Origin of the sequence: Bacillus halotolerans, from assembly GCF_004006435.1 — a bacterium.
In the GTDB taxonomy this organism is placed as follows: Bacteria; Bacillota; Bacilli; order Bacillales; family Bacillaceae; genus Bacillus; species Bacillus halotolerans.
This window is the reverse complement of the sequence record NZ_CP029364.1, coordinates 1,710,571-1,768,241: the sequence shown is the minus strand read 5'-3', so window position 1 is coordinate 1,768,241 and position 57,671 is coordinate 1,710,571. Positions and strand designations below refer to the sequence as shown.

Below are 57,671 nucleotides of genomic sequence, written 5' to 3'. Positions count from 1 at the left end.
GATCAAATACCTCCACGAAGAACTGGGATATGATGTACTGGCCTTTGAGTCTGGCTTTCCCGAAGCAAATGCATCCTACCTTCACATGGATCAATTAACCCCGAAGAGCATGATGAAACAATCCATTTACCCCGTATGGCACACAGAAGATGTGGTTGAACTGTTTGATTATATGAAAGAGCAAAAAGAGAAAGGTGATCCGCTTATTCTCACTGGATTTGATATTCAAAGCCTGAAGAATTCATTCGACGGTGCTGCGAATCAATGGATAAAGGCGGTGGACCCTGAAAAAGCCGAGCTGCTTTCCCAATCAGAAAATGATTTTTTCAGCTTAGTGTCAAACAGCAAAACGATGGAAGAATTTACGCAAAAGAAAGAAGCGCTTGTGACAAACTACAGGGAGCTTATCAAGTTCGCTGACACACATGCTTCAACGCTAAAAGCGCACCTTCCGAAAGAGCCGAAAGCTTATGAGATCTTTGTGCATTCCCTTCAGCTGAGAATTGACGTAATGGAAACATACATGCTGGAAGAAATGAAAGAAAAGCTAATGGATTATCCGGAGAATATGGAGGATTTTTCATTCTTTATGAGAGACCGCATGATGGCTGAACAATTTCAGTGGGTTGCAGAAACGCTTTATCCAAAAAAGAAGATTATCGTCTGGGGGCACAATTACCATCTTCGCAAACAGAATACCAAAATGATAAAGGACTGGGTACAGCTAAACGGACCTAACATGGGTGATTATTTGCCTGAGCGGCTGAAAAAACAGACCTATACCATTGGAATCTATGCGTACTCTGGAGCCAGTCTGGATAGCTCCGATAATAAGACCGTTAATCCGGTAACAAGCCCGCCGCCGGCTGGAAGTCTTGAAGACTTGCTGAAAGCTGCGAACCATCCATCGGTCTTTGTTGATTTTCTCCATACCAAAAAAAGCAAAGGAACTTCTTGGATGTATACGCCGCGTACAGCGCTGTATTGGGGTTTCAAGGAGGAGCAAATGATATTGAAGGAACAATATGACGGTGTGATTTGGCTGGAGCATATAACGCCTTCTGTTATTATAAAGTGAGGAAAGAAAATCCCCTGTGTAAACACACAGGGGATTTTTACATATCGCAAAAATAATCAAAACATTTAAGGCGGGATCTTTTATTCTGAAACAGAAAGGAGATTAAAGTGTTCCATGTATTATGAAAAAGCTGTTCAGCAAACCATTGATTGGCTTGAATCACATTTGCATGAGCCGATATCTGGCAAGGATATTGTAAACGTATCAGGCTTTTCTAAATTTCATTTTCATTGGATTTTTCAAAAAGAAGTAGGCATGTCGGTTGCCTCTTATATACGTTTAAGACGCCTTGCGAATGCGGCAGCTGCTTTGCTTTATACAGATGTTCGCATTATCGACATTGCCTTGCATTATCAGTTTGAATCTCAAGAGGCGTTTACTCGGGCATTTAAAAAAATGTATCACATGCCGCCGGGAGCATATCGAACATTTATGAAACGTTTTACTGCAAAAAAGGAGGAATCTTGGATGGAGAAAAAAATGAAGGGCTGGGTATTAAGCGGTAGTCATCCATTTCAATTTGAAATAGGGGTTGATCGAGAAAATGTGCATCAGGGCAAGGCGTCGGGGTATTTAAAATCAACAATGGTGCAGGACATCGGGGAATTTGCGACGATGATGCAGCAATTTAAGGCGGACCGTTATCTCGGGAAAAGATTGCGTCTATCATGTTTTATCAAAACAAAAGGCGTAAAGCATTTCGCATCGCTTTGGATGCGGGTTGACAGTGCGGCTGAAGATGTTCTTCAATTTGATAATATGAGCAACAGGCCAATTACAGGAACAACCAATTGGAATCATTACGCTGTTGTTTTGGATGTTCCTGAAAATAGTGCTGTCATTTCATTCGGCGTTCAGTTATCGGGATCAGGCCAAGTGTGGATGGATCATGTTGTTTTTGAAGAGGTAGATGAGAGCGTTCCTTCAACAAATCTTGAAATGCCGGGAGAGCTTTTAGATGAGCCTGTTAATTTATCGTTTGAGGAAGAATTATAAGTATAGTTATCTGAAAAATACATGTGATTTTATTAGTAAATGAATGGAAAATACTATTGTTTTCCTCAAACCCGCTCGCCTCCTGGGTTTGTAAGAGTTTGGATATTTTTATCAGTCTGGGCGGATGTGTTCATCTTTGAGATGTTTTCCTGTATGATATAGTAAGAGTGTGCATAACAACTAACTATATCATTGAACAGGGTGTTTATATCATGGAAAAACAATACAGAGTATTACTTTACTATAAATATGTTCCGATTGAAGAGCCGGAGGTGTTTAGAGAGCAGCATCTGGCTTTTTGTAAGGAGCTTGGTTTGTTAGGCCGTATTCTTGTATCAGCTGAAGGAATTAACGGTACGGTATCAGGTACGTTTGAGCAGACTGAACAATATATGCAAGCGATGAAAGCTGATCCTCGTTTTGCGGATATGGTGTTCAAGATTGATGAAGAAGAAAATCATGCGTTCAAGAAAATGTTCGTCCGTCATAAAAAAGAGCTTGTGACGCTTCGCCTTGAGGATGATGTGGATCCAAATGAAACAACAGGAAAGCATTTGAAGCCTAAAGAATTCTTTGAAAAGATGCAGGATCCTGATACAGTCGTCCTTGATGCGCGTAATGATTATGAATATGATCTCGGCCATTTTAGAGGAGCTGTCCGTCCTGACATCGAGGCGTTCCGTGAATTGCCAGAGTGGATCGAAGAAAATAAAGAGATGCTTGAAGGCAAAAAGATTTTGACATACTGCACGGGCGGCGTGCGCTGTGAAAAATTCTCAGGCTGGCTGATGAAACAAGGCTTTGAAGATGTATCACAGCTTGACGGCGGAATCGTCACATACGGAAAAGATCCTGAGGTGCAAGGAAAGCTTTGGGACGGCCAATGCTACGTATTCGATGAAAGAATCAGCGTGCCGGTCAACCGTGTCGAGCATGTCATTGTCGGAAAAGACTACTTTACAGGTGAACCGTGTGAACGGTATGTCAACTGTGCAAATCCATCATGCAATAAGAAAATCATATGCACACCGGAAAATGAATACAAATATATGCGCAGCTGCAGCCACGAATGCCGCACGAACCCAAGAAACTTATATGTACAAGAACACAATATGACTGCGGAAGAAGTTAGCGCCAGACTTGCAGCGATTGAAAAAGAAGAGCACGCTGCTGCTGAATAATATGGAAAGAACACCTCTCATGCAGAGAGGTGTTCTTTTTTTACATGCTTTCCGTTTGTCCGTTTGCGGCGGCCCATTCTTTTTGGCGGAAGGCCTTTTCCCATTTAGAAACCACGATGCAGGCGACCGCGTGTCCCGGTACATTAACACCTGTTCGGGCCATATCCATGATGCGGTCCACGCCTGCAATAATGGCGACGCCTTCGGCAGGCAGCCCCACAGCGTTTGCAGTCGCCAAAAGAACGACAAGGGAGCCCGACGGAACAGCGGCGATGCCTTTGCTGGTCATGACAAGCACAAGCATCATGAGAAGCTGCTGTGACAGCGTCATGTCTACATTGAAGGCCTGTGCCAAGAAAATACAGGAAACCGATAAGTATAGGCTTGATCCGTCACAATTCAGCGATAAGCCGGAGGGAACGACAAATGATACCACCCGTTTCGGACAGCCGTATTTCTCCATTCGATCCATAAGCTGAGGAAGAACGGTTTCGGTGCTGGTTGTGGAAAACGCAATCAGAAACAGATCCCATATCATTTTCAGCACTTCAAAATACTTAATGTGAAAGATGAGACCAACAAGCGGAAAGAGGACAAAGAGGATCAGAAACAGACCAAGAAAAACAGTACCGACCAATTTAAACATGGGGAGGAGGAGCTCGATGCCATATTGGCCTACAGAGGCGGCCATCAGGGCAAGCACGCCGATAGGAGCGGTCACCATGACGATTTGCGTCAGTTTAAACATAATCTGAGCGACCGATTCAAAAAAATTCATCACTGGTTCAGAGGCTTTGCCGATGCCAGCGGCGGCAACACCGAATAAAATCGCAAAGAAAATGACAGCGAGTAAATCGTTTCTGGCCATGACATCAATAATGTTTGTCGGGATAATATCGAGGATCATTTGTTTGATATCCACGACTTTCTCTGTATAGCCCGAAAGTTCATGAATATCTTTTTTCGCTAAGTGAGAAAGATCCAGCCCGACGCCCGGTTTTAAGACATTTGCCAATAAAAGTCCCAGGCCCAGCACCAAAGTGGTGATCACTTCAAACCAGATAATGGTCTTTACGCCGAGGCTGCCCATCTTTTTCATACTTCCGCTTCCAGCAGCTCCGATGACAATGGTAGAAAATACAATCGGCACGACAATCATTTTAATCAAGCGGATAAATCCGTCACCGACAGGCCTGAGCGCCATTCCGAAATCAGGAAAAAAGTGGCCGATTACTGCGCCGATAGCCAATGCGATTAAAATTTGAAACGCGATAAATTTTTTCAAATGAATCCCCCTTTAGAATGATATGATGAGGCTTATTCATACCATTCGTGAATCAAATGCAAACCCCTTTTTTAAAAATTTATTTTGATAGCGCTTTCATTATGTTGGATAAAAAGTCCCCCGCGTCAGGGGGACTTTTTTACTTCATGTTCATACGGTTCATTTGTTCCTCAGATACATTTGTGAAAATAATAGGCGTTATGGCGGAAGCGGCATGCTGTTTAATGTAATTGAGATCAAAGGTTAGAAGCAGTTCGCCTTGTTTGACGGTTTGGCCGCTCGTGACATGAGCTTCAAAGCCTTCTCCCTTCAGCTTCACCGTATCAATGCCGACATGAATCAACATTTCCGTGCCGCCAGCGCTTGTAAAGCCAATGGCGTGCTTTGTCGGAAATATCGATACAATCTCGCCGTCAGCGGGGGCAACGACTTTTCCTTCTGTTGGATCAATCGCGAAACCCTCACCCATCATTTTTTCTGAAAATACTTGGTCAGGCACGTCGGATAGGGAGAGTTTTTCTCCTTGTACCGGATATATAAAAGACTCTTCGGCAGGAGGCTCCTGCTGGGTCTCGGCTTCAGCATCAAGCGCCGCGGCGGCAGCCGGGACACCTCCAGCTATAATCGTTTTGATATCATCTTTTAAAGCATCTGACTTTGTGCCGAAAATCGCTTGGAAGTTGTTGTTCACTTCTAACACACCTACCGCCCCAAGCTGCTTTAGTTCGTCTTTGTTTACTTGGCTTGGCTGATGAACGGTGACACGCAGCCTTGTAATACATGCGTCGAGGTTGGCGATATTTTGCTGGCCGCCCAGCGCCTGCAATACGTGGAAGGCGAGCTGGTCTTTTGAAACAGGAGATTTGGCTTCACTTTGATCATCTTCATCTGCTTCACGGCCGGGTGTTTTCAGATTCCATTTCAAAATCGCATAACGGAACAAATAGTAATAAATGAAGGCGAAGACGATCCCGACAGGAATGACGACCCAGCCGTTTGTCGAAAGCCCGTAATTCAGCACATAGTCAATGCCGCCGCCGGAGAAGGTGTAGCCGTGACGGACATGGAATAGATCACACACGACAAAGATGATGCCGGCAAGAATAGAGTTTATTAAATAAAGCACAGGCGCGACGAACAAGAAAGCAAATTCAACTGGCTCTGTAATTCCAGTGAGCATAGACGTAAGCGCTGCTGAAATCATGACGCCGGAAATCATTTTCTTTTTTTCGGGCCGCGCGGTATGGATGATGGCAAGCGCGATTGCCGGCAGACAGAAAATCATGTAAGGGAAATCGCCCATCATAAAACGTCCCGCAGTCGGGTCTCCGGCGAAAAACCTTGTCAGATCGCCGGTTACGGTATTGCCTGTCGATGGATCTGTGTATTCGCCCATCATAAAATAGAAAGGTGTATAAAAAATATGATGCAGTCCAAAAGGAATCAGTAAGCGATAGATTGTTGCATAAAAGAACAGGCCGACCGTTGAATCGGCAATTAAGCTGCTGGCGGCGTTAATTCCGTTTTGAATTAGCGGCCAAACAAATGAGAAAATAACGCCGATGACCAATGAACTGACCGAAGTAATAATCGGGACAAACCGTTTTCCTGAGAAAAATCCAAGGACGGGGTGCAGCTCTATTGATGAAAAACGCTTGTACAGATATGCGGCAAGCAGCCCGATGATAATGCCGCCGAATACCCCCATATCAATCAGATGCTCGGCCCCTTCATAAGGAGGCTGAAGGCCGAGTAGTTTTCCCATGTTATCCAGGGTGACGGTTAAAATCAAGTATCCGATGACAGCGGCAAGTCCGGCTACTCCTTCGCCGCCAGCTAAACCAATCGCGACACCTACGGCAAAAATCAGCGGCAGGTTATCGAATACAACGCCGCCCGCATCCTTTATAATAGGAATGTTAAGTAAATCCTTGTCACCGAAACGGAGCAGCAGACCGGCTGCCGGCAGGACGGCAACCGGAGTCATCAAAGCGCGGCCGAGCTGTTGCAGAATTTGAAATGCCTTTTTAAACATAACAGTCTCCTTCTATTTGTTTTATAAGTTCTTCAGTTTTTGAGCTGCTTTTTGATCGGCAATAACGGTTACATGATTGTGTTTTTGAAGAATCGAGGCCGGTACGTCCGGCGTCACAGGCCCTTCAGCCATTTTTCGGATCGCGTCCGCTTTTTCCTCGCCATTTGCTAATAACACAATGTGTTTACTGAATTCCATGATCGTTTTTATGCCCATTGAAACAGCAAGCCTCGGCACAAGTACAGGATCGCCGCCGAAAAATCTGGCATTTGCCTGTATCGTGCTTTCAGACAGCCTGACGATTCGTGTCCGGTCCTCAAAATCAGAGCCGGGTTCATTAAAACCAATATGGCCATTCGAGCCGATGCCAAGGATTTGCACATCAATGCCTCCCGCCTGGCGGATAAGTTCCTCATACACTTTGCACTCAGCCTCAAGCTGGGGATTGTCTCCTTGCGGGATATGAATATGGTCAGGCTGAACATTGATATGCTGAAAAAGATGCTCGTGCATAAATTTGTTATAACTTTGTGGATGAGATGGAGACAGGCCTGCGTATTCATCCAAATTAAATGTTATAACCTTTGAAAAATCAATTTCGCCTGCCTGATAGTCTGAAATGAGCTGTTTGTATAAGCCGATCGGCGTGCTGCCGGTAGCCAGACCAAGAACGGCATCTTTCTTTGCCTGTACATATTCCTTAATCATGTTAGCGCTTAACTTACAGAGATCTTCATAATGATCAGCAACGATGATCTTCATCTGACACCCCCTCAATGAAATAGACAAGCATCATATTTGTTATGATCAATTTATGATATTTGTCATTACGAATTTAGCACCATCGCCATAAAATTGTCAACGTTATTTTCTGAAAATTTGTTACAAAAGGAAGTACAAATCTTTCAAAATAGGAATGCAGATGGTATTATGGTTTCATTCAAAAAGATCGGTTTACATACAGAATGGGGAGGATGAAATGGCAGCTTTATATTCTGTTATCAAATTTAAAATCATTGAATTAATCAAGTCGGGCAAATATCAGGCGAATGATCAGCTGCCGACAGAGAGCGAGTTTTGCGAGCAATATGATGTCAGCAGAACAACTGTAAGGCTGGCTTTGCAGCAGCTTGAGCTTGAAGGATATATTCAGAGAATCCAAGGAAAAGGAACATTTGTATCGGCAGCTAAAATCCAAACGCCGATTCCGCATAAGATTACGAGTTTTGCAGAACAGATGAGGGGGCTGCGTTCTGAGTCAAAAGTGCTTGAACTTGTGGTGATCCCTGCCGATCATTCCATAGCCGAGCTGCTGAAAATGAAAGAGAATGAGCCTGTTAACAAGCTTGTCAGAGTCAGGTACGCCGAGGGTGAACCTTTGCAGTACCATACCTCATATATACCTTGGAAAGCGGCACCGGGATTAGCGCAGGAAGAGTGCACCGGATCTCTGTTTGAATTATTAAGAACAAAATACAATATCGAAATCAGCAGGGGGACGGAATCGATCGAACCGATTTTAACGGATGAAACGATCAGCGGGCACCTGTTAACCAATGTTGGAGCGCCTGCATTTTTATCGGAATCCCTCACCTATGACAAAAATGAAGAAGTAGTAGAATATGCACAAATTATTACACGAGGAGACCGAACGAAATTCACCGTAGAACAGTCATATCAATCGTAAAGCAATGGGAGATAAAGAAAACGCTTTATTGTTTTAGGAAGTGATGAGGAGGACTGGTTCTATGTTTCTATTGATGAATGAGAAAGTAGTGTGGGGGTCTGTCATTGCGGCTGTCATACTCTCTATGGTGTTTTATCCTTTTCTTCCGGCAGATATGCCGATTCATTATGATGTAACGAACAGCCCGGATTTGACGGTCAACAAGCTGGCTGGAACAGCTATTTTGCCGGCCTTGATGATTGTTTTTGCATTGGCGCGGAAGGTCAACTGGCAGTTAGGGATCGCGGTTTATATTCTGCTGATTGGTCATGCCGTCATTTTGTTTTTAGCAGTTTAACGAAAACAGCCGGAAAAATCTCTGGCTGTTTTTTCTTTAACTTCACCTTCATCTTACACTAAATGTAGTGTATAATAGCCGAAGACGATAAAGAATATTCTGACATTTATATTTGAGCCCTCTTATATCAAATGAGAACGGAAAACCGCCTGTAAAAAAGAAAGGCATTACCGATTTGCAGCTCAAAATTGACAGAAAATTTAAACAAATTCATCTAGAAAGGTGTGCTTATCAGTGAACAAGCTTATTGAACGAGAGAAAATCACATCAAAGAAGGAAAAACCAGACCCTTCATCCTTAGGGTTCGGCAAATACTTTACAGATTATATGTTTGTGATGGATTATGAGGAGGAAAAGGGCTGGCATCGTCCAAGACTTACTCCTTATGCACCGATTATGCTCGATCCGTCCTCTTCTGTTTTCCATTACGGCCAGGCTGTTTTTGAAGGTTTGAAAGCATACAGAACTGAAGATGGCAGGGTGCTGCTGTTCAGGCCGGAGCAAAATATTAAAAGGCTGAACAGATCATGTCAGCGAATGAGTATGCCTCCTGTAGACGAAGAGCTGGTGCTGGAGGCACTGACGCAATTGGTCGAGCTGGAAAAAGAGTGGGTTCCGAGGGAAAAGGGAACGTCGCTGTATATTCGTCCGTTTGTTATTGCCACTGAACCGAGTCTCGGTGTAAAGGCGTCAAAAAACTATACATTTATGATCGTGCTTTCGCCTGTCGGCTCTTACTATGGCGATCAGCTGCAGCCGATTAACATCTATGTGGAAGATGAGTTTGTGCGGGCAGTTAATGGCGGAGTCGGAAATGCCAAGACGTCAGGAAATTACGCGGCGAGTCTTCAGGCGCAGCAGAAGGCGAATGAATTAGGCTATGATCAGGTGCTATGGCTGGATGCCATTGAAAAGAAATACGCGGAAGAAGTAGGGAGCATGAATATCTTTTTCGTCATAAATGGAGAAGTTGTGACTCCTGCATTAAGCGGAAGCATTTTGAGCGGGATTACACGAGCTTCTGCTATTGAGCTGATCAGAAGCTGGGGCATCCCGGTCCGGGAAGAAAAGATATCGATCGATGATATTTATGCAGCCTCCGCACGAGGGGAATTGACAGAGGTATTCGGCACAGGTACGGCTGCGGTTGTTACGCCTGTCGGCGAACTCAATATTCATGGAAGAACGGTGATTGTGAACGACAGGCAAATAGGAGAAATCTCAAAAAAGCTGTATCAAACGATAACTGACATTCAGCTTGGAAAAGTGAAAGACCCGTTTCATTGGACAGTGGAAGTATGAGGATAGAAAAAGAACCTGCCTTGGGGCAGGTTCTTTTATTTTGAATGGGTCATATCAGCGGCCGGACGGCTTTTGCGTTTTTTCGCGTAATACACCGCATAGCAGATGGCCATAAACGGCACACCGCAATATAACGCGATTCTTTGATTTGGATCAAAGGCAATGCCAATTACGGATGCCAGACATAAAAGAAATGCGGCAATCGGCACAAATGGGTACCAAGGCGTTCGGTATTTCAAATCCGTGACCTTGTTTCCCGCTTCCAGATAACGTTTTCTGAACATGAATTGAGAAGCGGCGATGCCCATCCAAACGACAACGACGGCAAAGCCGGAAATCGACACGAGTATAACGTACACCGTGTCTGGCGCAAATACGCTGGACAGTAATGACAGGATGCCGCCAATCATGCTGAACACCAGCGCGTTTAGCGGGATTCCCTTTGATGTCAGCTTTGCAAATGTTGGGTGAAGCGTCTGTTCTTTTGACAGTGACCAAAGCATACGGGACGAAGCGTAAAGTCCGGAATTAGCGGCTGACAGGATGGCTGTCAGAATGACAAAGTTCATGATGTCAGCTGCGTATGGTACACCGACTCTGTCAAAGACTGCAACGAATGGGCTTTTGATAACGCCCGCTTCTTGAATCGGAATCAGCCCTGAGAGTACAAAAATGGTTCCGATAAAAAAGAGTGAGAGGCGCCAGACCGTTGTTTTAATCGCTTTTGGTATGGTCTTGTCGGGATCGACGCTTTCACCCGCGGCAATTCCGATCAGCTCAGTTCCCGAGAAGGCAAAGTTGACAGACAGCATGGTCATGAAAATGGGGACAAATCCATTCGGAAAGAGCCCGCCTTCCGCTGTGAAGTTTGACAGCATCGGAGCAGCGCCCCCGTCTTTGATCGGGATGATGCCGAACATAGCGGCGCCGCCTAAAAGAATAAATAATACAATGGCTAATACTTTAATGCTGGAAAACCAAAACTCTGATTCAGCGAAAAACTTGACTGAAAACGCGTTGAGCAAGAAAATCAACAAAGCAAAAACGGCGCTCCACATCCAAACAGACGTATCGGGGAACCAGCGCTGCATTAGCAGGCCTGCCGCTGTGAACTCAGATCCCAATGCAACGGCCCATGTGAGCCAGTACAGCCAGGCGACCGTAAAACCTGTGCCCGGCCCTATGTATGTTGCTGCATAGGTATGAAACGCGCCTGTCACTGGCATGGCTACAGACAATTCGCCAAGGCACAGCATGACCAAATAGACAATTCCCGCGCCGACTAAGTACGCAAGGATGGTTCCGGCAGGGCCTGCTTGCTGTATGGTATAGCCTGAACTTAAGAACAGACCGGTTCCGATGACGCCTCCTAATGAAAGCATAAAGAGGTGTCTGCTTTTCATACTTCTCTGAAAGTTTGTCTCATTCTTGTTGTGAGCGGATTTCATCTTTTTCCAACTTTCTATACGGCGATTTGATGGCTTCCTAATAAAAAATCTCATGTCAGCGGGTGACACGAGATTCCGGCAAGCCGGCTTTTAGGTTAGAATATACAAACTATTCCGATAAGTCAAGTGGTTTTTAAAGTCCGGGCCCAGCCGGCGATTTCTTTAATATCCTCCGGTTTTGTCCGGCAGCAGCCGCCAATCAGCTTTGCTCCGTTTTCATACCAGATGCGGGCGCTTTGTCCGTAAGGCTCGCCGCATGCTGCGCCGTTCCACGTTTTGGTGTCCGGATCATACTGTTCGCCTGAATTCGGATAGACGATAATCGGTTTAGAAGTGTTCTTCTTTAGCTCAGCAATCAATGAAGGGATATGCTGAAGCGGAGTGCAGTTGATCCCGACCGCCGCCGCTTGGCTGTGCTGATCAAGCCATGACGCGCATTCAGCGGCAGGGGTTCCGTCACTGATATGCAGACCGTCTTTCGCGCTGAAGCTGAACCATGCATATGTTTCAGGAAATTCCTTCAGCAGACGGACAATTGCTTTTGCCTCAGTAAGACATGGAATCGTTTCACATGCCAAAACATCCGCACCGGCGTCAATCAGGGCTTTCATACGGGGGCGGTGAAATTCAGCCAGCTCATCCTCAGAGATTCCGTAGTTTCCGCGATACTCAGAGCCATCCGCAAGATAGGCGCCATACGGGCCGACAGAGGCCGCAACGATCGGTTTTGGCCGATTCAAACGGTTTTCTTTCTGTGCCCAAAATTCATCACGGGCTTCGGCCGCGATGCTGACGGACATCTGGATAAGCCGGCGGGCTTCCGCTTCGCTGAGCCCGCGTGCGGCAAAGCCTTCAAACGTAGACTGATAGCTGGCGGTGATCGCACAGTCGGCGCCTGCCGCAAAATAATCAGTATGAACTTGTTTAATCAGGTCTGGCTGCTCCATCAGAATTTTTGCCGACCAGAGACTGTCATTCAAGTCGCAGCCTTTGCGTTCAAGCTCGGTTGCCATCGCGCCGTCTAACACGATAAGCGGGTATGTATCTAATAGATGCTGAATTGGATTCATAGGCTGTTCCGTTCCTTCTTTCTGATTTTTTGAAAAGATATGAAAATGGTAAAGGACGTCTTGATGTTTGTCAATCAACCGAAAGATAAAAGGTGTTCAGATTCCATTGATCTGAACACCTTCTGCGTTATGATATTTGTTTGTTATGAGGATCAGCAGATGTTTCTGAAAGCTCCCAGCATTCAATCCGCTCATGATCTTTTATGACATTTTTATAAAAAACGGGATCTTTGCCCGCTTTTTTCTGCCGGGTGTAGTCCTTGAGAGCCGCAAAAACCACCTTCGACAATAAGAAAATGGCGATTAAGTTGACGACGACCATCAAGCCCATAAACAAATCGGCCAAATCCCATACAAGTTGCACCTTGGCTACACAGCCAAACACGATCATTGCAAGCACGCCGATGCGGTAAACGAAGATCAGTTTTTTGCTTTTGTTCAAAAAGCCGATATTGGTTTCGCCATAATAATAGTTGCCGATCAAGGCACAGAATCCAAATAAGAGGATCAGGATGGCGAGAAAGCCTGACGCCCATGGTCCGATATGGGAGCTGAGAGAGGCTTGAGTTAATGCGATTCCGCTCAGTCCCGGTGTATGATAGGCGTCTGAAAACAGGATGATAAAGGCCGTGCTTGTACAAATGACCAGCGTATCAGTAAGCACACCAAATGCCTGGATCAGCCCTTGTTTTACAGGATGGCTTGTCGTCGCGGTGGCAGCGGCATTCGGTGCGCTTCCCATTCCCGCTTCGTTTGAAAAAATCCCCCGTCTGACACCTTGCATTAAAGCCGCTCCCAAAGCGCCGCCGGCCGCCTGGTCAAATCCAAACGCGTTTTTGACAATAAGCGCAAAAACGGCAGGCAGCTGGGTGATGTTTGTGAGAATCACGAAAAAAGCGACTCCGATATACAGGACAGCCAAAACAACAACAATATATTCAGCCAGTTTTGCGATGCGTTTGACTCCGCCAAAGATAATCGTTCCAAACACAGCAATTAAAATGAGTCCAAGTGTCAGGCGGTTTGTGCCGAACGCGTTTTCAAACGCGAGACTGACCGTATTTGATTGAACCGAGTTAAAGACGATACCGAACGACAGCGTGATTAAAACGGCGAACAAGGCGCCCATCCATCTTTTGTTCAGTCCTTTTTCCATATAATAAGCAGGACCGCCGCGGAAGCCGTTTGCATCTTTCACCTTATAAATTTGAGCCAGTGTACTTTCGACAAAGCTTGACGCTGACCCGATAATGGCAATAATCCACATCCAGAAAATCGCACCGGGCCCGCCCAGCGCAATCGCAATGGCAATACCCGTAATGTTTCCGGTGCCGACACGGGCTGCCATGCTGATACAAAATGCTTGAAACGGAGAGATGCTGTTTTTCGACCGGGATGCAGCGCCTTCCTTTAATACCCTGACCATTTCCTTCAGCATGCGAACCTGCAAAAATTTGAGCCTGAACGTAAAATAGATTCCCAAAGAAAGAAGCAATACAATTAATAGCTTTGACCACAAAAAATCATTAGCGAAACCGACGATATGTTCCAGGAATTGCTGCATACAATCACCTCGTTTTTTATTTTAAAAAATGCTGAGTTCCCACTCCTGCGCGATGTGCTTCAGCAGCATGCCGCCAGTCAGGCTGTTGCCGTATTCATCAATGGCAGGCCCGTAAATGCCGATGCCGCATCCGTTTTGGAAAGGCTGCTCTCTTCTGGCGCTTGGAGGAACCAGCGCCATGATGCCGCCGGAGACACCGCTTTTGGCCGGTACCCCGACAAACGCCGCATATTTTCCGGAGGCGTTATACATGCCGCATGTCAGCATTAAAGCCTTGGCGAGCTTTGCCACATCCTTTGGAATCACCTGCTGGCGGTGAATCGGGTGATAACCGTCATGAGCAAGGATCAGGCCGATCAATGCAATGTCTTCTGTCGTGCCTTCCATAGCGCATTGCTTCAGGTAAACCTCCAGCGTTTCTTCCACATCGGCTTCTAAAAAGTTTGTCTCTTTTAAGTAGTAAGCCAGTGCTCTGTTACGGTGGGCGGTTTCCCATTCAGACCGGAAAACTTCCTCATGTATTCTGGGCCGTTTCCCTATTAATGTTTCAATGACAGAGTACAGATACTCCAGCCTATCGCGGGCTGTCTCTCCCGGAAGAAGCGAGGCGATTGTAATGGCGCCAGCGTTAATCATAGGGTTAAACGGTTTTCCGGGCTTGTGCATTTCAAGACGGATAATTGAATTAAAGGCGTCACCTGTCGGCTCGACATCGACGCGGTCAAGCACATAGGGAATGCCGCGGCTCATGCACGCAGCGATAAAGCTGATGACTTTTGAAATGCTTTGCAGGGTAAAAGGGACGTTCCAATCGCCGGCATGTATCATTGCTCCATTAGGCTCCAATATACAAATGCCGAGCTGTGAGTCATTAACTTTTCCTAACGCGGGGATATAATTTGCGCTTTGTCCATTGGCGGCAAAGGGGCGGTAATGTTCTACCCATTCATACAGCTGTGACGCCGAATTCTTTTCTTCCGGGCGTTCTTTTATCAGTTCTTTCATCAAATTCCTCCTATCTGTTTTTGCTATTGGGGACTGAGGCGGAGTAAAATCGAAGACAGGCGAGGCGTTAAACGCTTTCAAGAATGCGGAAAGGTATCATAACTGTATAATGGAGACTACAGAATCATACAAAATACGACAAAAATTTTTTGAAAATAAGCCGTTGGTTTTATAAAAAGCTTACATACTGGGTCGAAAGAAATTTGCAGGTTTTTTGTCCTTTCCTCAAAATAAAAAATGAGGATGTGATCATAATCAAACTGGAACGTTTTTTTGAGAAAGACGCATATATAATGGCGCTTATGCTCGTTACTGTGCCGCTTGCAGGCGAACTGAAATTTTATCCCCTCAATGAAGAGTTCCGAATCAGCTTCGGCGCGCCGGCTTTTTTCTTTTTCTTAGTGCTGCTGCGGCATGTGTCCGCTGTATTGCCGGGATTTTTGACTGGAACATCGGTTTTCGTATTTCGTGTTTTATTGGAATTATGGGACGGAAGACACGCAGGGCTGATTCCAATCCTGTATGATCAAGCGTCCGGCTTTTTCTTTTACATGACGTTTGCATGTCTGTTTTATGTGTTGCAGGCGAACCGCTATCGTGATCGGCCGGTAATGCTCGGTTTTTATGGATTTATGATTGAAATTGCTTCCGATAGCGTCGAGCTGGCCGTTCAGTTTCTTATTTTTCATACGGTGGTGACGCCTGAGAAAATAACGGATATCGCGGTCGTTGCGATTTCTCATACATTTATTGTCATCAGCTTTTTTAACGTGCTGAAGCTGTATGAAACGCAGTCCAGAGAAAAGCAGACAAGGCGGCAAAATGAGCACATGCTGATGATTGTGTCGAATTTATATGAAGAAACAGTGCATTTAAAAAAGACGCTGAAAACGACAGAGCACGTGACAAATGAATCCTATCAGCTCTACCGGGAAGTGAAGGGCAAGGACGATCAGCTCGGCGGCAGGATTTTAAGGCTGGCAGGGGAAATTCATGAAGTGAAAAAGGACAACCAGAGGATATATGCCGGGCTTTCGAAACTGATTTCTAATGAAAGTTTTAAAGATTATATGAATGCCTCGGACCTTTTCCGGCTTGTCATTCGAATGAATGAAAAGTACGCTGAATCATTGGGCAAACAGATCAATTTTCATTGTTCAATAGAGGGCGAGCATGACGATTATCATGTATTTATTGTTCTTTCTATCATTAATAATTTGACGGCAAACGCGGTGGAGGCGATGGGGGATGAGGGAACGGTCAGCCTGAGGCTCCGTAAGCCAGATGAGAGTATGATAGAATTTCAGGTGGAAGACAATGGTCCCGGCATTTCGGAGAAAATAGGAGATATTGTGTTTGATCCGGGCTTTACCTCAACGTATGACAAGTTTGGCACGCCCTCAACCGGAATTGGGCTTTCCTACGTCAAGGAAATCGTGACAGAGCTTGAGGGAGACATCAAGTTTCACAACCAGCAGCAAGGAGTGGTCTTTACCATCAGGCTGCCTGCCAGACATTTGATTCAGAAAGGATGAACGGATAATATGCGTTTTTTTATCGCTGATGATGACCGCGCGGTGCGGTCGATTTTAAGGCAGATCATAGAGGATGAGGACCTTGGAGAGGCTGCGGGTGAAGCGGAAGACGGAAGCCAAGTGGAAGGGCATATATTGCAATTTAAGCAGATTGATATTTTGTTAATCGATTTATTAATGCCCGGGCGGGACGGAATTGAGACCATACGCCGGATCAAGGACTCTTATTCCGGGAAAATCGTTATGATCTCACAAGTGGAAGCTAAAGAAATGGTCGGAGAAGCGTATTCTCTCGGCATTGAATATTTTATTCATAAACCAATTAACCGTATTGAAATTGTGACTGTTCTGCAAAAGGTGAAGGAACGAATCGAGCTTGAAAACTCGATCGGAGATATCCAAAACTCTTTAAGCCGGCTGGTCAACCGAACCGAACGGAAAGCACGGTCTCAGTATAAAAATGACAACAGCTTAAAAGAAGCGGGAACATTTTTGCTATCCGAGCTCGGTATGATGGGGGAAGGCGGCGCTCATGATATGATGGCGGTCCTTCAGTATTTAACTGAGCATGAACAATCTGAGCCTTACGAAAAAAATATCCCTTCTTTAAAACAAATCTTCACACAAGTAGCGGAACGAAAGCTTGGAGCTGCGGCATCACAAACGGAAATCAACCGCGAAGTGAAAGCCTCGGAACAGCGAATCCGCAGAGCCATTATTCATTCGCTGGACCATTTTGCCTCATTGGGCACAACTGATTTTTCGAATCCTAAATTCGAAACCTACGCATCAAAATTCTTTGATTTTCCGGTCGTCAGCCAAAAAATGAAAGAAATTCAATCCAAAGAGGCAAAACCCCTCGCACCTGCCAGAGTGAATATGAAAAAATTTATACACGTATTTTTTTTGGAAGCGAAGCTTTTGAACGAAACGATGAAAGAAAGAAGTATGTGAAAAAACAGCCGGCTAGCAGCGGCTGTTTTTTTATGCGGAAAAACGGAGGCTTTCAGCGTTTTTGTGAAAAGTCTGAAAATAAAGTTATTGACTTATTGTTTATTTGTCTTACAATTAAACAAAAGGATATGTTGAAAGGAGAGGATATGCAACCACATGATTTTAAAGCGCTTTCAAATGAGCTGTTTACACAAATGACAGGAGGTTTTGTACATGAGCCGTATAAGAAAAGCACCTGAAGGGATTTTAGGTTTTCCGGTTGCGCCTTTTAATACACAAGGAAAGCTGGAGGAAGAAGCTCTGTTTCAAAATATCGAGTTTTTGCTCGAAGAAGGCTTGGAAGCGATTTTTATCGCCTGCGGGTCAGGGGAATTCCAGTCCCTTAGCCAGAAAGAATACGAAAACATGGTCGAAGTCGCGGTTTCGGCTGCGGGAGGAAAGGTCCCGGTCTATACGGGAGTGGGCGGCAATCTCAGCACCGCGCTTGATTGGGCGCGTATATCGGAGAAAAAAGGCGCTGACGGCTATTTGATCCTTCCTCCGTATTTGGTGCATGGCGAACAGGAGGGGCTGTATCAGTACGCCAAAACGATTATTGAAAGCACAGACTTGAATGCCATTCTATATCAGCGCGACAATGCCGTATTTTCTCTTGAACAGATCAAGCGGCTGACGGAGCTTGAACAGCTTGTTGGTGTGAAAGACGGGGTGGGGAACATGGATTTGAATATCAACCTCGCCTATACAATCGGTGACCGCTTGGGATGGCTTAACGGAATGCCGATGGCTGAAGTGACGATGCCGTCCTACCTGCCAATCGGTTTCCACTCTTATTCTTCAGCCATTTCGAATTATATTCCGCATATTTCTCGGATGTTTTATGAAGCTTTGAAAAACGGAAACAACGATGCAGTGAAGGAGCTCTATCAGCATGTCATTCTGCCGATCAACGACATCCGGAAGCAACGGAAAGGGTACGCGGTGTCCTTGATCAAAGCCGGAATGGAGATTATGGGGATGAATGTGAGAAATACAGCCAGACCGCCTGTCGGGCCGGTTGAAAAAGAACACTATCAGGAATTAGAAGCCATTTTGAAGCAAGCGGCGGATCGTTTCCCGAAGAAGGCCGCGACGGTTTGATAAACATAAAAAGCATGAAAGGGGCAATGGGCATGTCTGTAATCACGGAAAAAAACACATATCTCAATTTTATTAATGGAGAGTGGGTCAAAGCTCAATCAGGCGATATGATCAAATCGGAAAATCCTGCCGATGTGAACGACATCGTCGGCTATGTGCAGAGATCAACGGCTGATGATGTGGACCGGGCCGTCGCCGCCGCTAATGAGGCAAAAACGGGATGGAGAAAGCTGACGGGTGCAGAACGGGGCCAACTGCTGTATAAAACCGCTGATATCATGGAGCAGCGCTTAGAGGACATCGCCGCATGTGCGACGCGTGAAATGGGAAAAACCCTGCCGGAAGCAAAAGGAGAAACCGCTCGCGGCATTGCGATTCTTCGCTATTACGCCGGCGAGGGCATGCGCAAAACAGGCGATGTTATTCCGTCTACTGACAAAGACGCACTGATGTTTACAACTCGTGTCCCGCTTGGTGTCGTCGGCGTGATTTCGCCGTGGAACTTCCCGATAGCGATCCCGATTTGGAAAATGGCGCCGGCACTGGTGTACGGCAATACTGTTGTCATCAAACCCGCAACAGAAACTGCCGTTACATGTGCGAAGATCATCGCTTGTTTTGAAGAAGCGGGATTTCCGGCGGGAGTCATCAATTTGGTGACTGGCCAAGGGTCAGTTGTCGGCCAAGGTATTGCAGAACATGACGGGGTCAATGCCATTACGTTCACGGGTTCGAATCAGGTTGGGAAAATCATCGGGCAAGCCGCTTTAGCGAGAGGCGCCAAATATCAGCTTGAAATGGGCGGGAAAAACCCGGTGATCGTAGCGGATGATGCTGATCTTGAAGCGGCAGCGGAAGCCGTGGTGACAGGCGCTTTCCGTTCAACGGGCCAGAAGTGCACCGCAACGAGCCGTGTCATTGTCCAAAGCGGAATTTACGACCGCTTTAAAGAAAAACTGCTGCAGCGCACAAAGGAGATCACGATCGGAGACAGCTTGAAAGAAAACGTTTGGATGGGACCGATCGCAAGCAAAAATCAGCTTGATAACTGTCTATCGTATATTGAAAAAGGCAAGCAGGAAGGCGCTTCTCTTTTGATCGGAGGAGAAAAGCTGGAGGATGGAAAGTATCAAAACGGATATTATGTGCAGCCTGCCATTTTTGACAACGTGACATCTGACATGACGATTGCCCAGGAGGAAATTTTCGGACCGGTCATCGCTCTGTCAAAGGTGGACACGATGGAGGAGGCTTTAGACATCTCCAATGATGTGAAGTTCGGATTAAGTGCATCTATTTTTACGCAAAACATCGGCCGTATGCTTTCATTCGTTGATGAGATTGAAGCCGGGCTTGTCAGGGTCAACGCGGAAAGCGCAGGGGTTGAGCTTCAGGCGCCATTTGGCGGCATGAAGCAATCAAGCTCCCACTCCCGCGAACAGGGTGAGGCCGCGAAGGACTTCTTCACGGCGATCAAAACCGTATTTGTGAAGCAGTAAAGGTGCTGGAAAGAGGCGCTTGTCTCTTTCCAAGCCTTATCACCAGCCAGCATATGATTCTCTACTTTGACAAAGGAGAAGATATTATGAAAAAAGACCATGCGAATGTTTCGCCGGCGGGCAAAAAAACATCTGTACGCTGGTTCATCGTATTTATGCTGTTTCTTGTGACGTCTATTAACTACGCAGATCGTGCGACGCTTTCGATTACAGGTGATTCCGTCCAGCATGACCTTGGACTGGATTCGGTTGCCATGGGGTATGTTTTTTCTGCATTCGGCTGGGCCTATGTCATCGGACAGCTTCCCGGAGGCTGGCTGCTGGATCGATTTGGATCAAAAACGGTTATTGCGTTAAGCATCTTTTTCTGGTCATTTTTTACGCTGCTGCAAGGGGCGATTGGATTTTTTACCGCTGGCACAGCGATTATCCTGCTGTTTGCGCTGCGCTTTTTAGTCGGGCTTTCTGAGGCGCCTTCATTTCCCGGAAACGGCAGAGTGGTTGCTTCCTGGTTCCCGAGCTCCGAACGCGGTACAGCTTCAGCCTTTTTTAACTCAGCTCAATACTTCGCAATCGTCATTTTTTCTCCTTTAATGGGCTGGCTCACCCACTCTTTTGGCTGGCATTCCGTCTTCGTAGTGATGGGGGCCGCGGGAATCCTACTGGCTTTTATCTGGTTAAAAACGGTATATGAACCGAAAAAACATCCGAAGGTCAACAAAGCCGAGCTTGCGTACATTGAAGAAGGTGGCGGGCTGATTTCAATGGATGACAGTCAAAGCAAGCAGGAAAAAGAATCAAAATGGCCGTATATCAAACAGTTATTAACCAACCGCATGCTGATTGGCGTGTACATCGCGCAATATTGCATTACGACTCTCACCTATTTCTTTCTCACATGGTTTCCGGTATATTTGGTTCAGGCCCGCGGAATGTCCATTCTTGAAGCGGGGTTTGTGGCTTCCCTCCCGGCGCTGTGCGGATTTGCGGGCGGCGTGCTTGGAGGCATCGTGTCTGATTTTTTACTGAAAAAAGGCCGTTCTCTCACCTTCGCGAGAAAAGGACCGATCATTGTCGGCATGCTGCTGTCTTGCAGCATGATTATCTGCAACTATACAGATTCAGCGTGGCTCGTCGTTGTAATCATGTCACTCGCGTTCTTCGGAAAAGGCTTTGGCGCCTTGGGCTGGGCTGTCGTGTCGGACACGTCGCCAAAAGAGTGTGCGGGATTAAGCGGCGGTTTGTTCAACACATTCGGAAACATCGCCTCGATTACGACTCCGATTATTATCGGCTACATCGTGAATGCCACAGGATCTTTTAATGGCGCCCTCGTTTTTGTCGGCGCTAATGCGATTGCAGCAGTCCTCAGCTATTTGCTGCTGGTCGGGCCGATCAAACGAGTCGTACTAAAGAAACAAGAGCAAGACCCCGATCAATCACTACCTGTCTAATACTTATGAAAGCGCTTTATCAAAGGAGGATGACAGATGAGTTCACCAATACAGGAACAGGTTCAAAAAGAAAAAAGATCGAATATTCCATCAATTACTGAAATGAGAGTAATTCCAGTCGCGGGTCATGACAGTATGCTGCTGAATTTAAGCGGCGCCCACAGCCCGTTTTTTACCCGAAATCTTGTCGTCTTAACGGACAGCAGCGGGAATCAGGGTGTCGGCGAGGTGCCGGGCGGGGAAGCGATCCGCCGCACACTGGAGCTTGCAGAGCCGCTTGTTGTCGGAAAATCGATCGGCGCGTACCAGTCGATTTTGCAAACAGTCAGAAAGCAGTTTGGGGACCAGGACAGGGGAGGCCGCGGAATCCAGACATTTGATTTGCGCACTGCGGTGCATGTGGTCACAGCCTTGGAAGCCGCTTTGTTAGATGTGCTCGGCAAATTTCTCAATGAACCGGTTGCGGCTTTGCTTGGAGAAGGACAGCAGCGGGATGAAGTCAAGATGCTCGGTTATCTATTTTACATTGGTGACCGAAAGCGGACGACATTGCCGTATCAAAGCAATCAGCAGTCAGATTGCGAGTGGTTCCGCCTCCGCCATGAGGAAGCGCTGACTCCTGAGGCCGTTGTACGTCTTGCAGAAGCGGCACAAGAGCGCTACGGCTTCCAAGATTTCAAGCTGAAAGGCGGCGTATTGCGGGGCGAGGAAGAAATGGAAGCCGTCACCGCGTTATCAAAACGTTTTCCTGAGGCGAGAATTACCCTTGATCCGAACGGAGCTTGGCCGCTAGAAGAAGCTGTTACATTATGCAGAGGAAAGCATGATGTACTTGCTTATGCCGAAGATCCGTGCGGGGCGGAAAACGGTTATTCCGCACGTGAAGTGATTGCTGAGTTCCGCCGCGCGACAGGCCTGCCGACCGCGACAAATATGATTGCGACTGACTGGCGGGAAATGGGGCACGCGATTCAGCTGCACGCGGTCGATATTCCGCTGGCTGATCCCCATTTCTGGACGATGCAGGGTTCGGTGCGGGTTGCACAGATGTGCCATGATTGGGGGCTGACGTGGGGCTCGCACTCCAATAATCATTTTGACATCTCCCTTGCCATGTTTACCCATGTCGCGGCCGCAGCTCCGGGACGCATCACGGCGATTGATACCCATTGGATCTGGCAGGACGGACAGCGTTTAACCAAACAGCCTTTAGAAATTGCTGATGGCTGTGTGAAGGTGCCTGATAAGCCTGGGCTTGGCATTGAAATTGATATGGAACAAGTGGAAAAAGCGCATGATCTCTATCGAAAAATGAATTTAGGCGCACGGAACGATGCAATCCCTATGCAGTTTCTGATCAGCAATTGGGAGTTTGACCGCAAGCGCCCGTGTCTGGTGCGATAAGTTTTATTCTAAATATTGTCATAACGAACATTTTGTCTTACAATTGAACAACTGAAGGGAGAGTTGTTCGTGTACGAAGGTTTAGAAGATCTGAAGGTGGATACAGTCAATCGGAAAACATTAGCTAAGCAGGTCATTGAACGGATTGTCCATTTACTGTCAAGCGGACAATTAAAGGCCGGAGACAAATTGCCGACAGAAATGGAGCTAATGGATATCTTACATGTCAGCAGACCGGTGCTTCGCGAAGCGCTTAGCTCACTAGAGACGCTGGGCGTTATCACGAGAAAAACCCGCGGCGGCACGTATTTCAATGACAAAATCGGGATGCAGCCTTTTTCCGTCATGCTTGCTTTGGCGACTGATAATCTTCCGGCCATTATTGAAGCGCGGATGGCGTTAGAACTCGGGCTGGTGACGATTGCCGCGGAAAAGATAAATGAAGAAGAGCTTGAGCGTTTACAGAAAACAATCGACGACATCGCCAGCAGCACTGACAACAATTATGGAGAAGCAGATAAAGAATTTCACCGAATTATTGCATTAAGCGCTAATAATCCCGTTGTTGAAGGAATGATTCAATCTTTGCTGATCACACATGCGAAAATCGACAGCCAGATTCCGTACAGGGAAAGGGATGTTACGGTTGAATACCACAAAAAAATCTACGACGCCCTTGCCAAAAGAGATCCTTACCAGGCTCATTACCACATGTATGAGCATTTGAAATTTGTCCGTGACAAAATTTTGAATGGGATAGACGAAACATAATTGTTATGACAGCCGCAGTTTGAAATTGGGATTTGCGGCTTTTTTTAAATCAAAATCGGAAAGCGTTTACAATGTTGAGGAGTGATATTCCTATGGTGATGAACCTCAGACAGAATCAAGCGCCTCTTTACATTAAAGTGAATGTAAAAGATAACACGGCGATTATTGTAAATGACGGCGGACTGAAAAAGGGCACTGTTTTTCCATGCGGGCTGATGCTTGAAGAAGATGTTCCTCAAGGCCATAAAGTGGCCCTAACCGATTTGAATCAGGGGGATGCCATCGTGCGTTATGGAGAAGTGATCGGATTTGCAGATCAGCCGATCAAACGCGGAAGCTGGGTGCGGGAAGCTTTGGTGAGAATGCCCGCCCCTCCGGAACTCCAGGACCTTCCTATCGCAAACAAAGTGCCTGAACCGCTGCCGCCTCTTGAAGGCTATACGTTTGAAGGATATCGAAATGCTGACAGCAGTGCGGGAACAAAAAATATTCTCGGTATCACCACAAGTGTTCAATGTGTCGTCGGCGTGCTGGATTATGCGGTAAAACGGATAAAAGAAGAGCTTCTTCCGAAATATCCAAATGTCGATGATGTCGTGCCGCTTCATCATCAATATGGATGCGGCGTGGCCATCAATGCCCCAGACGCCGTGATTCCCATCCGCACGATTCAAAATCTGGCAAAGCATCCGAACTTCGGCGGAGAAGTGATGGTGGTCGGATTAGGCTGTGAAAAGCTCCTCCCGGCACGGATTGCACCTGAGAAAAAAGATCACATCATTTCACTTCAAGATCATCAAGGCTTTGCGAATATGATTCAATCGATGATGGAAATGGCGGAGGAGCGGTTAATCAGACTCAATAGCAGAGTCCGTGTAACCTGCCCTGTTTCTGATCTGGTAATTGGCCTTCAATGCGGCGGCAGTGATGCCTTTTCCGGCGTGACGGCGAATCCGGCAGTGGGATATGCGGCTGATTTATTGGTTCGGGCAGGCGCAACGGTCTTGTTTTCTGAAGTGACTGAGGTGCGGGATGCGATTCACTTATTAACGCCGCGAGCTGTCAGCGAAGAGGTCGGACGTTCGCTGATCGATGAGATGAAGTGGTATGACAGCTATCTGAGGCGGGGGGAAGCAGACAGAAGCGCCAATCCGTCACCTGGCAATAAAAAAGGCGGTTTATCCAATGTGGTGGAAAAAGCGTTAGGATCGGTAGCAAAGTCAGGCACAAGCCCCATTTCCGGTGTGCTCGGGCCTGGGGAGAAGGCGGAGAAAAAGGGTTTGCTGTTTGCAGCGACGCCGGCAAGCGACTTTGTGTGCGGAACCCTTCAGCTGGCGGCAGGCATGAATCTGCAGGTCTTTACGACAGGCAGAGGAACACCGTATGGATTGGCTGCTGCGCCGGTGCTGAAAGTATCTACACGCCATTCATTAACAGAGCATTGGGCGGATTTAATCGATATCAATGCCGGGCGAATTGCTACCGGAGAGGCCAGTATCGAAGAAGTCGGCTGGGAGATTTTTCGGATGGTCTTAGATGTAGCGAGCGGCAGGAAACAAACATGGGCGGACCATTGGGGCCTTCATAATGATTTGTGTTTGTTTAACCCCGCGCCTGTGACTTGATTCATTTTTTATAGTAGATCAAAACTGGAATATGATGTAAAATGGAGATCAACTACAATGAACGGAGGGGTTCCGACATGGCATTCAATAGATTCCGATTAACACGAATTCAATAGTGAACGACACTCGCCTGGATGCGGGGAATCGGGATGAATCTGCCTATGTATGTACCCTAATATTGTAATGAAAAGAGGGTGGCGATGCTGCCCTCTTTTTTTGTTCCTTAAAAACATCCCTTCTCTCTAACGACAGGCGGAATATGAGAAAGGGGAAAAGAGATGACAAACCCGAACGAAAGGCAGCTAATCACTGAGATTGTCGCGCTTGCACGCAATCAATGTTTGACGGTTCACTCTGATAACGCTCAATTGAATGAAATGGGAATGGATTTTCAAGTTGTATTTGCCGAGGATGATACAGGTATGCCATGGGTACTGCGAAAACCGCGGCGAAGCGATGTTGTTGAAAGAGCAGCTTCAGAAGGCAGAACGCTTGCCTTTCTCCGCGCGAACCTCACAGCTGATGTGCCGGATTGGAAAATTCATACGCCGGAATTGATCGCTTACCCGAAGCTTAGCGGAACGCCTGCTGCTGGAATTGATTTGGAACAGAAACAATATGTATGGAATATGAATCATCAGCCGCCGTCAGACGATTTTGTTCATACACTTGCCGAAATACTGGCAGAATTGCATGGCATGAATCAAACATCTGCCGGCCAATCCGGAATAGAAGTGGTGATGCCAGAAGATTTCAGGAAAATGACAGCTGAATCTATGGCTGATGTGAAGAATAAGTTTGGCGTATCTAAGCAGCTTTGGGAAAGATGGCAAACGTGGATCAATGATGATGCATACTGGCCCGGTTTCTCCGCGCTGATACACGGCGATCTCCATCCGCCGCATATCCTTATTGATCAAAATGAACACGTCACAGGCCTTCTGGATTGGACAGAAGCGAAAGTCGCCGATCCAGCCAAGGATTTTGTCTTTTACCACATGATTTTCGGAGAAAAAGAAACAGCCCGTTTGCTTGAATGCTATGATCAAGCAGGCGGCCGTGTATGGTCAAAAATGCAGGATCACATCTCAGAGATGAAGGCGGCGTATCCGCTGGAAATTGCCAAGTTCGCTCTTCAGACACAGCAGGAGGAGCACGTAAATATGGCTCTGGAAGCACTTGGCGAATCTAAATTGGATTAAGAATTGACTTCTGTAAATTGACGGAGTATTATAAATTTTACAAACGAAAGAACGGATTAACAATTGTGAGGAAGAGCAAGTAAGCATCAGTGAGCGGGGTTCAGAGAGTCGGTGGCAGGTGTGAACCGATCCTCCCCTGATGCCGAATGGGCTTCTGAATTGCTTTGCTGAATAGATAGTAGACAATGCCGGGATGCTCTCCCCGTTACCAAGAGAGGAGTATCGAAACTGACGTTTTCTGTACTGATGAGCGAATGGCTTTTTAGCTGTTAATAAAGGTGGTACCGCGAGACCCTCGTCCTTTGATAAGACGGGGGTTTTTGTGTTTCTTAAAGGAGGTGACGGCCAATGGAAGAAGGCTGGTGGTCCATGTTTAATCAATGGGAAAGGAGGAATTCAAATGGTGATCGCAACTGATGATCTGGAGGTTGCTTGTCCGCATTGTGAAAGAGCCGGAGAAATAGAAGGCAAACCTTGCCCGGCATGCAGCGGGAAGGGCATCATTCTTACCGCACAAGGAAATACGCTTTTGGATTTTATCCAAAAACATATGAACAAGTAAAGGAGAAAAACTGAGCTGAGCGGCTGCAGGTAAAAGCTGAAAACAGGAAAAAAAGAATAAATTTTGTAAAACACACATGTTTTTCAATTACAATAAGCGTAATGACATGTGTGTTTTTTTTGACTATGAAAAAGGTTAGGTGAGAGGATGCAGCGCATATTGCTTGTGGAGGATGACCATTCCATCAGTGAAATGGTGGACCATTATTTAACAAAAGAAGGCTTTGAAATCGTGCATGCTTTCGACGGTGAAGAGGGCATTCGGAGGTTTCAAGAGCAGGCGTACGACCTCATTCTGCTTGATATTATGCTTCCGGAGCTGAATGGAATGGATGTTTTAAAAATCATTCGGGAAAAAAGCAAGATTCCTGTTTTAATGATTTCAGCAAAAGACGGAGATGTTGATAAAGCACTGGGGTTGGGATTCGGGGCGGATGATTATATCGCCAAACCGTTTTCGATGATTGAACTGACAGCCAGAGTCAAAGCAGCGATACGGAGGGCGACGCAATATTCGTCGAGTGAACCGGCTGAACATCAGGTGATTCGTGTTCACCAGCTTACGATCGATATAGACAATGTATCCGTTCTGAAAAACGGCGAACCGCTTCAGCTGACGTCAACCGAATGGCAGCTGCTGACACTATTTGCAGCAAATCCTAAAAAGGTGTTTACGAAAGAACAAATCTATCGTTCCGTATGGAATGAGGAGTACTTTGGCGACCAAAACATCATTAATGTACATATGAGACGGCTGAGAGAAAAGATTGAAGATGATCCATCGTCTCCTCAATATATCAAAACATTATGGGGCATCGGCTATAAATGGGGAGAGTTTTAGAATGGCAGTATTAACGATTGCTGCTATCATCGCTTTGGCGTGTCTGAATGTCATTCAATATATGATGAAAAAGAACCGGGACAGGAATTTGACGTATACGGCAGAAAAGCTTAGCGCCATGCTTGACAACGAATCGGCCGATCAGGTTTTACTTCATACAGATGACCGTGCGCTCAGGGACCTGCTCGTCAACATCAATCTGCTCGCTGAGGACCATCAGCATATCAACGCCCGGTTTGCAAAAACAGAGCAATCCATGAGACGGATGCTGACCAATATGTCACACGATCTCAAAACACCTCTGACGGTCATTCTCGGTTATATCGAAGCCATCCAAAGTGACCGGGATATGCCGGACAGCGAGCGGGAAAGACTGCTTGAGAAGCTGCACCAAAAAACAAATGAACTCATCCAAATGATCCACTCTTTTTTTGATTTAGCCAAATTGGAATCTGAAGACAAACAAATCCCGATCACAAAAATACATATCAACGAAGTATGCAAACGAAATATCCTGCATTACTATGATGCCGTTCAGGCAAAAGGTTTTAACGCGGAGATTGATATTCCGGATACACCGGTATACGCGCATGCAAATGAAGAGGCGCTGGACCGTATCCTGCAAAATTTATTATCCAATGCGATTCAATATGGCGCGGTTGGCAAGTTTATCGGATTATCACTTTCTTATGATGAGACAAGCATTGCCATCTCCGTATGGGACCGCGGAAAAGGAATCAGTGAAACAGACCAGCAGCGGGTATTTGAGAGGCTGTACACACTTGAAGAATCAAGAAACAAAGCATTCCAAGGGAGCGGTCTCGGTTTGACGATCACGAAAAGGCTTGTGGAAAAAATGGGGGGCTCCATCTCTCTTCAAAGCAAGCCGTATGAACGGACAGCGTTTACGATTACATTAAAACGAATGACCTATTAACAATCGTAAGAATTTCTTAAGAATGAAGAAATAAAAATGACAGGGCCCGCCGCTACAATAGAAAACAGGAAAAAGAGGAAAGGAGCAACAACGTTGACTTACATCGTACAAACAAACGGACTGACCAAAACGTTTCAAGGCAAAGAAGTCGTATCAGATGTCAGCATGCATATCAAAAAAGGTGAAATTTACGGCTTTCTCGGCCCGAACGGAGCAGGGAAAACAACCATCATGAAAATGCTGACAAGTCTTGTAAAACCGACAAGCGGTGAAATCAATATCCTCGGAAACAATCTCACTCATACGTCATATGAGGTGCTTGGCAAGATCGGCAGCATGATTGAATATCCAATTTTCTATGAAAATCTGACGGCTATCGAAAATTTAGAGCTGCATTGTGCATACATGGGATACCACAATAAAAAAGCCATTCAAGAAGTGCTCGATATGGTGAATTTAAAACAGATCGACAAGAAACCCGTCAAAACATTTTCGCTTGGAATGAAGCAGCGCCTCGGCATAGCGCGCGCCATCCTCACCAAACCTGATCTGCTTATATTGGATGAGCCGGTAAACGGCCTTGATCCTGTCGGCATTAAAAAGATCAGAAACTTATTTCAAGTATTAAGCAAAGAGTATGGAATGACACTGCTGATCTCCAGCCATATGCTGAGTGAAATCGAACAAATTGCGGACACAATCGGCGTCATTCGTGACGGCAGGCTGCTGGAAGAGGTGTCGATGGAAGATGTAAGGGGACAAAACACAGAATACATCGAACTCGTTACATCGAATCAGACAAAAGCCTGCTTTGTGCTTGAGAAAGAACTTCACATTGCCAACTTTAAAATCTTAAATGATAAAACCATTCGGATTTATGATGCTCAACGATCACAGGGTGCCATATCAAAAGCGCTTATTTTAAATGATGTAGACATTGAATCAATGAATAAAAAGTATACTTCACTGGAGGACTACTTCATCAGCTTGATCAACGGCAATCACATCAGTGCGTAGAGGAGGCGAGACCGTTGCTGAATTTGATCAGAATCGAATTAAGGAAAATGAAGATGGGATGGTATGTGAGAGGAGTTATCATTGCTAACCTGATTATCCTTGGCTTTATGTGGTTGGTCAGTTACATAGAAAAAGCGGAGGGCACTGAATCGTTCCAAAGCATGGATGATGCATTTCTCGTCATTGGCACTTTTGTCAGAGCGGTGTTTATCGTTTTTGGCGCTGTACTGATCGCCAAATTAGTCATATCGGAATATAAAAACAAAACGATTCAAGTGATGTTTACGTACCCGATCAGCCGGAAAAAACTGCTTGCTGCTAAGCTTAGCATCTCAGGCGGGCTGACGTTTATCACTATTTTAGTCTCAAATGCGTTCGTAGCAGCCGCTTTCTATATGCTGAATTCGATCTACCATGTCATTCCGGGAGAATTGAGCGCCGATGTCATTTCTCAGCATTCGGTAAAAATGGCGGTTTTCGCTTTTGGCGCCGCTGGCACCAGTTTAGTTCCCATCTTTTTTGGGATGCGTAAGCACTCTGTCTCGGCAACCATCATTTCATCTGTCGTGATCGTCATGCTGATGAGTTCAACAAGCCCGGGCCTGTCCATTTCTTCCATTGTATATATTCCATTATCTCTAGCTGCTGTCGGTTTGTTTTTTTCATACATGGCAGTCAGGAAAGCAGACCGGCAAGATGCTTAAATACGGAGTTGAAACAACATGTTGAATTTAATGAAACTTGAATTAAAAAAAATGAAATTAGGCTGGTATTACAGAGGCGCCGTTATTGCAAATCTATGTATTCTCGGATTTATATGCTTGATCGCATCAGAAGAAAAAAAACTCCCGCAGCCGGAGGTGATGACTGATGCGGCATCCACGCTATTTTTGCTTGGAACGTTTGTAAGATCTGTATTTGTTGTTTTCGCCAGTGTGCTGATTGCCAAATTGATTATTAGCGAGTACAAAAATAAAACGATTACCGTCATGTTTACATATCCCATCAGCCGGAAAAAACTGATTGCTGCCAAGCTGCTGATTACAGGCGGACTGACGTTTATCACCATTATGGTGTCTGAAATTGCGCTTTCATTCATCTTTGCGCAAATCAATCAATATTATCAACTTACACCTGCGATGTTATCAGTCCAGACTATCGGGCAAGAGGTCGGCAGTATGGCGATATATGCCGCTTCGGCTGCGTGCTTGAGTTTTATTCCTTTATATTTTGGGATGAGGAAACGCTCTGTTCCGGCTGCTATCATTTCATCGGTTATATTGACGATACTGATCAGCCAGCAAAGCCCCGAGTTATCGCTGGCAACGATTATCTACATTCCGCTTTCTTTAGGTGCGATCGGCATCTTGATAGCGATTTGGTCTGTCCGAAACATAGACCGGGAAGATGCTTTATGATAGAAGGCCGATGCTGTCAGCACCGGCCTTTTGATTATGAATCTGTTCTTGTTTCAAGATAATGCTTTTTGCCAATTTCTTTGCTCATCATATAGAAATGGAAGCAATATTCACCGATGGCCATGGCGATTGCTCCAAATAGAGCCGCCAGCGCAATTTCTCCGCCAGTCATTCCCATAGAAAGCGGCATGCCCATCAGCCAAATCACGAGAAATGCCAAACCGAAATCAGCCAAAGTGGCGATCATATTGTTCCATCGGGGCAATACATAAAGGTCCCCAAGCAAATAAGAAATGACCCCTAACACAACCGTCATCAGCAGCGTATCACCAAACGTGAAACCAAAGCCAAGACCCAGCACCAAATACAAAACAATAATCGTCATAATACCTTTAATCGCGAGCGCTTTCACATGTGTCATGATAAGGTTCCTCCTTCTTTTATCTGATTTGTTATGTATGATTCCTCAAATACGGAAAGTTAAACATTACTTTGTGTTCTTTACAAAGCGTTTTCGGCTACAGGTGGAAAAAGGCTGAAGAACTGTTATGAATCAGGGGATGAAGCGGCAGCTGCCATGCCCGTGGAATCCGGGATTTTACCGGAGATTTCCTTGACGGCCAGATGTCCATTTTTCTTCTGCAATTACCGATCTTTATGGTTTGTGACAGCACCGGGAGAATAAATTTTAAAACTTCTCCTGTCTCTCCGTCATCACTCTTTGGGTATTGCAATATGATGAAAGGAGAAAAAGGGGAGGTGACGTGATGGCGGTTGTGAGAGCAACAAGCGCTGATGTCAACTTGATGGCACGGCTGCTCAGAGCGGAAGCGGAAGGTGAAGGAAAGCAGGGGATGCTGCTTGTCGGAAATGTTGGGATTAATCGGCTGAGGGCCAATTGCTCTGATTTTAAAGGCCTCCGCACCATCAGGCAGATGATTTTTCAGCCGCATGCGTTTGAAGCGGTGACCCATGGATACTTTTATCAAAGACCGCGGGAAAGCGAGCGGGCCTTGGCACGCCGGACGATAAACGGGGAGAGGTTCTGGCCGGCAAAATTCAGCTTGTGGTATTTCAAGCCGGGAGGAAACTGCCCGCCGACCTGGTATAACCAGCCGTTTGTAGCCAGATTCAAATCACATTGTTTTTATCAGCCGACGGGCGAAACATGTGAAAATGTATATAACACATTTTAAGGGGAGACGCCGTTCACATCTGAACGGTGTTTTTTCTTTAAAAAGTTATACCAATGGTAAATATTTCTGTGAGATAATCGGATAAAAGAACTACAGGAGATGACAAAATGGCGACAATTGACCTGCAAAAGAAGAGCGTAAAAATCGTACTGGAGAAAAAGCAGTTAACCAAGGTGACGGCTCGTGTCGGGCTGGTGCTGGATATTACCGGTTCAATGAGAACGCTGTATAAAAACGGAACGGTTCAAAAAGTGGTGGAGCGGATTTTGGCTGTGGCTGATCAGTTTGATGATAACGGCCTGCTTGATGTATGGGTTTATGATAATGAATTCTCCCGGTTAAAGCCAGTCAATGAAATCGATTTTTCAGGCTATGTTGATCGCGAAATTTTGAATAATGAACTCTTGCATAAATTCGGGAGAAATGATGAGCCGCCGGTCATAAAAGATGTGTTACATAAATATGTTGTGGAAGAACCGAGTTCATATCCCGCTTTTATCGTTTTTATTAATGATGGAGGGTGTAAAAAATCCATCAAACCTATTATTGAAGCTGCCTCTGATAAACCGGTGTTTTGGCAGTTTGTCGGCATCGGAAACGGCAACTTCGATTTTCTTAATAAACTGGATACGCTAGAAGGGCGTGTTGTTGATAACGCAAACTTCCTGCATATCGAAGACATTGAACGCATCTCTGATGATGAGCTTTATGATGCGTTGCTTACTGAATTTCCATTTTGGCTGCAAGAAGTGAAGGAAAAAGGAATTTTAATAGAACAAGAGCCTGAAGCTGCAAAACCGGAAAAGAAGGGCTTTTTCAGCAGATTGTTTTCTAAATAACAGACAGCTTTTCCGAACACTGAGTGATTTTGCAAAATCGCTCGGTGTTTTTGTTTTTTTAAGATCATGTGAAGAAAAATGGGTAAAAAGGGCGGCTTGCAAACGACAGGATATGCAGAAAACACGCCGTTTTGCCAGCTGTCGGCATGTTTCGGCGAAAGGGCTGTGAATGAAGTCCTGTTTCCCATGTTCAGTGCTTACAATCCCTTCACACTTCTTCACAGCTAATTAACAATGGTTTCCTATAATGAAAGCGATCAATGAGAAGAGAGGGGATCTGGAATGGCAAATGACAGTCGTTTTGACGAATGGGTACAGAAATTGAAAGACGAAAGCTTTCAGAATAATACGTTTGACCGCCGCAAATTTATTCAGGGGGCTGGAAAAATTGCGGGGCTTTCTCTTGGGTTAACCATTGCTCAGTCAGTCGGAGCATTTGAAGTAAATGCTGCGCCTAAGTTCTCTAGTTATCCGTTTACGCTCGGCGTCGCTTCAGGAGATCCGCTTTCTGACAGCGTCGTGCTCTGGACGCGTTTGGCGCCAGATCCGCTGAACGGCGGGGGGATGCCGAACCAGGTTGTGCCTGTCAAATGGGAAGTGGCAAAGGATGAGCACTTCCGCAAGATCGTAAGAAAGGGCACAGAAATGGCCAAACCGAGCCTCGCCCATTCTGTCCACGTGGAAGCGGACGGGCTTGAGCCGAACAAAGTGTACTACTACCGATTCAAAACCGGACATGAGCTAAGTCCTGTCGGAAAAACAAAAACACTGCCGGCCCCAGGTGCCAATGTGCCGAAAATGACCTTTGCCTTCGCTTCCTGCCAGCAATATGAGCATGGCTATTATACAGCCTACAAGCATATGGCGAAGGAAAAGCTTGATCTTGTCTTCCATCTCGGTGATTACATATATGAGTACGGGCCGAATGAATATGTATCGAAAACGGGCAATGTCCGCACGCACAACAGCGCAGAAATCATTACGCTGCAGGACTATCGAAACCGCCATGCCCAATACCGTTCAGACGCTAATTTAAAAGCGGCGCATGCGGCGTTTCCTTGGGTTGTCACATGGGATGACCATGAAGTTGAAAATAACTATGCCAATAAAATCCCGGAAAAAGGGCAGTCGGTTGACGCGTTTGTATTGCGCCGTGCGGCGGCGTATCAGGCTTATTATGAGCATATGCCGCTCCGCATCTCCTCTCTGCCGAATGGCCCGGATATGCAGCTGTACCGCCACTTTACGTATGGAAATCTGGCATCATTTAATGTACTGGATACACGCCAGTACAGAGATGACCAAGCCAATAACGACGGCAATAAGCCGCCTTCTGATGAATCGCTCAATCCGAATCGGACTTTGTTAGGAAAAGAACAGGAGCAGTGGCTTTTTAACAATTTGAGCAGCTCGACTGCATATTGGAATGTGCTGGCACAGCAAATCTTCTTTGCGAAGTGGAATTTCGGGACAAGCTCAAGCCCGATCTACAGCATGGATTCATGGGACGGTTATCCGGCTCAGCGCGAACGGGTCGTCAATTACATTAACAGCAAAAATTTAAACAATGTTGTCGTGCTGACAGGAGATGTACACGCAAGCTGGGCATCGAATCTGCATGTCGATTTTAATAAAACAAGCTCAAAAATTTTCGGGGCTGAATTTGTCGGCACCTCCATCACATCCGGAGGAAACGGAGCGGATAAGCGGGCGGATACCGATCAAATTTTAAAGGAAAATCCACATATTAAGTTCTTTAACGATTACCGCGGATATGTCCGCTGTACAGTAACGCCTCATCAGTGGAAAGCTGATTATCGGGTAATGCCATTTGTGACAGAGCCGGGAGCAGCCATTTCCACACGGGCTTCATTCGTTTATCAAAAAGACCAAACCGGATTGAGAAAGGTATCCTCGACAATGGTTCAAGGCGGAGTGAAACAATCCAATGAAGTCGAAGAGGATCGTTTCTTTGAGCACAACAAAGCCCATGAAAAACAAATGATCAAAAAACGGGCAAAAATTACGCATTAAGGAGTGAAACATAATGTTTTCAAACATTGGAATACCAGGCTTGATTCTGATCTTTGTCATCGCCCTCATTATTTTTGGCCCTTCAAAGCTTCCGGAAATCGGGCGAGCCGCCGGTCGGACTCTGCTGGAATTCAAAAGCGCCACAAAATCACTTGTGTCTGGTGATGAAAAAGAAGAAAAATCAGCTGAGCTGTCAGCGGTCAAGCAGGACAAAAACGCAGGCTGAGTGCTGATGAGGCAGACGCATGGTCTGCCTCTTTTTCTCATGAAAGGGAGGGCTTTTTTGAATGGATAAAAAAGAAACTCATCTGATCGGACATTTAGAAGAGCTTCGCCGTCGGATCATCTTCACACTTGCGGCTTTTCTTCTGTTTTTAATTACGGCTTTTTTGTTTGTGGAGGACATTTATGATTGGCTGATCAGAGATTTTGACGGAAAATTAGCTGTTCTCGGACCGAGTGAAATTCTCTGGGTATATATGATGCTTGCCGGCATTTGTGCGATTGCCGCTTCCATCCCCGTTGCCGCCTATCAGCTTTGGCGTTTTGTAGCGCCGGCGCTGACAAAAACGGAGCGCAACGTGACACTGATGTACATACCGGGATTATTCGCCCTGTTTTTGGCCGGCATCTCGTTCGGATATTTTGTGTTGTTTCCGATCGTTCTCGGCTTTTTGACACATTTGTCTGCCGGCCATTTTGAAACGATGTTCACCGCTGACCGCTATTTCAGGTTTATGGTGAATTTGAGCCTGCCGTTCGGTTTTCTGTTTGAAATGCCCCTTGTGGTGATGTTTTTGACAAGGTTAGGCATCTTAAATCCATACCGGCTGGCCAAAGCGAGAAAGCTGTCCTATTTTCTGCTGATCGTGGTGTCCATATTGATTACCCCGCCAGACTTTATTTCTGATTTTCTCGTGATGATTCCGCTGCTTGTCCTGTTCGAAGTGAGTGTCACACTATCAGCGTTTGTATACAAAAAGAGACTGACCAGTGAAGCGGCCGCCGCTTAGTGCAGCGCGCCGCCGTGTGACTTCGTATCCTGATCATATTGTGCGGCCGTAACAGCGGCGATCCTCAATGCTTTGACGATCATGTCGAGGCTGAGGCTCGGCGCTGTTTTGTCGATTGTTTGTTCCGGAATGTACGGAATGTGGATAAACCCGCCGTGAATGTGCGGAGACGTACGGTGAATGTGATCCATTAACCCGTAGAACAGATAGTTGCATACAAATGTGCCGGCCGTAAAGGAAACAGCCGCCGGAATGCCGTTTTCCTTCATTTGAGATGTGATGCGCTTAATCGGAAGCCCTGTCCAGTAAGCGGCAGGCCCGCCGGGAGAAATCTCCTCATCAATCGGCTGGTTTACCTCATTATCCGGGATACGCGCGTCTGCAAGATTGATCGCGACCCGTTCCGGTGTCACCTGCATCCGGCCGCCGGCTTGCCCGACGCAGATCACGATGTCCGGCTGATGTTTATGAATCGCTTGCCGCAAAGTGTCGAGAGCGGTTCTGAACACAGTCGGAATTTGTGCCGAAGCGATAATCACCTGATCCGTTTCAAAGCCATTCAGCCGTTTCACCGCTTCCCACGATGGATTGACAGTTTCCTGATCAAAAGGGTCAAAACCTGTGAAGAGCACTTTTTTTCTCATGGTAACCATCTCCTTTTTTCTATTATTCTATTGTTTATTTCTGGATTTTTCATCAAAATAATAAAAAGGAGTGAATCAGAATGGAACATTTGCCGCAGCAGTACCGACATCTGTTCCCAACCGTGCAGAGCCGCATCATGCTTGCCAGCTGCTCACAGAGCGCGTTGGCAGAGCCGGTGTCAAAGGCGATACAAGATTATCATGACAGCTTGCTGCATAGGGGGGCGAACTGGAATGAAGCGATTGAAAAGACAGAGAGTGCCAGAAACGAGTTTGCGAGGCTGGTAGGGGCTGAGCCGGATGAGATTGCGATTGTGCCGTCAGTTTCTGATGCGATGATTTCCGTGGCATCATCCTTGTCTGCTGTTAAAAAGAAACATGTTGTATACACGGAGATGGATTTTCCGGCGGTGTCTCATATTTGGCAGGCACAATCTGATTATAATGTATCTGTGATCCCTTCAATAGACAATGAGCTGCCGCTCGAACAATATGAAAGGTATATCACGGAAGAGACGGTGCTGACCTGTGTTCCGCACGTTCATTATCGTGACGGCTGCATTCAGGATATAAAAGCCATCGCTGCCATCGCCAAGAGAAAGGGATCGATGGTATTTGTAGATGCATATCAATCTGCCGGGCATATTCCTATTGATGTGAAAGAATGGGGCATAGATATGCTGGCGGCAGGCACCAGAAAGTATATGCTCGGCATACCGGGCATGGCGTTTCTTTATGTGAGAAAAGAGCTGGCGAACGAGCTGAAGCCCAAAGCATCTGCTTGGTTCGGGCGGGAAAACGGGTTTGGGGCGTCGTCTTATGCAGAAGGCGCGAGGCGTTTTCAAACAGGAACCCCTGCTTTTATAAGCGTGTATGCAGCGGCTGCGGCTTTATCGCTGCTGAATCATATCGGAATGTCCCGTATCCGCGATCATATAAAAGCAGTGAGTGCCGATGCGTTTCAATATGCAGCTGAAAAAGGGCTGGAGCTTGCGGGGGCGCCATCGGTACAGCAGCCGGGCATGGTTTCCATTCGGGATGAACGGGCATCTGAAACGGCGGCGTTACTAAAGAAGAAAAACGTGATTTGCGCTCCGCGGGACAATGTCATCCGTCTCGCTCCTCACTTTTATAATACGAAGGGCGAACTGCGTTATGTGATTGATGAAATGGCGGCGATTTTATCCACGCGTTAAAAGCGATCGCCTAAAAATAGATGTTCACCTCCTTCGGCGCCGCTCGCGTCTTGCTTGAGTGTGTTGTCCGATATAGGTATAAAAAACCCCCTGACCTCAAGATCAGGGGGTTTTCTTATTGATGATCAACCTTTACTCGCTTCAAAAAGAAAGCGGCAATTAAACCGATAATCGCAACAATCATCGCAAAGACAAATGCATGCTGAACGCCAGCTGTCAATGCTTGCGGAATGACTGCCGGATCGGCTGGATTTTTTACGCTGCTCATGTAGTCATGCTGACCGGCAGCCATGATGCTGACCGCAACCGCTGTCCCGATCGCGCCCGCCATTTGCTGAAGTGTGTTCATAATGGCAGTGCCGTCCGGATAAAACTCACGCGGAAGCTGGTTTAAACCGTTTGTCTGAGCAGGCATCATAATCATGGAGATCCCAATCATCAAGCACGTATGCAGCACGATAATCAGCACTGCTGTTGAAGCTGTCGTGAGATTTGAGAAGAGCCACAGAACAATAGTCACAATCAAAAATCCCGGAATAACAAGCCACTTCGGTCCGTATTTATCAAACAGACGGCCTGTGACAGGTGACATAAATCCGTTTAAAATACCGCCCGGCAAGAGAATAAGTCCTGAGGCAAATGCTGTTAAGACTAAGCCGCCTTGCAGATACATCGGCAGAAGCAGCATGGATGACAGGATGACCATCATGCAAATAAAGACCATAATGACGCCCAAAATAAACATCGGGTATCTGAATGCACGCAGGTTCATCATCGGCTGCTTCATCGTCAGCTGACGGATTGAAAATAGAATAAGGGCGATAACACCGACAATAAGTGAAACGATCACAGTCGGGCTGGACCATCCGCCAGAGCCTTCACCCGCGTTGCTGAATCCAAACACAATGCCGCCGAAGCCGATCGTCGACAAAATAATAGACAGGACATCAATTTTCGGTTTTGTGATGTCAGACACATTTTGCATGTACAGGATACCGAAAATGAGCGCAAGCACAAGGAACGGAAGAGAGATCCAGAAAATCCAGTGCCAGTTAAGGTGCTCAAGAACCAACCCGGAAAATGTAGGGCCGATTGCCGGCGCAAACATAATGACAAGTCCGATTGTTCCCATGGCCGCTCCCCGTTTATGGGGCGGGAAAATCACCAAAATCGTATTAAACATGAGCGGTAATAAGAGTCCTGTTCCAAGTGCCTGAACGATTCTCGCCGCTAATAAAAATGAGAAGCTAGGCGCAAGCGCCGCAATCAAGGTGCCTATGATTGAAAAAATCAGTGACACAGTAAAAAGCTGTCTAGTTGTAAACCATTGCAATAGCAGACCTGAAACAGGAACAAGAATACCGAGCACAAGCAAATAGCCTGTTGTTAACCATTGAACGGTTGCCGCTGTAATGTTCAATTCCTTCATAAGATCGGTTAACGCGATATTCAGCGCTGTTTCACTGAACATACCGATAAAACCGGCCGTCAGCAAAGATATCATAATTGGCATCACTTTATATTGCTGAGATGCTTTAGCTGCTGTTTCCAAATCTATTTCTCCTCTCGTTCATCTGAATGTATTCACTCAGCTTGTAGTAGTATGTCTCTTTTTTTATTTCTTCAACAGAGCGGGAATGCGGCTGGAGATATGAAGAAGCGGTGTGCTGTCTTTTGCCGTTAATGATAAAAGAATGCCGCCTTCAATCATCGCGTTAATGATGATGCTTGATTCCTTGGCATGGCTCTCGCTGTAACCCGACAGCTGCAATTTTTCCTCAAACACAAGGGACCACGCTTTGTAGGCTTCATCACAGGCTTTTCGCAAAGGCTCGCTTTTTAATGATGTCTCTGCCGCAAGCAAGCCGACGGGCAGGCCTTCAATGTCCTCTGTGCATGAGAATTGACATGAGAGCTCCTTCAGAAAGGCTTGAATGCCTTCTGCGGGATCAGTGCTCACGTCCATGCAGTCTGTGATTTTCTGGCGGATGTATTCCTTCATTTCATTCACGGCTTCAATTGCCAGCTGTTCTTTACCCCCGGGAAAGTGGTAGTAAAGAGAGCCTTTAGGTGCACCGCTTTCTTTAATAATCTGGTTCAGTCCCGTGCCGTAATACCCTTGCAGCTGAAAAAGCCGGGTAGCTGCAGAAAGGATTTTCTCACGAGAATCTCCATAGCTCATAACATTCCCACCTTACTGATTGCGATCATAAAATATAGTGACTGGTCTATTATCATGATTCACCCATCGAATGTCAAGATAAAGGAACTCGAATAAGAAAATAAAATGAGCATATAAAAAAGCTGAGAGATAACCTGACGCACATTTTGACTGAATAAATGAAATATTCAATTATTAAAAGGTGTAAAGACGTTACCAAACAAAAGGAGAGAAAACATGAAAACACAACGATTCCTCTTACTGACCCTTTTTACCGCACTATTGCTTGCTTTTACCGGATGCTCACAATCTCCTGAAGCAAAAGAATCCCCAAAAGAAAAAACGCAGACACAAAAAGTTTCTTCAGCTGCTGCTTCAAAAAAAAATGACCTTCCAAATATCAAAATATTGGCGACAGGAGGTACGATTGCCGGAGCCGATAAATCAAAAACCTCTACAACTGAATACAAAGCAGGTGTCGTCGGTGTTGAGTCTCTGATCAAAGCGGTGCCAGAGATGAAGGACATTGCGAATGTCAGCGGCGAGCAAGTGGTTAACGTCGGAAGCACAAACATTGATAACAAAACATTGCTGAAGCTCGGAAAACGAGTCAACAAACTGCTTTCTTCAGATGATGTTGACGGTATTGTCGTGACCCACGGAACAGATACATTAGAAGAAACGGCTTATTTTCTGAACCTCATTGTAAAAAGCGATAAACCGGTTGTTGTTGCCGGTTCGATGAGGCCGTCCACAGCCATCAGTGCTGACGGCCCGTCCAACTTGTATAACGCAGTTAAAGTGGCAGGCGCACCTGATGCAAAAGGGAAAGGGACGCTCGTCGTTCTCAATGACCGCATTGCTTCAGCACGGTACGTTACAAAAACCAACACAACCGCAACAGACACCTTTAAATCAGAAGAAATGGGATACGTCGGAACGATTGCCGATGACATTTATTTTCATAATGAAATGACACGCAAGCATACAAAGGATACCGAGTTCTCGATTTCCGGCCTTGATAAACTGCCGCAAGTAGACATTCTGTACGGCTACCAAAATGACGGAAGCTATCTGTTTGATGCGGCTGTGAAAGCCGGAGCAAAAGGCATAGTCTTCGCAGGATCAGGCAACGGATCTTTATCTGACGCAGCCGAAAAAGGAGCAGTCAGTGCGGTCAAAAAAGGCGTCACAGTGGTTCGCTCAACCCGTACGGGAAATGGTGTCGTCACACCGAACGGCGACTATGTGAAAAACGGCCTTTTGGCATCAAACTCCTTAAATCCGCAAAAAGCCCGGATATTGTTAATGCTCGCGCTCACCAAAACAGATGATCCTAAAAAAATCCAAGACTATTTTAATGAATATTAAAGAGAAGAAGGCGAAAAAGCCTTCTTTTTTTGCATTTTCGGGATCATAAACAGCTGAAATGTTCTCTCAACCTTAAAAATTCTTCAAAAATAAGTCAAATTTACCCTTTACTTAATTAATTTGGCAAAGTAATATAATTTAAGAATTTGTTACAAAAAAAGGAGGAAAATATGAAACTTTTAAGAGGTAAGATCATTGCACTTGTAACAATTGTTGCGCTGTCAGTTACATCCATGTTTGCGATGCAGCCGTCAGCAAAAGCCGCTGAACATAATCCGGTGGTGATGGTTCACGGAATTGGCGGAGCTTCTTTTAACTTTGCCGGTATTAAAACGTATTTGGCATCACAAGGCTGGTCACGGGACAAGCTGTATGCTGTAGATTTTTGGGACAAGACAGGCAATAACCTAAACAACGGCCCAGTATTATCACGTTTTGTGCAAAAGGTATTAGATGAAACCGGTGCGAAAAAAGTGGACATTGTCGCTCACAGCATGGGGGGCGCCAACACGCTTTATTACATAAAAAAACTGGACGGCGGTAATAAAATTGAAAACGTCGTAACGCTTGGCGGCGCGAACCGTCTCGTTTCAAACAAGGCGCTTCCGGGAACGGACCCAAATCAAAAGATTTTATATACGTCTATTTACAGCTCGGCGGACATGATTGTTATGAACTATCTGTCTAATTTAGAAGGGGCAAAAAATGTTCGTATCAACGGTGTCGGACATATCGGCCTTCTGTACAGCAGCCAAGTCAACAGCCTGATTAAAGAAGGGCTGAACGGCGGCGGACAAAATACGAACTAATGAGAAACATAACCTTGAAGAATCCTATTCTTCAAGGTTATTCTGCTTTCAGCACAATTGTTTTCGCAGCCATATCATGAACGGTTTGTTTTTTCTTTGTAAATGCGGCTGTTAAATAGATCAGGCGGGAAAACACATGCACCCACGCTATCAGGTAACGGACAATGGCCTGAGGGAGGGAGATTTTCTCGTGTGTTTCATCTCTCACGATTTGCAGCCCGATGATTTTTTTGCCCAGCGTACCCTTCCAATTTGTCAGCGGCATCAGCAAAGGATACACAAGCAGCATCAATATGGCGACAGCGATGACGCCAGCGGACCCGTCGCCAAACATAAATCCGGATGCTAAAATCACTGCGGCCGCAATGATCACGTCAAGCACAAGAGCGCAGGCACGCAGCATAAAACCAGCTAGTTCCAACATAAACACTTCCTTAAAAATTTTAGATAAACACCTAACGATTGTAAAAAAGAAGGGCCTAAAGTGGGAATAGGTTATAAGTCTTAAATCACAAAAGTTGATGAAAAAGTCATAGGTAAATTTACATAATGAACCAGGCTGTCACATTACCAAATTCTTTTTTAGCCCGAAACCAAGCCCTCAGAAGTTATTTTTGTTAAAATAGAAAAGTTACAACAGAATTCGGAGGGTTTATTGTGGGAAAAGTGAAAAGAAATGCCCCTTGCCCATGCGGCAGCGGTAAGAAATATAAAAAATGCTGCGGAAATAAAGTTGTCGACTTCCCGACAGAATTAGCGGCAAAAGAAGCAAAACAAATTCAGGAAGACTTAGTGGAGTATGCCTTCACAGTACATAGAGAAAGCATTTCAGGTTTTATCAACCAGCATGATTTTCTTTCTACTATGGACAGGCAGACAAAGGACATCAGTGTTTTTAATTTAGGAATCTGGGGAATCTTCTTCCACCCGCTCGCTGGTGACAAAACGATCTTTGAAGAGTACCTTCAGAAAAAAGGCGATTCGATCACCCGCCCGAAAACACGTGAGATCGTTGAATCTTGGAAGAGCATGACGCCTGCTTTATTGCTGCTGAAGGATATGAAAGAAGCAGTTATTCATTTTGAAGATGTCATTACGAAAAAACAATTCGACGTGGAAATGGACGTCACAAGTCAAGACCTCCCTCCAGTGGGAAGCTTGATTCTCGGCTATCCGATTCACGAAGCGGAAAAAGCGGAATTTTTCATGCAGTTCACAATCTTCCCAGTGAAGAGAACGGAAGAGCTGATCAGCAAGGTGAAGACATATGCGGATGCTGCAGTGAAAAACGGCAAAACGCCGGAGGACTTCATGAAGCAGGAGTTCAACAACGTACTTTTCGCGCTGTTAGCTGAAAAAGATGAACAGCCGCAGCAAGCGGAGCCTGTTCAAGAAAGCAGCGTTGAGTGGGCAAACGACATGGAGAAAGAAACAGCGGCGGCGATCGAAAAAGGCATGAGCGGAGATGAATATCCGAATGAGCTGATTCCGGCAGTCATTGACATTTGGAAATCGTTCTGCGAGAAAAAATCACCTGTCATCAGAAAGCCGGAAGCTTTTGCGGCGGCAGTTGAATATTATGTGAATGCAATCTCACTTAACGGCGCAACCGTTTCCCAAGCCAAACTGGCGAAAAAATACGGCGTAAGCGCATCAACGATTTCAAGCCGCTACAAAGAAATTGAAAGCACGCTTCAAGATGAAGCGGATCGCTTTGCACAATCATTAACATCTTAATGACGAACAAAAAACCTTGAAAAGCCAAGCTTTTCAAGGTTTTTTATTTTTGGAACGGAATTTTGATTTCTAAACGGAAGACAGGGTGGCGATATGTGAAATCAAGCTTGCCAAAAGCTTGGTTCACCAGCTTTTGGATCACATAAGTGCCGATTCCTTCATGAGTGCCGCTTTTCGTCGTATGGCCGAATGACTGATACAGTGTATCGAGCACTTTCGGTTCCATGCCGGGTGTCGTATTTTCACAAATCAGCACATAAAGCCCGCTTCGCAGTGTTGTCTCCAGCTTGATCTCCGCTTTCTCAGGGGCCTCTGCAGCGCTGTCGAGCGCATTTTCTAATATGTTGCCGGCCAGGCTGACCTGATCAGCGGGAGAGAAAGGGAGGGAAGAAAGCGGTGTATGCAAATGCAGTGAAACGTTCACATTCGAAGCGTTTGCTTTTTCCAGAAAGTCATACAGCACCCCTGCGATGTACGCACTCTCTCCTTTCAAAAACCGGTCATATTGACTGTACTGGCCCGCCCAATGTTTTATGTATGTTTGTGTGTCCGGCTCTGACTGCGCCGAGCTGAGCGCTGTGATATGCTTCATTGTATCGTGATTCCGGCTCCTGACATCCATCAGCATTCGATTGGCGTGCTGTTCAGCCTGAGTCAGCCGATCGATTTGTTCAAAAAGCTTTGTCAGCGAGCGGCACAGCCCGATGCGGAGCCATTCACACGTTGCGAATATCACAATCACAAGCAGCAGTGCCAATCCAGAGGGGGCGATCAGCAAAAACGCCGCCGACAGAATGTGAATCACGGCGATACATGAATAGAGCTGAAGCGGACAGCGATCCCGCATAGGCTTCGTTTTCCATATGTATAAAACCGCTGCCGCCGCGCCTAAAGCAGCGGCGAGCCAAGAAACGGCTGTGCTGTTCGATAGAATGGCAGCCGACTGATAAAATAGGAAACTGAATAAAAACAAATAAAGACATTGAAACAGAGTTATCACAACCTGCGCTCCTCAAAAATAATAGTTTTGAAAATAATCAAGCTGCTGCTTGGTAATCATCGCTTTTTTAGATGTTCCCTCAAACGAAACCGTAAACGAATGCTTCGTATAAGCGGAAAAATGCTTAATGTAATGAATGTTGATAATAAAGGAGCGGTGCGAACGAAGAAAATCCTTCTCCGGCAGATCGCCTTTAATATCGTTTAATGTTTGATACGTTTGCACTTCTTCAGCTGTTGTCACAATCGTTGTCGACCGTCCTGTGCGTTCGGCGAAAATGATATCCTTCTTTTGCAGCACATGCATTTTAGATTTTTGTTTAATCAAAATCCGCCCGTTCAAGCTCGTTTCCGTTTTCTTTTTGAAATAACGTTCGAAGGAAGAGCTGAGACGATCGGCGTGGTACGGCTTCATAATATAGTCGTGGACGTTCAGATCAAATGCGTGAACCGCATAGCCGCTGTTGCCGGTGACGAAAATCACATCCACATCCAGCGAATGAGATCTGATTAAATCCGCCAGCTCGTAGCCTGACATGTGAGGCATCTCAATATCGGCAAGCAGAAGATCAATGTCCCCGTTCTTCACCCGGCTGTAAGCTTCCTCCGCCGAATCGGTTGCAAAGACAATTTCGACATCCTGCATTCTGGACACGATTGCTTCCAGCTTCTCTAAATCTACTCGATAATCATCGACTAGTCCGACTTTTACCATTATCATTCCCCTAGTTAAATAGAATCATCTTTATTTTATCCCATTTCGCGACATAAAAAGAACTCTTCGCGACAACTTTATCCAACAAATCCAGCTTTTCGTATATAGTCATTACTAGAAATAACGAAAAGGGAGATTGTGACATGATTACACTGACGGATTGCAGCCGCAGGTTTACAGATAAGAAAAAAGTAGTCAAAGCTGTGCGTGATGTAAGCTTAACGATTCAAAAAGGAGAAGTCGTCGGCATTCTCGGAGAAAACGGAGCCGGCAAAACAACGATGCTGAGAATGATCGCGACCCTGCTTGAACCGACACAGGGCACGATCGCAGTAGACGGCTTTGACACGGCCAAGCAGCCGGCGGAGGTCAAGAAACGAATCGGCGTCTTATTCGGGGGAGAAACAGGACTCTATGACCGGATGACTGCAAAAGAAAATTTACAGTACTTTGGCCGGCTGTACGGGCTGAACCGCCACGAAATCAAAGCGAGAATTGAAGATTTATCAAAACGGTTCGGCATGCGTGATTATATGGACCGGAGAGTGGGCGGGTTTTCAAAAGGAATGAGGCAGAAAGTCGCCATTGCCAGGGCGCTGATTCACGATCCGGATATCATTTTATTTGACGAGCCGACGACAGGACTAGATATTACGTCAAGCAATATCTTCCGTGAATTTATTCAGCAGCTGAAAAGAGAACACAAAACCATCCTGTTCTCCAGCCACATTATGGAGGAGGTACAGGCGCTCTGTGACAGTGTCATTATGATGCACAGCGGAGAGGTCATTTACAGAGGAGCACTTGAAACACTATACGAGAGCGAACGCAGCGACGATTTGAACTACATCTTTATGTCTAAGCTGGTCAGGGGGATTTCATAAATGGTAGGACAGATTTATAAAAAAGAGATGATCGATGCATTACGGGACAGAAAAACAATTTTACTGACGATCTTGGTTCCGATGATTACGATGCTGGGCCTTGTGTTTTTCTACGAAAGCATGCTTTCGGACAAAGGGGAGCAGTACACGATCGCTGTCGGCCAGCCCCTGCCGTCTGAGCTGGAACATAAGCTGAATGCGATTGACGAAATCAGTGTAAAGACATTCGCAAAACCTGAACAGGCGGTCGATGACGGCAAAGCGGATGTGTATCTGAACGTCCCGAAAGAGTTTGATTCTTATATCACCAGTATGACATCTTTTGAGGTTGACGTTTATGGCAGCTCGGTCGATCAAGGTTCATCAAATGCTATGCAGCTTGTGCAATCTGCCTTAGAGCAGTACAAAAATGAAATTGTGCAAGAACGTTTAACGAGTAAACATATTGACCACTCGGTGATCCAGCCGTTTTCGGTTCAGCAAAAAGAAGCAGATGAGGAGCAGGGCGTTTCCGCAATCATGCTTTCCGCCATTCTTCCGATGCTGCTTTTAACATCAATCGTTTCCGGTGCCATGCCGATCGCTCTTGATATTATTGCCGGAGAAAAGGACCGGAAATCCATAGAAGCGCTGCTGTTAACCCCGGTCAGCAGAAACAAAGTGTTAGTCGGCAAGTGGCTTGCGGTTTCTACCTTCGGGATAGCCTCTGGCGTATTGTCACTGATCTTTCTGATTCTGTGCACCGTCTTATTTACGGAAAAGTTAAGAACAGCCTTTCAGCTGGGAGATCACTTATGGGTCATTATCGGAGCTTCAGCCTTGATCATCGTGCTTTCTGCAATGCTGATCGCCGCAATGGAGCTTATGATCAGCATCATTTCCGGCACGGTAAAAGAAGCGCAGAGCTATATGTCTCTTGTCGTCTTTCTGCCTATATTCCCGATGTTTTTCATCTTCAATAAGGCGCCGAATCAAATCGATCTATCCTACTTTTTCATCCCATTCCTAAACCTGCACGCCTTATTTAAACAGCTGTTATTCGGGATGATAAGTCCGGCTGCCATTCTATACACGTGCGGAACCATCGTCGTGCTCATCGCCATTTTCTTTTTACTGGCCAGAGCCTGCTTCTTAAAAGACAAATGGGTTCTGCCAAAATAAACTTGCAAAAGGAGAAATACACTTTCTCCTTTTTGTGTATGCTGAAAAAAGAAGGAAAATAGAAAAAGGATATCTAATACAGAAAGTGGAACCTGCGCTATTTTTCATCAAATCATTTCGGAAGGAGAAGGGACAATGGATCAAACACGTGCACTTGGGCAAACGAATTTACAGGTGAAACGGATCGGATTCGGCGCAAATGCGGTCGGCGGGCATAATCTGTTTCCGAATCTGAATGATGAAACTGGCAAGGACTTGGTTCGCACGGCATTGGACGGCGGCGTGAACTTTATCGATACCGCCTTTATATATGGATTGGGGCGATCCGAAGAATTAATCGGTGAGGTCGTTCATGAACGCGGTGTCCGGGATCAGCTCATTATCGCCTCTAAAGGAGCCCATAAAGAAGTAAACGGCCGCATTGAATTAGACAACAGCCGGGACTTTCTTCGCGGCGAGGTGGAAAAGAGCCTAAAGCGGCTGAAGACAGATTACATCGATCTATATTATGTTCATTTTCCGGATGGCAAGACACCTCTTGCGGAAGTCGCGGGCACGCTGAAGGAACTGAAGGATGAAGGGAAAATCAAAGCGATCGGGGCTTCGAATCTCAATTATCAGCAATTGCAGGAATTTAATGCGGACGGCTATTTGGAGGTCTTTCAATCAGAATACTCTTTAATTCAGCGTGATGCTGAGAAGGAGCTGCTCCCATACTGTGAAAAACACGGGATTTCCTTTATTCCGTACTTCCCGCTCGCATCCGGGCTGCTGACCGGAAAGTTTACAATAGATGAAGCCTTTGACGACACTCGAAAGGACAAGCCGCAATTCCAGGGAGACACCTTTATTCAAAACCTGAAAAAAGTGGACAAGCTCAAAGCGGTAGCTGAGGAAAAGAATGCGGAAACGGCTCATGTCGCCTTGGCTTGGCTGTTAACGAGACCGGCTGTAGACGCCATCATCCCAGGTGCTAAGCGCCCGGAACAGCTGAAGGCTAACCTGAAAACCTTAGATGTTGAACTGACGGATGATGAAGCAGATTTCATCAGCAGGATTTTTAAATAAAAAAGGAAATAGCCACAGGGCTATTTCCTTTTGATGTTTATTCTTTAATGAATGCTTCAACTAATTCTGCTGCTCTGTAATCGTCCATATCAAGCTGCCACTGGTCGATGTCATTTTTCTTCATTTTCACTTCAACTGTTTTTTCACTTGAAGCCGGGCCAAGCTTTTTGAACTCTTCTGGATAGACTTGAAGCGCATATTTTACAGCATCTTCATAGCTCGCACCTGAATTCTTGCTGTAGTAGTCTTTCATTCTGTCCTCGATGCGGTCGGAGAGAGAAGAAGCGTCGACTGGTTTAATTGTAGCTTCTACAATGGCTTCATCTTTTGAGATAGAAGTTGTTTTCGCTTGAATCGATGAGTTTTTGCTTAATCCCGCTTTAATGCCGTTCACGATATTATCAAGCGCTTTGCTGTCCGCATATGTGCTTGAAAGGCCTGATGCTGAGAGGTAGCCGTCTTTTGCTGACTCGTTAAAGTCGTTCACAATCTCATTTTTGTTAGCGCCGGTGATTTTTTCGAAATCTTTGTTATCTTTACCGAAAAGAAGGACATCTATATATGCCGATAAAGCTTTCGCAGAGTCTTGGAGCTGATCTGCTGTCGCAAGGATTTTTTTGTCTTTTCCATCAATTTTGAATGTAACTGATTTTGGCTTCTTATCACCGTAAGATTCCGGTGTATAATTCAGCTCGTATTTTTCGCCTTTATCTACAACGAAGAAAAGATTTCCTTCAACGGATTTGTCAGTGTTAATCGTGCTGCCCTGCAGCTTTTCGTTATAGTCTTCAGGATCTGTGTCAGACATTTTGGTATCACCCTGATACAAAGTGAAATCCATATTGTCTACATTAAGCGGTTCTTTCCCTGTGTTTTTCACAGCGACATTTACCTTTAACACGAGCTGATCATCTGAAGTTGACTTATCATACTGAGACGGAAGTGTATAAGAGACATCTTTGATCTTAACTTGAGCTATATCTGCGCTTTTTTCTGTTTCTGAATTTTTCTTCTCCGCGCTTGTTTTACTTCCGGAACAAGCAGCTGTAAACAGCATCAGCAGGAGAACAAGGAAAACAGCGTACGTTTTTTTCTGAAACATTCATTTTTCCTCCTCAAATGGTTTTAGGAAAGGGGAGCCTTTTGTCTTTGAGAATTGGATCTTTTTGAATGGATTGACATCATGCAGCCAAAAAAATCGGTTCTTTTCTCACGGTTTTACCCAGATTTCTGGAAACTCCGTCCTTCTTTGCGATTGATGACCTATAAAAAGTTGCAACGGAATTAATTTTAAGATTATTAGCTTTTATATTGAATAGGTTCATCATACTATTTTTGGTGAAAAATGTTCTGGTAAAACTGGAAAACACAGAAATTTGTGTATATTAGACTATTACTTTGTGATCAGTCGAAGGGTGACATTCGAACGAAGAAGGGGGCCGCCTTGGTGAAAAAAGAGGAATTGAAACAAAAAGCACTGGAAATCGGCCGTGTTCCGACACACTTAAAGCTGGAAATTGAAGATTATGGTGATGAACGGAAAAGGTCGTATTTTTGCTGGATAGATCCGCAGGATGAACACAAAGGGATCATCGTAGAGCTTGGACCGGACGGACAGCTGGAAGGGCTTTCTCGTGATATTGAGCTTGAAAGCGATGAGAAGCTGTCCGAAGACCAAATAGAGGATATCTTGATTCAGTTCGTGAACTCTCATTATCCTGAAGTTCCGTCTGCATTTGTCCGTGAAGAAAATGATGAGGCGTATGATGATAAAGTAAGGTTTTCATATGTTCAAATGGAAGACGGGCTGCCGCTTCCTATGAGCGGATTTATGGCTGATGTCTCCTTATCAGGGGAGGTGGTGTATTTTCGGTATTACGGGAAAGCGTGCAATATAATCAAGCCGGAACAGGTCGCAGATGAAAAAGAAGCACTGGCTTATTTCAAGAAAGATGTAGATGTCACTCTCCTGTTTGAGATCCTTCATCGCTCTGTCTACAAAAACGGAGACGATCAGCCGCATTTGGTGTATGAGTTTGAAAACGCGGGCATTGCTGTGCCTGCTGATTTGGTCCGAGAAGAAAAAGAATTTGATGATGACGATTACAGGGAGCGGGAAAGCTTTCCTCTCCCTTTATTCGAGGGCATTCACGAAAAGGCCGATCCTGGCAGCATGATCGGGGTCGAAAAAGGCTTAGTCAAAGAGCGGGAAACGGATCTAGGGGATGGGAGAATCGGGGTCGTCTGGCGGAATCCGGATAATCCTGTGTATCAACCGGCGGATAAAAGCATGGACAGCTGGTTAAGAGGACGGATTCACCAAATGCTGAAAACCATCCATAACAAAGAAACCGGAAAACTTGAAGGTGTTATGTCGTTTATAGACGAAAAAGGGCCGTATACCGTAAGCGAGGAAGAGTGCGAAAAAATCGCCATTCGTTTTCTGTTTGCGTTGTTTCCGAATGCTGATCAATATTTTAAGATCAAATACGCTGAACAGGATGAAGAAAGCTCGTCAGCCGTCTTTACGTTTGACGTGCACTGTAACGGAGTTCCGCTTCGGTTTGGGCAGGTCAAAATCTGCGTCAGCCGCCAGACAGGACTTATTACCGTTTACATGGGACCGGACATTGACCCTGAAGTGCTCCAAGCGATTGACCCTGTTCCATCCATTTCACCGGAACAAGCCAAGTCTATCTTTTGGCGCCATTTTAAAGTCGAGCTTGGCTGGGAGAGAGAATACGAAGAAGATGAAGAAAACAGCTACCGGCTCGTCTACAACCCGGTATATCCGAGATTGATTGATGCCCATACTGGTCAGGCTGTCATAAGTGCATTGTAAAACAGTCAAAAGTCACACATTTTCGGCGTGTGTACTGGCTGATGTATGAAAAAAGTAATAGAAAGGATATGGAAACCCAGTTTCCTTAATAGAAAAGGACCTTTCTTCACTTTAAAAGAAGAAGGGTCTTTTTATATAATAAACAAGGTTCTCTTTGTCGTAGACTCTTTGAAAGGATGACTTCATTGGTAAACAAACAGCTGAAAAAGAAGGCGCAAGAGATCGGAAATGTACCGCCGCATTATGAGCTTGAGATCGAAGATTATGCTCAAAAACAAAAGAAGAAGGGGCATGCATACTTCATTTGGAAGGACCCCGAAGATCCGGAAAAGCAAATTATCGTAGAACTCTCGAACGACGGTGCTTTGCTCACATTTTCAACAGCCGCCGGCCTCGAGCAGGACAAAAAGCTCCCAGATGCCGAGCTGAAGCTGACAGCTCTTCAGTTTGCCGCAGCCCACCATCCGGCCACATTTATGAAATTTCATTTTCAAGCCAAGGAAGAACGAGGGCATCACATCCGGTTTGTTTATACAAAAAAACAGCTGGGCCTCTCACTTCCTAATTCAGGATTTTTAATAGATATCACCCGCAGCGGACAGATTGTCCATTTTTTATATTACGGAGAAGGGAACAAAGCCGACATCCCAAAGGAATTCGTAGAGAAAGAGAAGGTCATTTCCCATTACGTCAATACCATGTCTTTACGGCTCATGTATGACGTCATTGATGATGAACAGTCGCCCAGACTCGTCTATGAACCGATTTTGCCCGGTTACAGCTATCCAGCGGATGTAGATGAAATCGTGCCTGACCAGCATATATCGGATGAAAGAACGGAAAACGGGGCGCCTCTCCCGCCGCTTGAAAAAAAAGAAGGAACCGATATATATGGAATGCTGGGATTTACCCCTGATATGAAAAAAGTCGGTGAAAAGGACTTCGGAGAGGAACTTGGAAGCACTTGGCGCAAAGGCAGTGCGCCGGAGCGAAAGGATTTAAGCATAGGAAGCTATTTTGCGACGAGAAATAAAAATACAATCAAAATGAAGACTGATAAAAAAACAGGAAAATTAAAAGCAGCTATTTCATTTATGGAACTACAGGGTTCTGCACATTACTCAATGGAAGAATGCCAAGAGACAGCGCTTCAGTTTTTGTACGCGCTCTATCCGAGAGCTGATGAGTTTTTCAGAGTGAATCCAATCCGAATCGATGAAAGAGGCAGGGTCCGCAATCATTTTTCTGTCTGGTATAAAGGAATACCGCTGCGGTTCGGTGCTGCCCGCATCATCGTCAACCCGGAAACAGGAAAAGTTGACGCTTTTATGGCTCCGGATATAGACCCAGAGCAATTAGAAACAATCAACCACAAACCGGATGTTTCAGCTGACGAAGCGAGAGAAGCATTTTTATCAGCGTTTGATGTGAAGCTGGAGTGGCAGCCTGATTTTTCAGCAGGCAGCCATCAGCATTATAAGCTTGTGTATAAGCCGATTTATCCTTCATATATTGATGCGCATAAAAGAAAAAAGAAGAGGCTGTGAGGTGTCTAGTCAGGAATCATCTGCAAGTGAGGGTAATCCTTGAACCGTTCCCAATCCCCGCCCCACTCAAATCCGAGTTTTTTAGCGATGGTGACGACCTCCAGCCAATCTGATTTCCCGTTTTGATTGCCGTCGTAATCCATATCCCATAAGATGCTGCCATCCTTTTTCTGAAGAGCGAAATCAATCGCCAAACCATAATTATGATACGATTCCCCTCCTTTTGCGTAGGTGACAATATTCCCTTTTTTTGTGCGTCCTTGCTTATATAATTCGTCTTGTTCCTTGAAGGATCTGAATCCTTCAGTAATCACGATCGAGATGCCTTTATTTGATGCGGCAGCCTTGAGGGTGTCGGCATTCTGCTTCACAATCGGATCAAGAGCGGAAGGAACAGGCCTGTCCTGCAGAGCGGTTTGAGCGTGCCATGCGTGCCGCACATATGAAAAACAAAGGTCCGCCACAAACAGGAGGCATAAGATGAAGGATGTTTTTGCTATTAATTTCATACCGGTCTCACTTTCTCATGAGGTGCTGAATGTTATGTTTTAAGCCATTGACTCTCTCTAAAAGAGAATAGCTATGATAAAATATAACATAAATAGTAGCAGGAGGAAGGAGGCAGATCATTGAGAGCAAAGATTCCATCTGAAGAAGTGGCGGTAAAACTAAACGAATGGTACAAACACATTCGTGCGTTTGAAGCAGATAAAGCAGAAGCGTTAAAGCAGGAGATCGAGTACGAATTAGAAGATATGGAAGAAAATCAGGATTTGCTATTATATTTTTCTTTGATGGAATTTCGGCATCGGATTATGCTGGACAAGCTGATGCCGGTGAAAGACAGCGACACCGAGCCTCCGTTCTCTGACATGCTGAACGAAATTGAAAGCAATCAGCAAAAACTGACGGGCTTATTAGAATATTATTTTTACTATTTCAGAGGGATGTACGAATTTAAGCAGAAAAATTTCATTTTAGCCATCGATCATTATAAGCACGCCGAGGAAAAGCTGGAGTATGTGGAAGATGAGATTGAAAAAGCTGAATTTCTTTTTAAGGTCGCAGAAGTGTATTATCACATCAAACAAACGTATTTTTCGATGAATTATGCAAGTCAGGCGCTTGATATCTATACGAAATACGAACTGTACGGCCGCCGCCGTGTGCAGTGTGAATTTATCATTGCCGGAAATTTGACGGATGTCTACCATCATGAAAAGGCGCTCAAGCACCTGTGCAGCGCTTTGGATCATGCAAGGCAGCTTGAGGAAGCATATATGATTGCCGCCGCTCATTATAACGTAGGCCACTGTAAGTACAGCTTGGGAGATCTTAGCGAAGCGGAGGGCTATTTCAAGAAGGCCGCCGCCATTTTTGAAGAGCACAAATTTCAGCAGACCGTTCAAGCTGTATTTTCACTGACACATATCTACTGTAAAGAAGGAAAATACGACAAAGCAATAGAGACGTATCAACACGGGGTAAAAAGCGCGGCGGAATGGGCGGATGACATGTACTTAACAAAATTCCGCCTTATTCACGAGCTTTATCTGGGCAGCGGCGACAGGAAGGTACTCGAAGAATGCTTTGACCTTCTCGAATCCCGCCAGCTTCTCGCTGATGCAGAGGAGCTGCTGCTGGACGCGGCAGAACGCTTCAATCAGCAGCAAAATTATGAGTCCGCCGCTTTCTTTTATCGCAGGCTGATGAACATAAAAAAGACACTTGCCGAGCAGCGCTTCCAATAAGAGATGGCAGAGAACCGAATAGGTTCTCTGCTTTTTTTATGCTGTTTTCAACCCGGAAAAATGGGGTATTTTCCAGATACACAATGGAAAATCAGAGGAGGACATCATTTATGTATACAGATTTAATTGGAAAAACAGCCATCGTAACAGGCTCTTCAAAAGGAATCGGGAAAGCCATTGCGGAACGCTTTGGCCGCGAGAAAATGAATGTGGTGGTGAATTATCACAATGACCCGTCAGGAGCCGATGAAACAGTGGACATCATTAAGCAAAATGGAGGGAAAGCCGTCGCAGTCGAAGCGGACGTGTCAAAGGAAGAAGGGATTCAGGCGCTGATGGATGCCGCTTTAGGACACTTTGGCACGCTTGATGTAATGGTGAACAATTCAGGCTTCAACGGCACAGAAGCCATGCCGCATGAGATGAGCCTTGAAGATTGGCAAAGGGTCATTGATGTAAACGTAACGGGAACCTTTATGGGGGCAAAAGCCGCGCTCAATCACATGATGAAGAACAATATCAAAGGAAACGTGCTCAATATCTCAAGTGTTCATCAGCAGATTCCGCGCCCAGTCAATGTTCAATACTCAACTTCTAAAGGCGGCATCAAGATGATGACGGAAACGCTGGCGCTTAACTATGCAGACAAGGGAATTCGCGTTAACGCGATAGCACCGGGCACCATCGCCACAGAGTCCAACGTCGACACGAAAAAAGAAGAAAACAGACAAAAGCAATTGAAAAAAATTCCGATGAAAGCCTTCGGTAAACCGGAAGAAGTGGCGGCTGCAGCGGCTTGGCTCGTATCGGGAGAAGCGAGTTACGTCACTGGCACAACACTGTTTGTAGATGGCGGAATGACACTTTATCCGTCTCAGCTCGAGTAGAAAGAAAAAAACAGGGGGAGTGTGGGATGAAAAAAGACTGGTGGAAGGATGCAGTCGTTTATCAAATATATCCAAGAAGTTTTCAGGACAGTAATGGAGATGGGATCGGGGATTTGCGGGGAATGATTTCCCGGCTGGACTACATAAAGGAGCTTGGGGCAGATGTGATTTGGATATGTCCCATCTACCCTTCTCCAAATGTTGATTACGGTTATGATGTGACTGACCATAAGACGATTATGGAGTCTTACGGCACGATGGAGGATTTTCATGATCTGCTTGACGAGGTGCATCAGCGCGGCTTAAAGCTTGTCATGGATTTTGTCCTAAATCACACCTCAGTCGAGCATCCGTGGTTTAAAGAAGCGGAGCTGGACAAAAACAGCAAGTACCGCAGTTATTACTTTTGGCGCCCCGGAACCGAAGATGGCCCGCCGACAGACTGGGTGTCAGACTACGGACGTCCGGTTTGGCAATATGAGGAGCACACTGGCGAATATTATCTGCACATGAATGCCGTCAAACAAGCTGATTTAAACTGGGAAAACCCTGACATTCGCCAAGCGGTATATGACATGATGAAGTTTTGGCTCGATAAAGGGGTCGACGGCTTGCGTATAGACCAGCTTCATCTGATCTCAAAGAAAGAGTTCCTTCCTTCATATGAGGACTACGTCAATCAGTGTGCAGAACCGAAACCCTTCCAGCCGAACGGCGAACGCATCCATGACTATTTAAAAGAGATGACAGACGAAGTATTTTCACAATACGATGTCATGTCGGTCGGCGAGGTTGGCTCTGTCACACCGGAGGAAGGCTTGACATATACGGGAACGGATAAGCATGAACTGAATATGATTTTTCACTTTCAGCATATGGAGCTTGACCAGCAGCCGGGAAAAGAACATTGGGATCTGAAGCCCCTAAAGCTTTCTGATTTAAAATCTGTATTAACAAAGTGGCAGAAGACGCTTGAACATAAAGGCTGGAATACTCTGTTTTGGTGCAACCACGACCAGCCGCGGATCGTTTCCCGTTTCGGAGATGAAGAGAGATATCACAAAGAATCTGCGAAAATGCTTGCCACTGTCCTTTATTTTATGAAAGGCACGCCGTATATTTATCAAGGAGAAGAAATCGGCATGACAAACGCGCCGTTTACGAGAATTGAGGACTACAAAGATATCCAAACGATTAATATGTATCATAAACGGTTGTTTGAAAACGGCTATGATCCTGAAGAAGTGATGACTTCTATCTTGGCCAAAAGCCGGGATCACGCCCGGACGCCGATGCAATGGAGCAGCGGGAAGAATGCCGGATTCACGGACGGAACGCCATGGCTGAAGGTCAATCCGAACTATACATCCATCAATGCCGAGGAAGCGGAGGCAGACCCCGATTCCATTTTAGCCTATTACAAAAAGGTGATTAGCCTGAGAAAGCAGTATGCAGATCTCATAAAAGGAAG

The 57,671-nt window shown here is 45.7% G+C and carries 55 protein-coding genes, 2 pseudogenes and 1 other annotated feature (2 of these 58 only partly in view); of the genes and pseudogenes, 39 read left to right on the top strand and 18 right to left on the bottom strand.

Annotated elements, in window-relative coordinates; genetic code table 11:
• From DIC78_RS08860 to trhO, 3 genes are all read left to right on the top strand, one after another.
• On the top strand, positions 1-1,078 hold the 3' portion of the coding sequence (locus DIC78_RS08860) for an erythromycin esterase family protein (protein WP_400153655.1). Its footprint begins 242 nt before the window's first position; the window shows 1,078 of its 1,320 coding nt (coding positions 243-1,320); the start codon falls outside the window, past its left edge; the stop codon is at positions 1,076-1,078.
• 114 nt (positions 1,079-1,192) lie between these two features.
• The gene (locus DIC78_RS08850; protein ID WP_127696091.1) at positions 1,193-2,074 is read left to right on the top strand and encodes a helix-turn-helix domain-containing protein; all 882 of its coding nucleotides are present in this window, start codon (positions 1,193-1,195) and stop codon (positions 2,072-2,074) included.
• A 212-nt stretch (positions 2,075-2,286) separates the two neighbouring features.
• Entirely contained in the window at positions 2,287-3,255 is a 969-nt protein-coding gene (gene trhO, locus DIC78_RS08845) for an oxygen-dependent tRNA uridine(34) hydroxylase TrhO (RefSeq protein WP_024120071.1), read from the top strand.
• A gap of 40 nt (positions 3,256-3,295) precedes the next feature.
• Here trhO and gltP read toward each other — a convergent pair whose 3' ends face one another.
• From gltP to nagB, 3 genes are all read right to left on the bottom strand, one after another.
• On the bottom strand, positions 3,296-4,540 hold the full coding sequence (gene gltP, locus DIC78_RS08840; protein WP_024120072.1) for a glutamate-aspartate/proton symporter GltP: 1,245 nt from the start codon (positions 4,538-4,540) through the stop codon (positions 3,296-3,298).
• Between the two features lie 139 nt (positions 4,541-4,679).
• Positions 4,680-6,575, bottom strand: coding sequence for a glucose-specific PTS transporter subunit IIBC (gene ptsG, locus DIC78_RS08835; protein WP_127696089.1), 1,896 nt, complete (start codon positions 6,573-6,575; stop codon positions 4,680-4,682).
• A 21-nt stretch (positions 6,576-6,596) separates the two neighbouring features.
• Positions 6,597-7,337: a glucosamine-6-phosphate deaminase gene (nagB, locus tag DIC78_RS08830; RefSeq protein ID WP_095714494.1), complete on the bottom strand. Its 741-nt coding sequence runs from the start codon at positions 7,335-7,337 to the stop codon at positions 6,597-6,599.
• A gap of 217 nt (positions 7,338-7,554) precedes the next feature.
• Here nagB and gamR point away from each other — a divergent pair, with 217 nt between their 5' ends.
• From gamR to DIC78_RS08815, 3 genes are all read left to right on the top strand, one after another.
• The gene (gene gamR, locus DIC78_RS08825) at positions 7,555-8,262 is read left to right on the top strand and encodes a transcriptional regulator GamR (protein ID WP_044162108.1); all 708 of its coding nucleotides are present in this window, start codon (positions 7,555-7,557) and stop codon (positions 8,260-8,262) included.
• A 61-nt stretch (positions 8,263-8,323) separates the two neighbouring features.
• Positions 8,324-8,599: a DUF1648 domain-containing protein gene (locus DIC78_RS08820; RefSeq protein WP_024120076.1), complete on the top strand. Its 276-nt coding sequence runs from the start codon at positions 8,324-8,326 to the stop codon at positions 8,597-8,599.
• A 234-nt stretch (positions 8,600-8,833) separates the two neighbouring features.
• Entirely contained in the window at positions 8,834-9,901 is a 1,068-nt protein-coding gene (locus tag DIC78_RS08815) for a branched-chain amino acid aminotransferase (RefSeq protein ID WP_024120077.1), read from the top strand.
• A gap of 35 nt (positions 9,902-9,936) precedes the next feature.
• Here the strand turns inward: DIC78_RS08815 and mmuP are convergent, their stop codons facing one another.
• The 4 genes from mmuP to DIC78_RS08795 all read right to left on the bottom strand — a co-directional run bounded on the left by mmuP (position 9,937) and on the right by DIC78_RS08795 (position 14,988).
• Positions 9,937-11,349 carry an S-methylmethionine permease gene (mmuP, locus tag DIC78_RS08810; protein WP_106021188.1) on the bottom strand — a complete coding sequence of 471 codons (1,413 nt, stop codon included), beginning with the start codon at positions 11,347-11,349 and terminating at the stop codon, positions 9,937-9,939.
• Between the two features lie 122 nt (positions 11,350-11,471).
• The gene (mmuM, locus tag DIC78_RS08805; protein WP_127696087.1) at positions 11,472-12,419 is read right to left on the bottom strand and encodes a homocysteine S-methyltransferase; all 948 of its coding nucleotides are present in this window, start codon (positions 12,417-12,419) and stop codon (positions 11,472-11,474) included.
• Positions 12,420-12,546: 127 nt separating this feature from the next.
• Positions 12,547-13,983, bottom strand: coding sequence for an alanine/glycine:cation symporter family protein (locus tag DIC78_RS08800; protein ID WP_106021190.1), 1,437 nt, complete (start codon positions 13,981-13,983; stop codon positions 12,547-12,549).
• Positions 13,984-14,004: 21 nt separating this feature from the next.
• Positions 14,005-14,988: a glutaminase gene (locus DIC78_RS08795; RefSeq protein ID WP_127696085.1), complete on the bottom strand. Its 984-nt coding sequence runs from the start codon at positions 14,986-14,988 to the stop codon at positions 14,005-14,007.
• Positions 14,989-15,290: 302 nt separating this feature from the next.
• Here DIC78_RS08795 and glnK point away from each other — a divergent pair, with 302 nt between their 5' ends.
• The 15 genes from glnK (at position 15,291) to DIC78_RS08715 (ending at position 31,346) form a co-directional block, all read left to right on the top strand.
• Positions 15,291-16,523 carry a two-component system sensor histidine kinase GlnK gene (glnK, locus tag DIC78_RS08790; RefSeq protein ID WP_101865339.1) on the top strand — a complete coding sequence of 411 codons (1,233 nt, stop codon included), beginning with the start codon at positions 15,291-15,293 and terminating at the stop codon, positions 16,521-16,523.
• A gap of 9 nt (positions 16,524-16,532) precedes the next feature.
• Entirely contained in the window at positions 16,533-17,477 is a 945-nt protein-coding gene (glnL, locus tag DIC78_RS08785; protein ID WP_024120083.1) for a glutamine utilization two-component system response regulator GlnL, read from the top strand.
• 213 nt (positions 17,478-17,690) lie between these two features.
• Positions 17,691-18,617 (top strand): 5-dehydro-4-deoxyglucarate dehydratase, encoded by a 927-nt coding sequence (gene kdgD, locus DIC78_RS08775; protein WP_095714492.1) that lies wholly within the window; start codon positions 17,691-17,693, stop codon positions 18,615-18,617.
• A 32-nt stretch (positions 18,618-18,649) separates the two neighbouring features.
• Entirely contained in the window at positions 18,650-20,116 is a 1,467-nt protein-coding gene (gucD, locus tag DIC78_RS08770) for an alpha-ketoglutaric semialdehyde dehydrogenase GucD (protein ID WP_127696083.1), read from the top strand.
• An 86-nt stretch (positions 20,117-20,202) separates the two neighbouring features.
• Positions 20,203-21,570 (top strand): glucarate transporter GudP, encoded by a 1,368-nt coding sequence (gene gudP / locus DIC78_RS08765; protein ID WP_105991809.1) that lies wholly within the window; start codon positions 20,203-20,205, stop codon positions 21,568-21,570.
• A 36-nt stretch (positions 21,571-21,606) separates the two neighbouring features.
• A complete protein-coding gene (gene gudD / locus DIC78_RS08760; protein WP_127696081.1) occupies positions 21,607-22,974 on the top strand; it encodes a glucarate dehydratase in 1,368 nt (455 codons plus the stop codon).
• A gap of 69 nt (positions 22,975-23,043) precedes the next feature.
• On the top strand, positions 23,044-23,745 hold the full coding sequence (locus tag DIC78_RS08755; protein ID WP_044162091.1) for a FadR/GntR family transcriptional regulator: 702 nt from the start codon (positions 23,044-23,046) through the stop codon (positions 23,743-23,745).
• Positions 23,746-23,837: 92 nt separating this feature from the next.
• Positions 23,838-25,370, top strand: coding sequence for a galactarate dehydratase (garD, locus tag DIC78_RS08750; RefSeq protein WP_127696079.1), 1,533 nt, complete (start codon positions 23,838-23,840; stop codon positions 25,368-25,370).
• Positions 25,371-25,648: 278 nt separating this feature from the next.
• The gene (gene mphK / locus DIC78_RS08745) at positions 25,649-26,572 is read left to right on the top strand and encodes a macrolide 2'-phosphotransferase MphK (protein WP_127696077.1); all 924 of its coding nucleotides are present in this window, start codon (positions 25,649-25,651) and stop codon (positions 26,570-26,572) included.
• 56 nt (positions 26,573-26,628) lie between these two features.
• Positions 26,629-26,878, top strand: a binding site (T-box leader).
• A gap of 94 nt (positions 26,879-26,972) precedes the next feature.
• Positions 26,973-27,134, top strand: coding sequence for an anti-TRAP regulator (locus tag DIC78_RS08740; RefSeq protein WP_127696075.1), 162 nt, complete (start codon positions 26,973-26,975; stop codon positions 27,132-27,134).
• Positions 27,135-27,293: 159 nt separating this feature from the next.
• A complete protein-coding gene (locus DIC78_RS08735) occupies positions 27,294-27,974 on the top strand; it encodes a response regulator transcription factor (RefSeq protein WP_081638226.1) in 681 nt (226 codons plus the stop codon).
• Between the two features lies 1 nt (position 27,975).
• A complete protein-coding gene (locus tag DIC78_RS08730) occupies positions 27,976-28,911 on the top strand; it encodes a HAMP domain-containing histidine kinase (RefSeq protein ID WP_044162082.1) in 936 nt (311 codons plus the stop codon).
• A gap of 93 nt (positions 28,912-29,004) precedes the next feature.
• Positions 29,005-29,928: an ABC transporter ATP-binding protein gene (locus DIC78_RS08725; RefSeq protein ID WP_095714488.1), complete on the top strand. Its 924-nt coding sequence runs from the start codon at positions 29,005-29,007 to the stop codon at positions 29,926-29,928.
• A 17-nt stretch (positions 29,929-29,945) separates the two neighbouring features.
• On the top strand, positions 29,946-30,632 hold the full coding sequence (locus DIC78_RS08720) for an ABC transporter permease (protein WP_081638227.1): 687 nt from the start codon (positions 29,946-29,948) through the stop codon (positions 30,630-30,632).
• Between the two features lie 18 nt (positions 30,633-30,650).
• Positions 30,651-31,346, top strand: a complete 696-nt coding sequence (locus DIC78_RS08715) for an ABC transporter permease (RefSeq protein WP_095714487.1) — start codon at positions 30,651-30,653, stop codon at positions 31,344-31,346.
• Here the strand turns inward: DIC78_RS08715 and DIC78_RS21805 are convergent.
• Together DIC78_RS21805 and DIC78_RS08710 are read right to left on the bottom strand one after the other, a co-directional pair.
• Positions 31,347-31,409 (bottom strand): annotated as a pseudogene (locus tag DIC78_RS21805) (hypothetical protein); the annotation flags it as partial.
• On the bottom strand, positions 31,381-31,767 hold the full coding sequence (locus tag DIC78_RS08710; protein ID WP_010332895.1) for a YndM family protein: 387 nt from the start codon (positions 31,765-31,767) through the stop codon (positions 31,381-31,383). The pseudogene DIC78_RS21805 and the gene DIC78_RS08710, both read right to left, overlap by 29 nt.
• A gap of 346 nt (positions 31,768-32,113) precedes the next feature.
• Between DIC78_RS08710 and DIC78_RS08705 the strand changes: the two genes are divergently transcribed.
• The 6 genes from DIC78_RS08705 to tatC all read left to right on the top strand — a co-directional run bounded on the left by DIC78_RS08705 (position 32,114) and on the right by tatC (position 36,428).
• Positions 32,114-32,542, top strand: coding sequence for a cell wall hydrolase (locus DIC78_RS08705; RefSeq protein WP_024120097.1), 429 nt, complete (start codon positions 32,114-32,116; stop codon positions 32,540-32,542).
• A gap of 107 nt (positions 32,543-32,649) precedes the next feature.
• The gene (locus DIC78_RS08700) at positions 32,650-33,381 is read left to right on the top strand and encodes a vWA domain-containing protein (protein WP_101860208.1); all 732 of its coding nucleotides are present in this window, start codon (positions 32,650-32,652) and stop codon (positions 33,379-33,381) included.
• Between the two features lie 78 nt (positions 33,382-33,459).
• Positions 33,460-33,609, top strand: coding sequence for a hypothetical protein (locus DIC78_RS08695; protein ID WP_049809871.1), 150 nt, complete (start codon positions 33,460-33,462; stop codon positions 33,607-33,609).
• A gap of 54 nt (positions 33,610-33,663) precedes the next feature.
• Positions 33,664-35,415: an alkaline phosphatase PhoD gene (gene phoD, locus DIC78_RS08690; protein WP_127696073.1), complete on the top strand. Its 1,752-nt coding sequence runs from the start codon at positions 33,664-33,666 to the stop codon at positions 35,413-35,415.
• A gap of 13 nt (positions 35,416-35,428) precedes the next feature.
• Positions 35,429-35,641 carry a sec-independent protein translocase protein TatAD gene (tatAD, locus tag DIC78_RS08685; protein WP_010332899.1) on the top strand — a complete coding sequence of 71 codons (213 nt, stop codon included), beginning with the start codon at positions 35,429-35,431 and terminating at the stop codon, positions 35,639-35,641.
• Positions 35,642-35,702: 61 nt separating this feature from the next.
• Positions 35,703-36,428 carry a twin-arginine translocase subunit TatC gene (gene tatC, locus DIC78_RS08680; RefSeq protein WP_024120100.1) on the top strand — a complete coding sequence of 242 codons (726 nt, stop codon included), beginning with the start codon at positions 35,703-35,705 and terminating at the stop codon, positions 36,426-36,428.
• Here tatC and pcp read toward each other — a convergent pair.
• On the bottom strand, positions 36,425-37,072 hold the full coding sequence (pcp, locus tag DIC78_RS08675) for a pyroglutamyl-peptidase I (RefSeq protein ID WP_127696071.1): 648 nt from the start codon (positions 37,070-37,072) through the stop codon (positions 36,425-36,427). The two genes, tatC and pcp, sit on opposite strands and share 4 nt — an antisense overlap.
• An 80-nt stretch (positions 37,073-37,152) precedes the next feature.
• Here pcp and DIC78_RS08670 point away from each other — a divergent pair, with 80 nt between their 5' ends.
• The gene (locus tag DIC78_RS08670; protein ID WP_127696069.1) at positions 37,153-38,268 is read left to right on the top strand and encodes an aminotransferase class V-fold PLP-dependent enzyme; all 1,116 of its coding nucleotides are present in this window, start codon (positions 37,153-37,155) and stop codon (positions 38,266-38,268) included.
• Positions 38,269-38,383: 115 nt separating this feature from the next.
• Here DIC78_RS08670 and lmr(B) read toward each other — a convergent pair whose 3' ends face one another.
• Together lmr(B) and lmrA are read right to left on the bottom strand one after the other, a co-directional pair.
• Positions 38,384-39,826 (bottom strand): lincomycin efflux MFS transporter Lmr(B), encoded by a 1,443-nt coding sequence (lmr(B), locus tag DIC78_RS08665; RefSeq protein ID WP_063623076.1) that lies wholly within the window; start codon positions 39,824-39,826, stop codon positions 38,384-38,386.
• Positions 39,827-39,883: 57 nt separating this feature from the next.
• A complete protein-coding gene (lmrA, locus tag DIC78_RS08660; RefSeq protein WP_024120104.1) occupies positions 39,884-40,450 on the bottom strand; it encodes a transcriptional regulator LmrA in 567 nt (188 codons plus the stop codon).
• 216 nt (positions 40,451-40,666) lie between these two features.
• Here lmrA and DIC78_RS08655 point away from each other — a divergent pair, with 216 nt between their 5' ends.
• Both DIC78_RS08655 and DIC78_RS08650 read left to right on the top strand, forming a co-directional pair.
• Positions 40,667-41,800 carry a type II asparaginase gene (locus tag DIC78_RS08655; protein ID WP_127696067.1) on the top strand — a complete coding sequence of 378 codons (1,134 nt, stop codon included), beginning with the start codon at positions 40,667-40,669 and terminating at the stop codon, positions 41,798-41,800.
• A gap of 170 nt (positions 41,801-41,970) precedes the next feature.
• Entirely contained in the window at positions 41,971-42,609 is a 639-nt protein-coding gene (locus tag DIC78_RS08650) for a lipase EstA (protein WP_095714483.1), read from the top strand.
• 37 nt (positions 42,610-42,646) lie between these two features.
• On the opposite strand, the gene DIC78_RS08645 is transcribed toward DIC78_RS08650, so the two are convergent.
• Complete coding sequence (locus DIC78_RS08645) at positions 42,647-43,030, bottom strand: RDD family protein (protein ID WP_095714510.1); 384 nt, start codon at positions 43,028-43,030, stop codon at positions 42,647-42,649.
• A gap of 236 nt (positions 43,031-43,266) precedes the next feature.
• On the opposite strand from DIC78_RS08645, the gene DIC78_RS08640 reads away from it, so the two are divergent.
• Positions 43,267-44,346, top strand: coding sequence for a helix-turn-helix domain-containing protein (locus DIC78_RS08640; RefSeq protein ID WP_127696065.1), 1,080 nt, complete (start codon positions 43,267-43,269; stop codon positions 44,344-44,346).
• A gap of 43 nt (positions 44,347-44,389) precedes the next feature.
• Here the strand turns inward: DIC78_RS08640 and DIC78_RS08635 are convergent, their stop codons facing one another.
• A complete protein-coding gene (locus DIC78_RS08635; protein ID WP_106021204.1) occupies positions 44,390-45,346 on the bottom strand; it encodes a two-component system sensor histidine kinase NatK in 957 nt (318 codons plus the stop codon).
• Positions 45,347-45,358: 12 nt separating this feature from the next.
• Positions 45,359-46,060, bottom strand: coding sequence for a two-component system response regulator NatR (gene natR, locus DIC78_RS08630; RefSeq protein ID WP_024120110.1), 702 nt, complete (start codon positions 46,058-46,060; stop codon positions 45,359-45,361).
• A 143-nt stretch (positions 46,061-46,203) separates the two neighbouring features.
• On the opposite strand from natR, the gene natA reads away from it, so the two are divergent.
• From natA to DIC78_RS08615, 3 genes are all read left to right on the top strand, one after another.
• Positions 46,204-46,944, top strand: coding sequence for a sodium ABC transporter ATP-binding protein NatA (natA, locus tag DIC78_RS08625; protein WP_059292022.1), 741 nt, complete (start codon positions 46,204-46,206; stop codon positions 46,942-46,944).
• Positions 46,945-48,105, top strand: coding sequence for an ABC transporter permease (locus DIC78_RS08620; protein ID WP_106021206.1), 1,161 nt, complete (start codon positions 46,945-46,947; stop codon positions 48,103-48,105). It begins immediately after the preceding gene.
• Positions 48,106-48,240: 135 nt separating this feature from the next.
• Positions 48,241-49,173, top strand: coding sequence for an aldo/keto reductase (locus DIC78_RS08615; protein ID WP_127696063.1), 933 nt, complete (start codon positions 48,241-48,243; stop codon positions 49,171-49,173).
• 37 nt (positions 49,174-49,210) lie between these two features.
• On the opposite strand, the gene DIC78_RS08610 is transcribed toward DIC78_RS08615, so the two are convergent.
• The gene (locus tag DIC78_RS08610) at positions 49,211-50,275 is read right to left on the bottom strand and encodes a DUF4352 domain-containing protein (RefSeq protein ID WP_101865318.1); all 1,065 of its coding nucleotides are present in this window, start codon (positions 50,273-50,275) and stop codon (positions 49,211-49,213) included.
• Between the two features lie 23 nt (positions 50,276-50,298).
• Positions 50,299-50,429, bottom strand: a pseudogene (locus DIC78_RS08605) (hypothetical protein).
• 164 nt (positions 50,430-50,593) lie between these two features.
• Between DIC78_RS08605 and DIC78_RS08600 the strand changes: the two are divergent.
• Entirely contained in the window at positions 50,594-52,015 is a 1,422-nt protein-coding gene (locus DIC78_RS08600) for a YcdB/YcdC domain-containing protein (RefSeq protein ID WP_127696921.1), read from the top strand.
• 185 nt (positions 52,016-52,200) lie between these two features.
• The gene (locus tag DIC78_RS08595; RefSeq protein ID WP_095714478.1) at positions 52,201-53,562 is read left to right on the top strand and encodes a YcdB/YcdC domain-containing protein; all 1,362 of its coding nucleotides are present in this window, start codon (positions 52,201-52,203) and stop codon (positions 53,560-53,562) included.
• Positions 53,563-53,567: 5 nt separating this feature from the next.
• Here DIC78_RS08595 and DIC78_RS08590 read toward each other — a convergent pair whose 3' ends face one another.
• Positions 53,568-54,071, bottom strand: a complete 504-nt coding sequence (locus DIC78_RS08590; protein ID WP_024120117.1) for a peptidoglycan L-alanyl-D-glutamate endopeptidase CwlK — start codon at positions 54,069-54,071, stop codon at positions 53,568-53,570.
• A 120-nt stretch (positions 54,072-54,191) separates the two neighbouring features.
• On the opposite strand from DIC78_RS08590, the gene DIC78_RS08585 reads away from it, so the two are divergent.
• The 3 genes from DIC78_RS08585 to DIC78_RS08575 all read left to right on the top strand — a co-directional run.
• Positions 54,192-55,313 (top strand): response regulator aspartate phosphatase, encoded by a 1,122-nt coding sequence (locus DIC78_RS08585; RefSeq protein WP_127696062.1) that lies wholly within the window; start codon positions 54,192-54,194, stop codon positions 55,311-55,313.
• A 110-nt stretch (positions 55,314-55,423) separates the two neighbouring features.
• Positions 55,424-56,200, top strand: a complete 777-nt coding sequence (locus DIC78_RS08580) for an SDR family oxidoreductase (protein WP_106021212.1) — start codon at positions 55,424-55,426, stop codon at positions 56,198-56,200.
• A 26-nt stretch (positions 56,201-56,226) separates the two neighbouring features.
• Positions 56,227-57,671 carry the 5' portion of a glycoside hydrolase family 13 protein gene (locus DIC78_RS08575; RefSeq protein ID WP_127696060.1) on the top strand. It continues 244 nt past the right edge of the window, so only the first 1,445 of its 1,689 coding nucleotides appear in the window; its start codon is at positions 56,227-56,229; its stop codon lies off the right edge, out of view.

Excerpts from the sequence above, each read along its gene's own strand:
- DIC78_RS08850 (WP_127696091.1), top strand. The coding sequence starts at position 1,193 with ATGTATTATGAAAAAGCTGTTCAGCAAACCATTGATTGGCTTGAATCA.
- trhO (WP_024120071.1), top strand. The coding sequence starts at position 2,287 with ATGGAAAAACAATACAGAGTATTACTTTACTATAAATATGTTCCGATT.
- ptsG (WP_127696089.1), bottom strand. The coding sequence starts at position 6,575 with ATGTTTAAAAAGGCATTTCAAATTCTGCAACAGCTCGGCCGCGCTTTG.
- nagB (WP_095714494.1), bottom strand. The coding sequence starts at position 7,337 with ATGAAGATCATCGTTGCTGATCATTATGAAGATCTCTGTAAGTTAAGC.
- gamR (WP_044162108.1), top strand. The coding sequence starts at position 7,555 with ATGGCAGCTTTATATTCTGTTATCAAATTTAAAATCATTGAATTAATC.
- DIC78_RS08820 (WP_024120076.1), top strand. The coding sequence starts at position 8,324 with ATGTTTCTATTGATGAATGAGAAAGTAGTGTGGGGGTCTGTCATTGCG.
- mmuP (WP_106021188.1), bottom strand. The coding sequence starts at position 11,349 with ATGAAATCCGCTCACAACAAGAATGAGACAAACTTTCAGAGAAGTATG.
- mmuM (WP_127696087.1), bottom strand. The coding sequence starts at position 12,419 with ATGAATCCAATTCAGCATCTATTAGATACATACCCGCTTATCGTGTTA.
- DIC78_RS08800 (WP_106021190.1), bottom strand. The coding sequence starts at position 13,983 with ATGCAGCAATTCCTGGAACATATCGTCGGTTTCGCTAATGATTTTTTG.
- DIC78_RS08795 (WP_127696085.1), bottom strand. The coding sequence starts at position 14,988 with ATGAAAGAACTGATAAAAGAACGCCCGGAAGAAAAGAATTCGGCGTCA.
- glnK (WP_101865339.1), top strand. The coding sequence starts at position 15,291 with ATGCTCGTTACTGTGCCGCTTGCAGGCGAACTGAAATTTTATCCCCTC.
- glnL (WP_024120083.1), top strand. The coding sequence starts at position 16,533 with ATGCGTTTTTTTATCGCTGATGATGACCGCGCGGTGCGGTCGATTTTA.
- kdgD (WP_095714492.1), top strand. The coding sequence starts at position 17,691 with ATGAGCCGTATAAGAAAAGCACCTGAAGGGATTTTAGGTTTTCCGGTT.
- gucD (WP_127696083.1), top strand. The coding sequence starts at position 18,650 with ATGTCTGTAATCACGGAAAAAAACACATATCTCAATTTTATTAATGGA.
- gudP (WP_105991809.1), top strand. The coding sequence starts at position 20,203 with ATGAAAAAAGACCATGCGAATGTTTCGCCGGCGGGCAAAAAAACATCT.
- gudD (WP_127696081.1), top strand. The coding sequence starts at position 21,607 with ATGAGTTCACCAATACAGGAACAGGTTCAAAAAGAAAAAAGATCGAAT.
- garD (WP_127696079.1), top strand. The coding sequence starts at position 23,838 with ATGGTGATGAACCTCAGACAGAATCAAGCGCCTCTTTACATTAAAGTG.
- mphK (WP_127696077.1), top strand. The coding sequence starts at position 25,649 with ATGACAAACCCGAACGAAAGGCAGCTAATCACTGAGATTGTCGCGCTT.
- DIC78_RS08740 (WP_127696075.1), top strand. The coding sequence starts at position 26,973 with ATGGTGATCGCAACTGATGATCTGGAGGTTGCTTGTCCGCATTGTGAA.
- DIC78_RS08730 (WP_044162082.1), top strand. The coding sequence starts at position 27,976 with ATGGCAGTATTAACGATTGCTGCTATCATCGCTTTGGCGTGTCTGAAT.
- DIC78_RS08715 (WP_095714487.1), top strand. The coding sequence starts at position 30,651 with ATGTTGAATTTAATGAAACTTGAATTAAAAAAAATGAAATTAGGCTGG.
- DIC78_RS08710 (WP_010332895.1), bottom strand. The coding sequence starts at position 31,767 with ATGACACATGTGAAAGCGCTCGCGATTAAAGGTATTATGACGATTATT.
- DIC78_RS08705 (WP_024120097.1), top strand. The coding sequence starts at position 32,114 with ATGGCGGTTGTGAGAGCAACAAGCGCTGATGTCAACTTGATGGCACGG.
- DIC78_RS08700 (WP_101860208.1), top strand. The coding sequence starts at position 32,650 with ATGGCGACAATTGACCTGCAAAAGAAGAGCGTAAAAATCGTACTGGAG.
- DIC78_RS08695 (WP_049809871.1), top strand. The coding sequence starts at position 33,460 with ATGGGTAAAAAGGGCGGCTTGCAAACGACAGGATATGCAGAAAACACG.
- phoD (WP_127696073.1), top strand. The coding sequence starts at position 33,664 with ATGGCAAATGACAGTCGTTTTGACGAATGGGTACAGAAATTGAAAGAC.
- tatAD (WP_010332899.1), top strand. The coding sequence starts at position 35,429 with ATGTTTTCAAACATTGGAATACCAGGCTTGATTCTGATCTTTGTCATC.
- tatC (WP_024120100.1), top strand. The coding sequence starts at position 35,703 with ATGGATAAAAAAGAAACTCATCTGATCGGACATTTAGAAGAGCTTCGC.
- pcp (WP_127696071.1), bottom strand. The coding sequence starts at position 37,072 with ATGAGAAAAAAAGTGCTCTTCACAGGTTTTGACCCTTTTGATCAGGAA.
- DIC78_RS08670 (WP_127696069.1), top strand. The coding sequence starts at position 37,153 with ATGGAACATTTGCCGCAGCAGTACCGACATCTGTTCCCAACCGTGCAG.
- lmrA (WP_024120104.1), bottom strand. The coding sequence starts at position 40,450 with ATGAGCTATGGAGATTCTCGTGAGAAAATCCTTTCTGCAGCTACCCGG.
- DIC78_RS08655 (WP_127696067.1), top strand. The coding sequence starts at position 40,667 with ATGAAAACACAACGATTCCTCTTACTGACCCTTTTTACCGCACTATTG.
- DIC78_RS08650 (WP_095714483.1), top strand. The coding sequence starts at position 41,971 with ATGAAACTTTTAAGAGGTAAGATCATTGCACTTGTAACAATTGTTGCG.
- natR (WP_024120110.1), bottom strand. The coding sequence starts at position 46,060 with ATGGTAAAAGTCGGACTAGTCGATGATTATCGAGTAGATTTAGAGAAG.
- natA (WP_059292022.1), top strand. The coding sequence starts at position 46,204 with ATGATTACACTGACGGATTGCAGCCGCAGGTTTACAGATAAGAAAAAA.
- DIC78_RS08620 (WP_106021206.1), top strand. The coding sequence starts at position 46,945 with ATGGTAGGACAGATTTATAAAAAAGAGATGATCGATGCATTACGGGAC.
- DIC78_RS08615 (WP_127696063.1), top strand. The coding sequence starts at position 48,241 with ATGGATCAAACACGTGCACTTGGGCAAACGAATTTACAGGTGAAACGG.
- DIC78_RS08610 (WP_101865318.1), bottom strand. The coding sequence starts at position 50,275 with ATGTTTCAGAAAAAAACGTACGCTGTTTTCCTTGTTCTCCTGCTGATG.
- DIC78_RS08590 (WP_024120117.1), bottom strand. The coding sequence starts at position 54,071 with ATGAAATTAATAGCAAAAACATCCTTCATCTTATGCCTCCTGTTTGTG.
- DIC78_RS08580 (WP_106021212.1), top strand. The coding sequence starts at position 55,424 with ATGTATACAGATTTAATTGGAAAAACAGCCATCGTAACAGGCTCTTCA.